A 57,671-nucleotide genomic window follows, 5' to 3' on the forward strand; every position below is an offset into this window, starting at 1 on the left:
GGTTATTCCATCAATAACTATAGGAAGATTGCGCTCTTTTGTAGGGGATATCTGCAATGCACTCGGGCCTGTAATACCGCTCCCACACCTCAATCAACCCTCGTAACAACCGCGAACAATTTCTGCGGTTAATTGATGAGGGTGCAGGCATGACCATTTCTCCGACCGATAAACAGTTTTATCGCCGCCCCGCGCTGGCTCACTTACCTGCCGCGCAGCGGATCGTGTTTGAACAATGGGGGGGCGGGCCATCGGCCAAGCCGGGCCACGACCGCGTACACCAGGCCATCGAGGTGCAAGCGGCGTTGACGCCACAAGCGATTGCGGCGGTGTGGGCGGGACAGCGTATCAGTTATGAACAACTCAACCGTCAAGCCAATCGATTGGCCGTGCGCCTGATTGATCTGGGCGTGAAGCGCGGCGACACCGTGGGGCTGTTTGTCGAGCGTTCGATTCCCATGCTGGTAGGGCTTCTGGCGGTGTTGAAGGTGGGCGCTGCGTATGTGCCTCAAGACGCCAGAATCGTGCCGACGCTGCAATTGGGCATGGTGCTGGAGTCGTTGACCAGTCCGGTGATTATGACCTTGTCGAACCTGGCCGATCGCCTGCCGGCCGATGCGACGCGGCGCAGTGTATGCCTGGACACGTTCCTGGCCGAAGAGCCCTGGGTCGCCGAGGACAACACTCAGGTGTTCGCCGCTGCCGACACCGATGACCTGTGTTTCGTGCTGTTCACCTCTGGCACGACCGGGCGGCCCAACGGTGTGTGTGTCAGCCACCGCAACGTGTGCAACATCTTGCTCACGCAGCCGGGGCAGATGGGCATGGCGCCGGGTCGTAACGTGGGGCAAATCCTCAATATCGGCTTTGATATGGCCGCCTGGGAAATCCTCGGTTGCTTGGCCCATGGGGCGACCTTGCTGATTCGTGATAAAGACATTGCGCAAACCGCTGCGCAATGCCACGTGCTGATCGCCACCCCCTCGATACTGGCGAACCTTGACCCGGCGCAGTGTCCTGACCTGAAGGTGGTTGCGGTGGCAGGTGAGCCCTGTTCTCAAGCGCTGGCCGAGCGTTGGGCCGAACATTGCACGTTCTACAACGGCTGCGGGCCTACCGAAACCACCATCGTCAACACGTTGCACCGGCATGTGCCCGGCACGTTGTTGACCATCGGCAAACCGACTCCGAATAACACCGTGTATGTCCTCGACGAACACGGTCGCGCCTGTGAACTGGGTGAGATCGGTGAAATGTGGGCCGGCGGCGTCGGGGTAACGGCCGGTTACTTGAACAATACCGAGCTGACCCAGGAGCGCTATCGCCCGGACCCTTTTATGGGCGGTGACGCAATGATGTTTCGCACGCGGGACCTGGGGCGCTGGACGGCAGACGGTCAACTGGAACACTTGGGGCGCGTCGATGATCAGGTGAAGGTGCGTGGCTTTCGTGTGGAACTGGACGCTGTGTCTACGGCCCTGGAGGCGGGCGATGGCTGCATGCGGGCGGTCACTTTGAAGCTGGACAGCCGTAACCTGGTGGCTTTCGTCTCGCCCGTCAGTGCCGACGTCGAGTCGTGCCGAGCCCGCTGCCAGGAGCGCCTGGCCTACTACTGCGTGCCGACATCCATCTACGCGGTGGAGGCTTTTCCGCTGACCGCCAGGGGCAAAATCGACAAGGCCTTGCTGCTGCAACAGGCATTCGCGGCCGAGGTGGCTCGCCATGCTTGATGCACTGACCCGTGCCGTTGTGCCACCCAAACCGGCGTTGTGGCGTCGCTGGACTGCACTGCCGGTGTTTTCCTACTACAACCGCCTGGTGGCACTGGTGTTGTTGGTTAATGCCGTGTTTGTACTGTTGGCGGTCGATTTTGCTGCCATTACGGTTGAAAGGCTTTCGGACATGGTGCTGATCAACCTGTCGCTGGCCATCCTGATTCGTCAGCATTACCTGATCAATGCACTGTTCTGGCTGGCAACCCGTGTGCCAGTCACCTGGCCGTTGCGTGTGCGGCGCAGCGCGGCCAAGGTTTACCACTTCGGCGGGCTGCACAGTGGCGCGGCCCTGGCGGCGACCGCGTGGTTTATAGCGATGGTCGGCGTTCAGGTTGCACGCTATCTGCGCCAGCCCGATAGCGTGTCGTCAGCCTGGTTGTGGCTCACGGGTGTGTTGCTCGGGCTGTTGCTGTTGATGGTGAGCATGGCGCAGCCGTGGATTCGCAGCCGATTCCATAATGGCTTCGAGCGGGTCCATCGGTTTGCCGGCTGGAGCGCGCTGCTACTGTTCTGGGCGTTGACTTTACTGGCGTCCAGCGAGTCTTCGACCAGCTTATTACACAGTGGATCATTCTGGATGCTGGTGCTGCTGACGTTGAGCATTGCCCTGCCATGGTTGCGTCTGCGCAAGGTCGCCGTTGAACACACACGGCCTTCCGGGCATGCGGTGATTACGCGCTTCAAGCACACCACGCCGTTCGCCGGTTCATCCACTGCGATCAGCCGCAACCCTCTGCTGGAGTGGCATTCGTTTGCCAATATTCCTGCACCAGAGGCGGCGGGGTTTCGCCTGATCATATCGCGTGCGGGCGATTGGACTGGGCGCTTCATCGAAGACCTGCCCAGCCACGTGTGGGTCAAAGGCATCACCACGGCGGGCGTGGCTAATGTGGAAACACTGTTCAAGTCAGTGGTGTATATCGCCACCGGCAGTGGGATCGGCCCGGTCATGCCGCATTTGCTGGCCGCCCAAGTGCCGATCCAGTTGATCTGGTCTACCCGCAGCCCGCGCAAAACCTATGGCGATGAACTGGTGGACGAAATCCTGCGTGCTCAGCCCGGGGCATTGATCTGGGACACCGATGAGCGTGGTAAACCGGACTTGGTGCAATTGGCCTACGGCGCGGTGCAAACCTTCGGTGCAGAAGCGGTGATCTGTATCGCCAACCAGGCGTTGACCGAGCGCGTGGTGCATGAAATGGAAGCCCGTGGCATACCGGCTTATGGCGCGATCTGGGATTCCTGAAACGGCGGCATTGAGGCACAACATTAATCAGCAGAGGTTTTTATGAATGTATTAATAGAACGTCATGGTCGAGTGGTACTGGTCAGGCTTAATCGCCCCCAGGTCAAGAATGCGTTGAGTTCGGCGCTGATGACGGAGTTGATCAGCCGTCTGGAAGTGCTGGACCAGGACCCGCAGGTCGGCTGTTTCGTCATCACCGGCACGCCTGAATACTTCGCCGCTGGGGCCGACATTAAGGAGATGAGTACCAAGTCCTACCTGGACATGCTCGACGAGGATTACTTCGTCGGCTGGGAAGCCTTTACCCGCCGGCGCACGCCAACGATTGCCGCAGTGGCCGGCTATGCGTTCGGCGGCGGCTGTGAGCTGGCGATGATGTGCGACATGATTTTCGCCGCCGATACGGCGACCTTTGCCCAGCCGGAAATCAAACTGGGCGTTATTCCGGGCATGGGTGCGACCCAGCGCTTGACCGGGCTGGTCGGCAAGGCCAAGACCATGGACATGGTGTTGACCGGACGGCCGATGATGGCTCAAGAGGCGCTCCAGGCCGGGTTAGTGTCGCGTGTGTACCCGGCGGCAGACTTGATGGAGCAGACGCTGGCGGTGGCTGCACAGATTGCCGGGTTCTCGCGCACCGCCACGCGGGCGGCGCGGGAGGCGGTTGAGCAAGCCTTGGAACTTGGGTTGCACGATGGCGTGCGCCTGGAGCGCCGACTGTTTCATGGGCTGTTCGCGACGCCGGATCAACAGGAGGGAATGCAGGCGTTTATAAACAAGCGCCCGGCAGTCTTCAACGCGGTTTAGAAGAACGCTCGGTTTGGCAACGCATCTGCTCTGAAAAAACTACAGTGAAAAGGGAATAGACCTACGTGGGATTCGTCTCATAGTTCATTTTCCCTGTGGCCACGTGCCCTGGAGTTTTTCATGGTAGATCACTCATCGCCGCCACGTACGCCCCTCAGTACCGCCAGTTTGTTAGTCAGGCTGGCGTGTATTGGCAGTGTAGTGGCGGTTGTTGCCGGGGCATTCGCCTACGTCAACGGCACGCTTGACCCACAGCGCCTGCGTCCCAAAACCCTGGTCAATGCCCTGGAAACCAATAACGGTGTACACCCTGGGTTTCGGCGTAACCATGCCAAGGGCGTGTGTGTGGCCGGTTACTTCGAGAGCAGCCCCGAGGCGCGCGCTTACTCCAGTGCCCAGGTGTTCAGCGCGGCGAAAACCCCGGTGATCGGCCGATTCGCCTTGCCCAGCGGCAACCCCTACGCGCCGGACAGCAGTGTGCCGATCCGCAGTTTCGCGGTGCAGTTCAGCCAGGCCAACGGCCAGCAATGGCGTACGGGGATGAACAGCATGCCGGTGTTCCCGGTGGGCACGCCTGAGGCGTTTTACCAGATGCTCAAGGCCGGCGCACCCGAGCCGGCCACCGGCAAGCCGAACCCGGCCAGTATGCCGGCGTTTTTTGCCGCGCACCCCGAGACGGCGCCGTTCCTGGCGTGGGTCAAGACTGCCAAGCCCTCGGCCAGTTACGCGACCGAAACCTACAACGGCATCAATGCCTTTTACCTGGTAAACGCCGATGGCCAGCGCCAGGCGGTGCGTTGGGGCGTAGTGCCACAGAGCCAGGATGCGACGGGTGACACCGCGCCGCCTGGCGCTGACTTTCTCGAAAAGGATTTGGTGCAGCGTCTGGCTTTCGGGCCGCTGCGTTGGCAGCTGAACCTGACCCTGGCCAACCCCGGCGATCCGCTGGACGACGCCAGCAAAGCCTGGACCGGCGAGCACAAGGTGCTCAACGCCGGCACCCTGGTGCTGCAAAGCAGCCAACCGCAGGCTGACGGCGATTGCCGCGATATCAACTTTGACCCGCTGATTCTGCCCAGCGGTATCCAAGCCTCCAATGACCCGCTGCTGGCTGCACGCTCGGCGGCTTATGCCAGTTCCTACGTACGCCGCGCTGGCGAAGTCAGCCCGCTGCACAGTGCCCCTCAGGAGTCGAAACCATGAATGCCCAACCACGGTTTTTCGCGCCTCTGGCCCGCCTGCTGCATTGGCTGATGGCGTTGATGGTCATTGCCATGTTGTTTATCGGCGCGGGCATGGCGGCGTCGGTGTCGGAGCGTCACGAGTGGCTGATTCATCTGCACAAGCCACTGGGTATCGCGATTCTGGCGTTGGTGATCGTGCGGCTGGTGGTGCGCTTTTCCACCCGTCAGCCGCCGTTGCCGGCTGACCTGCCACTGTGGCAAGTGCTGGCCGCCAAAGCGTCCCATGTCGTGTTATATGCGTTGATGCTGGTGCTGCCGCTGCTGGGCTGGGCGATGATTTCGGCGGCCGGTGACCCGGTGATGCTCAGCAGTTCGGTGCAATTGCCGGCGTTGGTAGCGGCCAATGCACCGTTATTTGCGCTGCTGCGCAAGGCCCATGGCTACCTGGCCTACCTGTTGTTCCTGACAGTACTGTTACACCTGGCGGCGGCGCTGTTTCACGGGTTGATTCGTCGCGACGGTGTGCTGCAAAGCATGACCGGCACCAAAGGCTGATGCCGGGGGGCAGGGCGGGTCAGCGCAGGGTGGTGACGATATCGGCCACGGTGCTCAACACGTCCTTGCCCAGTTGCCTGGAGCGCTCACCGGACCAACCGGTTTTCGGGTTGGGGGCGTCGTCGTTGTCCTTGAAGGGCATCTCGAGGGTCAGCGACAGGCAGTCGTATTGCTGGCCAACGGCATTGCAGGCCAGGGTCATGTTGGCTTCGCCCGGCAGGTCGCGGGTGTAGCCGTGGGTGGTCTGGAAATCGCGGGTCAGGGCGCTCAAGTGCCTGCGGAAGTGTTTTTCCAGCGCTTCGATACGCGGGGTGTAACCGGGGTTGCCTTCGCAGCCTGCGGTGAAGACGTAGGGGATTTCTTCATCGCCATGGATATCGAGGAACAGGTCGACGCCGTATTTCTCCATTTGCTGCTGGGCGAACAGCACTTCCGGGCTGAGCGCCTCGCTGGCGTTCTGCCAGGCACGGTTGAGGTCCTGGCCCATGGCGTTGGTGCGCAGGTGCCCGTGAAAGGCGCCATCGGGGTTCATGTTGGGGATCAGGTACAGGTCGGCGACGGCCAGGAGTTTTTTCAGCTCAGCATCACCGTCCTGTTGCAGGCGCTCGATGACGCCTTCCATAAACCATTCAGCCATGTGTTCGCCGGGATGCTGCTGGGCGATGATCCACACCTTGCGCTGGCCTTCGCCACCTTTGCCGCGGCGTAGCAGCTGGATATCACGGCCCTCGACGCTTTTGCCGGTGGCGAGCAGTTGGGTACCGGCGCGGTTCAAGGCCTGTTCGATCAGCCAGTCGTGACGCTCACGGCTATACGGTTCGAAGTAGGCGAACCAGGCTTGCTTCTCGCGGGTTTGCAGGCTGATGTGCAATGTATCGCCATCAAAACGCGTGGGTACGCGGAACCAGTTGACGTGGTCGTAGGACGCCACGGCGTTGTAACCACTCCAGGCATTTTTATATGACGAATGGCTGGCGTTGCTCAGGCGGAAGGTGTGGGTATGGCCCACATGCATGCCTTCGGCCTTGAAGTGGAACCATTGGAAATGTGCGCTGCGAGTATCGGGTTTGATCGCCAGCAACAACTGATAAGCGTCGCTGGCATCCAGGACCTGGATGTTGCCGCTGTCGAAGTCGGTGCTGATCTTGATGGAGGTCAAGGCCACTGTCATGGGCTGGCTGCCTGCGTAGGATTGTTGTGGCAGATATCTTACACAGGAGTGAGGCAAAATCTTGGTGCAAAATTGTTGCACGGGGAAGGGGGCGTCGTCCTTGACGCCGAGGCAGCTTAGATTCTATGAGATTGATTCTCAAGCGCTATTTCGCAAAGATCCGGGCTAGAGCGTTCGATCGGCTTTCTTTTGGCGATGCTCTTTTGCTACCATGCGCGCCATCAAGCAACACACAGTCTTCATTAGCCTGAAGCCACGCCAGAAAAACTGGCAAAAAAAAGACCCGGCCAAAGAGCCGGGTCAAAAACCGTGATTAGCCTGATGAGGAGATATTCCAAGAGTCCGACCTAAGGTCCCTTGGTCTATCGACTGATCTCGCGATCAGCTGAGCCCAATAATAATCATTATCATTTGCAAGTCAAATGTTTTTATCCGTGTGATAGAAATATTTTTCTTACGTGCCTGTCAGGCGTCCGCCTGGGCAGCAGGCACCTGCACTGCCTGTTCCACCATCGCTTTGGCCATATCAATCAAATACACCACCGAAAAGGCCAGGTCCCGCTGGTTGCCCTGCCGGTTGCTTGCCGATTCATAGGCGGCTGCCGCCGCACTGCGTAGCAGGTCCGATGCGTGCACCAGGGCGTCTTCCTGGCTGATGCCGGGCCTGATGTCGAAAAACGCGGCGTCAGGCGTGGGCGCCGACACATCTTCTTTCAGGTAATAGTCGAGTGCCCGTTGCGCGGCGCCACTGCTGCGCAGGGTCAGCAGTTCGTCGGTTTCGGGCGTGCAAGGCAGGTGATTCGGGAGGGTCATCATGAGGGCGATTACTCTGGCTGGACGTTGAAAACCTGCACCTGATAGTAATACGAATCGTATTTATGTCATTTGATGGATTACTACAAACTGTTTATTGTCGTGGCAATTGCGCAACGTATGGTCAGGCTCCATGGACAACTGGATAGCGTTGGTCAAAGCCAACATGAAAGACCGCAAGGTCACGCAGGATGAACTGGCCGAACGCTTGGGCATGTCCCAGGGCGGCGTCGGTCATTGGCTCAATAAGCGCCGCGTGCCCAGTCTTGCGGACATGAACCGGGTGCTGGACGAGCTGGGGCTCGGCTATCTGGAAGTCGCGCTGGAGATTCGCGAAAAGGCCGACCCAACACCCGCGCTGGAAAAACACTACAACCCGTATTTCCGCTACCCGGTCAGCGACTGGAAAGGCGTCTGCGAAATCCGCGAAGAGCGCCCGACCTACGGCGCGGCCCGTTTTGAACTGAGCGATTACCATGCCCAGGGCGAAGCCTTCTGGCTGCCCGTAACGGGCGATGCCATGACCGCGCCCAGCGGCCTGAGCATCGGTGCGGGCATGATGATTCTGGTGGACCCGGCCATCGAGCCCGAACCCGGCAAGCTGGTGGTTGCGCAATGGGCCGACAGCACCCAGGCGACCTTTCGCCAATTGATGGAAGAGAGCGGCCAGCTTTACCTGGTGCCGCTCAATCCGACTTATCCCAAGCAGCTGTTCACCGATGCGTGCCGAATCCTCGGGGTCGTGGTGCAAGCCACGGCGAAGTTCTAGTCCGTGGTCTCAAGTTCCACCAGGGCGCTGCCTTCGGCGACCATTTCGCCTTCCTGGCAAAACACTGCCTTGACCGCCCCGGCGTGAGGCGCGCGGATACTGTGCTCCATCTTCATGGCCTCGAGCACCACCAGCTGAGTGCCAGCCTCCACGTGTTGACCGACTTCTACCAGCACCCGCACGATGCTGCCGTTCATCGGCGCTGTGAGGCCGCCTTGATGAGTCTGGTTGGCCTCGACTGCAGCAATCGGGTCATACAAGCTGACGGCCTGCATCTGGCCGTCCCAGCGCAGATACAGGATGCCTTCGCTGCGTACCGCCAGATAAGCGCGGCGCACGCCATGGTGTTCGATCAGTAGTTGCTCGCCGCGCAATTGCGCAGTGCCCGCTACCAGCTTCACCAGCCGGTCCTGCCCGGCGCAACTCAAGTGCAACGACACGTCGCTCGGCAACCCGGCACGAAAGCCTCGGTTATCCGCCCACGGGCCTTCACCGGCGGGCTGGCTCTGCATAAACGCCGCCCCTGCCGCCTGCCAGAACTCATCGCTCAAAGCACCAGGTGCTGGCAGCAGTTCATCCTGATAGCGCGGAATAAACCCGGTATCGAGTTCAGCCGCCGCAAACGCCGGATGGCCGATGATGCGCCGCAAAAAGCCGAGGTTGGTCTTGACTCCGCCGACCGCAAACTCATCGAGCATGCTCAACAACCGCAGGCGCGCCTGTTCGCGGTCTTCACCCCAGGCAATCAGTTTGCCGAGCATCGGGTCGTAGAAGGGCGAAACGTTGTCGCCTTGTGCTACGCCACTGTCCACACGGCGCCCCGGGCCTGGTGTAGATTCGCGGTACAGTGCCAGGTGCCCGGTGGCTGGCAGGAAATCATTGGCCGGGTCTTCGGCATACAAGCGCACTTCAATCGCATGGCCCACCAACGGCACCTGATCCTGAGTGATCGGCAGCGGTTCACCCTGAGCCACACGAATCTGCCAGGCTACCAAATCAAGGCCGGTAATCGCCTCGGTCACCGGATGCTCCACTTGCAGCCGCGTGTTCATCTCCATGAAGAAGAACTCGCCACGCGCGTCCAGCAAAAACTCCACGGTGCCGGCGCCCACGTAGCCGATTGCCTGGGCCGCACGCACGGCCGCCTCACCCATGGCTTTACGCTGCTCGGCACTCAAGCCCGGTGCGGGTGCTTCTTCCACCACCTTTTGATGGCGACGTTGAATAGAACAGTCGCGCTCATTGAGGTACAGGCAATGGCCGTGTTGGTCGGCAAACACCTGAATCTCCACGTGGCGTGGCTTGAGCAGGTACTTCTCCACCAGCATTTGCCCATTGCCGAAGGACGACAGCGCCTCACGCTGGGCCGAGGCCAGGGCTTCGGCCAACTGGCTGACGTCCTCGACCACCTTCATGCCCTTGCCGCCGCCACCTGCCGTGGCCTTGAGCAGTACCGGGTAACCGATACGTTCGCAGGCATCGCGGAAAGTTTCCAGGTCCTGGTCCGCGCCGTGATAACCCGGCACCAACGGCACCCCGGCAGTTTCCATCAGCGCCTTGGCCGCCGATTTGCTGCCCATGGCATCGATGGCCGAGGCGGGCGGACCCAGGAAAACAAGACCGGCGGCTTCAATCGCACGAGCAAAGCCGGCGTTCTCCGACAGAAAGCCGTAACCCGGATGGATCGCCTGAGCGCCACTGGCTTGGGCGGCGGCGATCAGTTTGTCGATTTGCAGGTAACTGTCGGTGGCCTTGCTGCCACCCAGGTCAACCCGAATGTCGGCCTCGCGGCTATGGCGCGCATCGCGGTCGGTGGCGCTGTGGACCGCCACGGTGGTCAACCCCATCGCCTTGGCGGTGCGCATTACCCGGCAGGCGATTTCGCCACGGTTGGCCACCAGCACAGTGGTCAGTGTGCTCATGAACGTGGCTCCTGCGCTTGCCAGCTGGGCGGGCGTTTTTGCAGGAACGCGCGCAAGCCTTCCTGGCCCTCGGCGCTGACGCGAATCCGCGCGATGGCATTTTCGCAATACCGACGCAGCGCCGGGGTGAGGGCGCCGTTGCCGACTTCGCGCAGCAAATCCTTGCTGGCGCGCATGGCAGCCGGGCTGTTTTGCAACAGGTTGACGATCCACAGTTCCACTTGCGCATCCAGCTCGGTGGCCGGGTAACTTTCCGCCAGCAGGCCAATGTCGCGTGCACGCTGGCCGCCAAAACGCTCGGCCGTCAGCGCATAGCGCCGCGCGGCCCGCTCGCCGATGGCCTGTACCACGAACGGGCTGATCACCGCCGGTGCCAGGCCGATGCGCACTTCCGACAGGCAGAACTGCGCGTCATCGGCGCCAATCGCCATGTCGCAGCAACTGATCAAGCCCAGCGCGCCCCCGTAGGCTGCGCCTTGCACCACTGCCAGGGTCGGGATTTTCAGCTTGGCCAGGTTGTACATCAACTCGGCCAGCTCGCGCGCGTCGTCCAGGTTGGTGTGGTAATCCAGCTCGGCCGATTGCTGCATCCAGGCCAGGTCTGCGCCGGCGCTGAAGTGCTTGCCACGTGCGCGCAACACTAAAAAACGCAGGGACGCATCGGCCTGCACCTGGTCGAGGGCGATGATCAACTCGCGGATCATCTGCGCATTGAACGCGTTGTTCTTGGCTTCACGACTGAGCCACAGCGTGGCAAAACCACGGCTGTCGGTGACCAGTTCGAGGGTGTTGAAATCGCTCATGGGGTACAGCTCCATTTACATGCGGAACACGCCGAAGCGGCTCGGCTCGATGGGGGCATTCAGCGCGGCGGACAACGCCAGCGCCAGCACGTCACGGGTCTGCTGCGGGTCAATCACACCGTCATCCCACAAACGTGCGCTGGAGTAGTAGGGATGGCCCTGGGTTTCGTACTGGTCGAGAATCGGCTGCTTGATCGCGGCTTCTTCTTCGGCACTGAACGCATTGCCCGCGCGCTCGGCCTGTTCACGCTTGACCTGCACCAGCACGCCGGCGGCCTGTTCGGCGCCCATCACACCGATGCGTGCGTTCGGCCACATCCACAAAAAGCGCGGGTCATAGGCGCGGCCGCACATGCCGTAGTTACCGGCACCAAAGCTGCCGCCGATGATCACCGTGAACTTGGGCACCTTGGCGCAGGCCACCGCCGTGACCAGCTTGGCGCCGTGCTTGGCGATGCCGCCGGCTTCGTATTTCTGGCCGACCATAAACCCGGTGATGTTCTGCAAGAACAGCAACGGAATCCCGCGCTGGCAGGCCAGTTCGATAAAGTGCGCGCCTTTTTGCGCGGCTTCTGCGAACAGAATCCCGTTGTTGGCCAGGATCGCAATCGGGTAGCCGTGCAGGTGCGCAAAACCACACACCAGCGTGGTGCCAAACAGCGCCTTGAACTCATCGAATACCGAGCCATCCACCAGCCGCGCGATTACTTCGCGCACATCAAATGGCTGCTTGGCATCGGCCGGGATCACGCCATAAAGTTCTTCGCTGCTGTACAACGGCGCCACCGGCGGGCGTTGCACTAACTCACCCTGCTTGCGCCAGTTGAGGTTGGCCACACTGCGTCGGGCCAGGGCCAGCGCATGTTCATCGCTGTCGGCATAGTGGTCGGCTACGCCGGAGATCTTGCAATGCACATCGGCACCGCCCAGGTCTTCGGCGCTGACCACTTCGCCGGTCGCGGCTTTTACCAGCGGCGGCCCGGCGAGGAAGATCGTGGCTTGCTGGCGCACCATGATCGCTTCGTCGGCCATGGCCGGCACATAGGCGCCACCGGCGGTGCAGGAGCCCATCACCACGGCGATTTGCGGGATGCCCTGGGCGCTCATGTTGGCCTGGTTGAAGAAGATCCGCCCGAAATGCTCGCGGTCAGGGAATACTTCGTCCTGACGCGGCAGGTTGGCGCCACCGGAGTCCACCAGGTAAATGCACGGCAGGCGGTTCTGCTCGGCTATGGTCTGGGCACGCAGGTGTTTTTTTACCGTGAGCGGGTAGTACGAGCCGCCTTTGACCGTGGCGTCGTTGGCGACGATCATGCATTCGACGCCTTCCACACGGCCGATTCCGGCGATCACGCCAGCGGCGGGCACGTCCTCGCCGTACACCTGGTGAGCCGCCAGTTGGCTGAGTTCCAGGAACGGTGAGCCAGGGTCGAGCAAGCGGTTGATACGCTCACGGGGCAGCAGTTTGCCGCGCGAGGTGTGCCGTTCCTGAGCCTTGGCGCCGCCGCCTTGCTGCACATGGGCGAGCAGGCTGTGCAGGGCGTCGACCTGTTGGCGCATCGCCGTGCTGTTGGCGGCGAACTCCGCTGAACGCGGGTTGAGCTGGGTATGCAAGGTGGCCATGGGGGCGCTCCTTCAGCGGGTTTCGTTGAAGAGTTCGCGACCGATCAGCATCCGCCGAATCTCACTGGTGCCAGCACCGATTTCGTACAGCTTGGCATCACGCAACAGGCGCCCGGCGGGGAATTCATTGATGTAGCCATTGCCGCCGAGAATCTGGATCGCGTCCAGGGCCATTTGCGTGGCGCGCTCGGCACTGTAGAGGATCACCCCGGCGGCGTCCTTGCGCGTGGTTTCGCCACGTTCGCAGGCCTGGGCCACCGCGTAGAGATAGGCGCGGCTGGCGTTGAGCTGGGTGTACATGTCGGCGACCTTGCCCTGGATCAGCTGGAATTCGCCGATGCTCTGGCCGAACTGCTTGCGGTCATGGATGTAGGGCACGATCAGGTCCATGCACGCTTGCATGATCCCGGTCGGGCCGCCCGAGAGCACCACGCGCTCGTAGTCCAGGCCGCTCATCAGCACTTTGACGCCGCCATTGAGCACACCAAGGATGTTTTCTTCGGGCACCTCGACGTCATCAAAAAACAGTTCGCAGGTGTTGGAGCCGCGCATGCCCAGCTTGTCGAACTTGTTGCTGCGGCTGAAGCCTTTGTAGTCGCGCTCGACGATAAACGCGGTGATGCCGTGAGGGCCTTTTTCCAGGTCGGTCTTGGCGTAGATCACGTAGGTGTTGGCGTCGGGGCCATTGGTGATCCAGGTCTTGCTGCCGTTGAGCACGTAGTGGTCACCACGTTTGTCGGCGCGCAGCTTCATCGAGACCACGTCGGAGCCAGCATTCGGTTCGCTCATGGCCAGGGCGCCGATGTGCTCGCCGCTGATCAACTTGGGCAGGTACTTGAGTTTTTGTTCGTGATTACCGTTGCGGTTGATCTGGTTGACGCACAGGTTGGAGTGCGCGCCGTAGGACAGCGCCACTGACGCCGAACCACGGCTGATTTCTTCCATGCTCACCACGTGCGCCAGGTAACCCAGACCGGCGCCGCCGTACTCTTCCGGCACGGTGATGCCCAAGAGGCCCATGTCCCCGAACTTGCGCCACAGGTCGGCAGGGAACAGGTTGTCGATGTCGATCTGCGCCGCGCGGGGCGCGATCTCCTTCGCCACGAACGACTGCACCTGGTCGCGCAGCATGTCGATGGTTTCACCGAGGGCGAAGTTCAGGGACGGGTAACTCATGGACAGGCACCTTAATGTGAGCTTTGTTGTTGTGTGGGTGGGGCGCGGGGGAGGGCGCTCACCTTTACGTTAACGTAAGCTTGCGTTACGGCGCTGTCAATCGTAGTTTACGTTTACGTCAACCTACAAAAAAGACAACAGGGGTCGTTATGGATCAACCGCACCCGAGCTACAGCCGTGGCTCCCAGGACAAGACCTTGCTGGCCATGACTATCGGTCAGGCTTTCGATCGTACCGTTGCGCACTACCCCGATGGCGAAGCCTTGGTGGTGCGCCATCAGCAACGCCGTTACACCTGGCGGGAGTTGGCCGAGACGGTGGATTTGCATGCCCGCGCCTTCATGGCTTTGGGCATGCAAACCGGCGATCGCCTGGGCATCTGGGCGCCCAACTGTGCCGAGTGGTGCATCACTCAAATAGCCAGCGCCAAGCTCGGGGTGATCCTGGTGAATATCAACCCGGCCTACCGCAGCAGCGAATTGGACTACGTACTCAAACAGTCCGGCTGCGCATGGCTGGTGTGTGCCGGCTCGTTCAAGAGCTCCGATTACCACGCGATGTTGCAGGAACTGCACCCCGACGTGCGCGGCCTCATCAGCCTGGACCCCAGCCCGCCAGCGGGATTTATGCCCTGGTCGCAATTGGCGGCCCTCGGTGCTGGCATCCCGCCCGAGCAGCTTTATAGTCGCCAAGCCAGCCTGCACTTCGATCAAGCCGTCAACATCCAGTACACCTCCGGCACTACGGGCTTCCCCAAGGGCGCCACCCTCAGTCACCACAACATCCTCAATAACGGTTACATGGTCGGCGAAAGCCTGGGCCTCACCGCGCAGGACCGCCTGGTGATCCCGGTGCCGCTGTACCACTGCTTTGGCATGGTCATGGGCAACCTCGGCTGTATCACCCACGGCACCACCATGATTTACCCCAATGACGGTTTCGACCCGCTGCTGACGCTCACCGCCGTCGCGCAGGAACGCGCCACCGGCCTGTACGGCGTGCCGACCATGTTTATTGCGCTGCTGGATCACCCACGTCGCAGCGAATTCGACCTGGCCACCTTGCGCACCGGCATCATGGCCGGCGCCACGTGCCCCATCGAAGTGATGCGTCGGGTCATCAGCGAGTTGCACATGGGCGAAGTGCAGATTGCCTATGGCATGACCGAAACCAGCCCGGTGTCATTGCAGACCGGCGCCGATGACGACCTGGAGCGGCGCGTCACCACCGTTGGCCGCACCCAGCCCCAGCTCGAAAACAAAATTATCGACGAGGCCGGTAACACCGTGCCCCGTGGCCAGATCGGTGAACTCTGCACCCGTGGCTACAGCGTGATGCTCGGCTACTGGAACAACCCCGAAGGCACCCGCGACGCGATTGATGACGCAGGCTGGATGCATACCGGCGACCTGGCGAGCATGGATGAACACGGCTACGTGTGCATCGCCGGGCGCAACAAGGACATGATCATTCGTGGCGGTGAGAACGTGTACCCGCGCGAGCTGGAGGAGTTTTTCTTCACTCACCCGGCGGTGGCCGATGTGCAGATCATTGGCATTCCGGATGAGCGTTACGGCGAAGAGATCGTTGCCTGGGTCAAATTCCATCCCGGCCATGTGGCCAACGAACTGGAGCTGCAAACCTGGTGCAAGGGCCGCATTGCGCACTTCAAGACGCCCAAGCACTTCAAGTTCGTGGATGAGTTTCCGATGACAGTGACGGGCAAGATCCAGAAGTTTCGCATGCGCGAAATTTCGATCGAGGAGCTGCGAACCCAATCCAACTGACAGCACAGGCTTATGTGGGAGCTGGCAAGCCAGCTTCCACAGAAAGCACAAAGGGGACCCGAAGGTCCCCTTTAATTTGTCGTTGCGTGCTCTTTTTTTATTATTGAGGGGCGGTCTATTGTTGTTTTTGGCAACCGTTACCCTTTACCGCTGTTTTTTTGCGACCCCCATCCGGGATCAAGAGCAAACGTATTTTTTTGAACGCTGATCTGCTTCTTCGTTAACGATCCAACCAGTGGCAGCTACCTGAGGTAGTTTTATTTTTCTCTAACCGGTTGCGGGTGTCGGCACGCCGTACCCTGCGAAGCACATCTTCTTCAAAAAAATCTGTTAGCTGCGTCTCTGCCGTGTTGTTTTTGTTATGTCAGAGTCGTTTCGTCTTATTTTTATTAGGTTTGGCGCTTTTTATTCTTGTTATGCCATAGAGATAGCAGGAGCCGTGCCAACTTTTAAAAGTCATTTAAAATCAATGGTTTAACTTTTTTGTAGGGTTTTGCCTACGGCAAATTCGACAAAATATGTTCCCGTGTTACTCGATGTGTATGCGTGCGGTAACACATTGTCACGGCTAAGCTACTCAACCGGCGTTACGTGCCTTGGCGACTCGCGAACCCGTCGGCCGACCCAGCACGTTACTGATCTGCAGGCCTGCACGAATCAATGCCTCCAGATCGATACCGGTGTCGATACCCAGACCATTGAGCAGGTACACCACATCTTCGGTGGCGACGTTACCGCTGGCGCCCTTGGCGTAAGGGCAGCCGCCCAGGCCCGCAATAGAGCTGTCGAACACCGTGATGCCTTCGAGCAGGCTGGCGTAGATATTCGCGATTGCCTGGCCATAGGTGTCATGGAAATGCCCGGCCAGCTTGCCCCGTGGCACCTGCGCGCCGACCACTTCGAACAACCGTCGTGTGGCGCCTGCGGTACCGGTGCCGATGGTGTCGCCCAGCGACACTTCATAACAGCCCATGGCATACAACTCACGTGCTACTGCGGCGACTTGTTCCGGCGCAATCTGGCCTTCGTAAGGGCAACCCAACACACACGACACATAGCCGCGCACGCTGATGCCGTGTTGCTTGGCGGCCGTCATGATCGGCGCAAAGCGCTCCAGGCTGTCGCTGATGGAGCAGTTGATATTGCGCTGCGAAAACGCCTCGGACGCCGCCGCAAATACCGCGACTTCCTTTACGCCAGCCGCCAGCGCATCTTCAAAGCCGCGCAGGTTTGGCGCCAGCGCGCCGTAGGTGACGCCGGGCGTGCGCTGGATCTGCGCAAACACCTCGGCGGAGCCAGCCATCTGCGGCACCCATTTGGGCGAGACAAAACTGCCGACTTCGATATAACTCAAGCCGGCTGAGCTGAGTGCGTCCACCAGTTGAACCTTGTCGGCCACGCTGATCGGCTGGGCTTCGTTCTGCAAACCGTCGCGCGGGCCGACTTCCACCAGGCGCACATAAGAGGGGAGAGACATGGGCAGCTACCTTGTGTTTATGGACCAACCGGGTTCATGGTCTGCGCCAGCGCCTGGGTGCAGCGCTCTTCGGCGGTGTCCAGTTCCAGCTTCATCTGTTCGATATCAAGCATCTGTTGCTCGAGCTGCTCACGGCGCTCGGCGATTTTCGCGAGCATGCTGTTGAGCTGGATGTGGTTGCCGCTGGTGGGGTCGTAGAGTTCGATCAGCTCACGGCATTCGGCCAGGGAAAAACCGATGCGCTTGCCGCGCAGGATCAACTTGAGGCTGACCTTGTCGCGCGCCGAGTAGATGCGCTCCTGGCCCCGGCGCTCCGGGGCCAGCAGGCCTTGTTCTTCGTAGAAACGAATGGCGCGGGTGGTGATGTCGAGCTCGCGGGCGAGGTCAGAGATGCTGTAGGTCGTGCTCATGGTGGCGCTCAAGAAGGTCTTGGCGCTAAGCTAAAGGCAGGTTGACGTTTACGTCAAGCAAATAGCCTGGATTGACTCACACCCTGTGGCGAGGGAGCTTGCTGTGGCAAGCCTGCTCACCAGAGCTTAGGCTTGCTTGCCATCCAGTTTCTTTTCGTGCGCGGTGACTTGCTGGCACAACTCGATCATCTGCTCACGCATCCAGCGGTTGGCCGGGTCCTGGTCGGTGCTTTCGTGCCAGTACAGGTGGGTTTCCACCGGCGGCACATCGTTGACCGGCAGGTTGAACCAATGCAGCTCATGGCGGCGGGCAAAGCGTTCGGGCACGGTCATCACCATGTCGGTCTGCTGCAACACTTGCGAAGCCATCAGGTAATGCTGGGAACGCAGGGCGATCTTGCGCTGGATGCCCATCTTGCCCAGCGCCAGGTCAACGTGGCCCAGGCCGTTGCGGCGGCTGGAGATATGAATGTGAGTCAGCGACAGGTAGTCATCCAGCGTGAACTTGTCCTTGCCCGCCATCGGATGGCCCTTGCGCATGGCGCATACATAGCGATCTTCCATCAGTTTGACGTGGCGCACTTGCGGGTCGGTGTTGAGCGGTGCGTCCACGGCAAAGTCCAGGCGCCCGGCGGCCAGTTCCTTGGTGGTTTCGCGGCGTTTGGACAAGAAACTCTCGATCACCACGGTCGGCGCCAGGCGGCGCAGGCGCTGGAACAGCAGCGGCAGAATCACCGCCTCGGTGAGGTCGGTCATGCTGATGCGATAAGTCTTGGCCGCCTGTTGCGGGTTGAAAATTCGGCTTTCCTGCACCGACACCCGCAGCAACGACAACGCGTTGCGCACCGGGCCGATGATGTTCTGCGCCATGGGCGTGGGCACCATGCCCTGGGCGGTGCGCACGAACAGCGGGTCGTTGAAGGTTTCGCGCAAGCGTGCCAAGGCGTTGGAAACAGCTGGCTGGGTGATACCAACGATCTGCCCGGCGCGGGTCAGGTTGGCTTCGGTGTAGATCGCGTCGAAGACGATAAACAGGTTGAGGTCGACCTTGCTCAGATTCATTTCGTTGCGCTCTTATTTTCAGGTGGCGATTTATCAGGTGCTCATACGCCGATCATATATCGGTGATGAATGTTAATACACGCCGAGAATAGGCTAGGTAAATTATCAGCGCTGTTCTAGCATCGATTGCATGACCTAAACAACCTCTCAGAGAAGGGAGCTGCTCATGGATTTCGCCTATTCGCCCAAGGTTCAGGAACTGCGTGAACGCGTCACTGCGTTCATGGACGCTTACGTTTACCCGGCCGAGCCGGTGTTCGAACGCCAGGTCAGCGAAGGTGACCGCTGGCAGCCCACCGCGATCATGGAAGAGCTCAAAGCCCGTGCCAAAGCCGAAGGCCTATGGAACCTGTTCCTGCCCGAATCCGAGCTGGGCGCCGGGCTGACCAACCTCGAATATGCGCCATTGGCCGAAATCATGGGCCGCTCGCTGTTAGGCCCGGAGCCGTTCAACTGTTCCGCCCCCGACACTGGCAACATGGAAGTGCTGGTGCGTTACGCCAATGAAGAACAGAAGCAACGCTGGCTCGAACCGCTGCTGCGCGGCGAGATTCGTTCGGCGTTCGCCATGACCGAACCGGACGTGGCCTCATCCGACGCCACCAACATGGCCGCCCGCGCCGAGCGTCAAGGCGATGAGTGGGTGATTAATGGCAAGAAGTGGTGGACCTCCGGCGCCTGCGACCCGCGTTGCAAGATCCTGATCTTCATGGGCCTGAGCAACCCGGACGCGCCGCGCCACCAGCAGCACTCGATGATCTTGGTGCCGGTAGACACGCCAGGGGTAAAAATCGTACGACCACTGCCGGTGTTCGGCTACGACGACGCACCCCACGGCCACGCTGAAGTACTGTTCGACAACGTGCGTGTGCCGTATGAAAACGTACTGCTGGGTGAAGGCCGTGGCTTCGAAATCGCCCAGGGCCGCCTTGGCCCAGGCCGCATACACCACTGCATGCGCTCCGTCGGCATGGCCGAGCGTGCGCTGGAACTGATGTGCAAACGCTCCGTCAGCCGCACCGCGTTCGGCAAGCCATTGGCGCGCCTGGGCGGCAATATCGACAAGATTGCCGACTCGCGGATGGAAATCGACATGGCGCGCCTGCTGACCCTGAAAGCGGCGTACATGATGGACACCGTCGGTAACAAAGTCGCGAAAAGCGAAATCGCGCAGATCAAGGTCGTGGCGCCGAACGTGGCCTTGAAGGTGATTGACCGGGCGATTCAGATCCATGGTGGCGCCGGTGTTTCCAACGACTTCCCGCTGGCCTACATGTACGCCATGCAACGCACCCTGCGCCTGGCCGACGGCCCGGATGAAGTGCACCGTGCGGCGATTGGCAAGTTTGAGATTGGCAAGTATGTGCCTAAAGAGCTGATGCGCAGCGGGCAGTAACACCGAGGCGCCTGCATCGCAGGCAAGCCAGCTCCCACACTGGAATGCATTCCAAAGGTGGGAGCCGGGCTTGCCCGCGATGAGCATAGGTATCTACACAACTTTTGAAGGCAGCCAATTTCTCCTGTGGCGAGCAGGCTTGTCCTGCGTTGGCTGCGAAGCGGCCCAGTAAAGGCACTGCAATTTTCCTGAAAGAACTCAGCGACTGGGTTTGGGGCTGCTTCGCAGCCCAACGCAGGGCAAGCCTGCTCGCCACAACAGCCCACTTACAACACGAAACCCGAGGGGTCAGTACACCCAAACCTCCACCCGCCGATTCTTGATCCGCCCCTCATCCGCCGTGTTCGCCGCCACCGGCATCTGCGCGCCGAAGCCGCGAATATCCCGCAGCACCACGCCGCTCTTGACCAATTCCCGGCGCACCGCCATTGCCCGCAACTTTGACAACAGCGCCGCCCGCTGCGGGTCATTCTTGGCATCGCCAAACCCCACCAGCGTCACCTGCTTGTCGAGCTTGCCGTGGCTTTTTATATACGCCACCACCCGCTGCAAGTCCTGGCGCGCCTTGTTGTCCAGGCTGGCGCTGCCTTCTTCGAAACGAAAATTCACACTCAAGCGCTGGGCGTCACGGACGATGCTTTGATAGTCCTCGGGCATCGACGCCCGAGGTTCCACCGCAATCGCCTGCACCTGCTGGGCGATAAAGCCATTGGCGGCGACGATCGCCTGGCCTTTGCCACTTTGGGTAAAGTCCACCAGGGCTTTGGCCCACGGGTTGCGGTTCGACGGCGGCAGGTAAAAATACAAGCGGCGTGACAGCGGGTAATCCTCGGTGGCGATCAGGCTGGTCACCGGTAACATCGGCTGTGAGTCACCGTCGACAATCGCCAGCGCCTTGGCCTGGCGCACATACGGCAGGCCGATAAAACCAATGCCTTGCGGGTCATGGCTCACCGCATCGGACAACGCCTCGCTGGATTCGAAGCGCTTGGCGGCCACGGCCAGCGGTTTGCCGCGCCGGTTCAGCACCAGCTCTTTAAAGGTGTCATAGGTGCCGGACTGATCATCCCGGGCATACAGATGAATGGCGCCGTCGACGCCGCCCACATCCTCCCAGTGGCTGACTTCACCATTGAAAATCTGCGCCAGCTGCTCGGTGTTCAAGGTATTCAACGGGTTTTGCGGGTTGAGGATAATGGCCAGGCCGTCGATGGCAATCACGTGCTCGGCCTCTGGGCTTTTCAGGTCGCCCAGGGGTTCAAGGTCCACCAGTTCGCTGTCCTTGATCGGGCGCGAAGCAGCCGCAAGGTCAGCGTTGGATTTTTTCAGTGCGCTGAACCCGGTACTTGAACCGTGGGCTGCGACCTCCACCGTGACGGTTTTGCCCTGACGCGTCTTGCCGATCACCCGTTGTTCATTGGCGCCATCGCCGGGCTCGCTGTGCACCGCCTGCAAGCCCTGGTGCTCCAGCATGCCCTTGACCAACGCAGGTCCAAGCGCCGCACCAATGGTATTGGAACCCTGGATACGCAGGGCGGGGCCTTGGTCGGGAACGGGTAGGGCAGCGGCGGCAGCGTAGAGCGGCAGTATCAACAGGAACAGAACGCGCAGCATCATGCCGGCACCTTCTTAAGCCAAAGGGAGTGCCGCCAGATTAAGTCAGTGGGGTTTCAAAAATATGACTGACGCACAGCAAGTCAAAATGTGGGAGCTGGCTTGCCTGCGATAACGGTGTGTCAGCCAACCATTTGATGACTGGCCCACTGCAATCGCAGGCAAGCCAGCTCCCACATTGAAGTACACAAACCTTGAAATCAGCTCAACTCAAGCCAGATCGGCGCATGGTCCGACGGTTTTTCCAGCCCACGCAAGTCGTAATCCACCCCAGCATTCTTGACCCGCGACACCAGGCCGTTGGACGCCAGGATCACGTCAATGCGCAGCCCACGCTTGGGCTCATCTTCAAACCCACGGCTGCGGTAGTCGAACCAGCTGAAGCGGTCGGCCACGTCCGGGTTCAAGTGGCGGAAGCTGTCCACCAGGCCCCAGTTTTTAAGGCGGGCCATCCACTCGCGCTCTTCCGGCAGGAAGCTGCACTTGCCGGTTTTGAGCCAGCGCTTGGCATTGTCGGCGCCGATGCCAATGTCGATATCTTCCGGCGAAATATTGATGTCGCCCATCACTACCAGCGGCTGGTCATTGCTGAACTGGCTTTCCAGCAGTTGCTGCAAATCTTCGTAGAAGCGTTGTTTGGCCGGGAACTTGGTCGGGTGGTCGCGGCTTTCGCCCTGGGGGAAGTAGCCGTTCATCACGGTGATCGACTGGCCATGCTCGTCGGCGAAAGTGCCCCAGATAAAGCGACGCTGGGCGTCTTCTTCGTCGCTGGCAAACCCTTTGTGCAGGCTCAACGCCGGCTTGCGCGACAGCAGGGCCACGCCGTAATGGCCTTTTTGCCCGTGGTAGTACACGTGATAGCCAAGGGCCTGCACTTCGGCCAGCGGGAACTGGTCATCGTGCACCTTGGTTTCCTGCAGGCCGATCACGTCGGGTTGATGCTTTTCAATCAGCGCCGCCAGCTGATGGGGGCGGGCGCGCAGCCCGTTGATATTGAAGGAGACGATTTTCATGGTCGGCAGTCCAGTCTGGCAAAAGGCCGATGCTAGCCGACAAGTCGGACGGGGGCCAGCGTGGCGGTAGGGCGCATGCACTGCTAATGTCTGGGAACGACTGGTGCTGCACAGGTTCGTACCCATAAGAACGCCATCTTTTGAGTGGCGCCCAGGGAGATTGACTGTATGCCTGACACTTCCATTGCCATTGCTGAAATTCGCCTGCTCAACAGCGACTATTCCCGCGAGGCCCGTTCCTTGTTGTATCAGGCCTATCGGCATGAACCGACCTTCGCTTACATCTTCGAGGCTGAGCGGTCGGGGTACGAACAGCGGGTGCGCGCCACCGTGCGTGAGCTGGTCAAGCAGCATTTTTTCCAGAAGCTTCCTGCCATCGGCCTGTTCGTCAACGACCGGCTGATCGGCATCGCTTTGATTGCGCCACCGCAACGGCGCCTGGGCATCACCGAGAGCTGGGCCTGGCAGTTGCGCATGTGGCTGAGCACCGGCGTGCGCGGCACTCGGCGTTATCTGGATTACCATTACGCAGTGTTGGCGTGCCTGCCGAACGAGTCGGTGCATGTGTTGCCGCTGCTGGGTATTCACCCGCAATTTCAGGGCAAACACTACGGCGAGCAACTGTTGCAGGCGGTGCACAACTGGTGCGCCGAGGACCCGCATTCATCGGGTGTGGTGCTCGATACCGGCAACTCGCGTTATCTGGATTTTTACAAGCGCCAGGGCTATGAGGAAATCGGTGAAGTGGCGGTAGGACCTGTCCTGGAGCATGTGTTTTTTCATCCCAATCCCCAGGCGTTACATGCTGCAACGGCTTGAGACAGAATTATTCAGACAATTCCGGGTTCAAAGAGTCTCCCCAGCTGTGTAGCATCCGCGCCTATGAAGCTTCCAGGAAGATTTACCAGCGGCTTGGTTCTGCTGTTCACAAGCTGCGGCGTATTTGCGCAAAGCGAATTGGACGTGCGCATCAAGCCATCAAACGACGCGTTGAAAGCCAACATCGAAGGCTATATCGGCGGGGTTGGCGATCGTGATGAAGAAGCCTTGCTGCGGTTCAGCCGTGGCGCCGAGGATCAGGCCCGCAAGGCGGCCCAGGCTCTGGGCTTCTATCAGCCGCAGATTTCCAGTGACGTGAAGGGCGGCAAGAACCCGCGCCTGACCCTCACCATCGACCCCGGCGAGCCGGTGCATCTGCGCAACGTGACCATTCGGGTCGACGGCCCGGCCGCGAGCCTCAAAGCCTTTCGCGTGCCTGCCAGCGACGACCTCAAATCGGGCGCCGTGCTCAACCACGGCAACTACGAAGACGCCAAGCGGCTGATTCAGAATCAGGCTTCGCGCTACGGTTTTTTCAATGGGCGTTTCAGCAGCCAGAAGCTGCTGGTGGACCCGCAAGCCGGTGTCGCCGATATCGAACTCATCTACGACAGCGGCCCGCGCTACACCTTGGGCAAAGTCGGGTTTACCGGCGATACGCCGTTCGATGAAGACCTGCTGCAACGCATGGTGCCGTTCAAAAGCGGCGCCCCTTACGACTCCGAACTGATCGCCGAACTCAACCAGAACCTGCAATCAAGCGGCTTCTTCGAAGGCGTACGCGTGGACGCCAGCCCAACCGCCTCGACCAACGATGTGATCCCGGTGGCGGTCCAGCTCGATACCCGCAAGCCACGCACCATGGGCCTGGGCCTGGGTTACTCGACCGACGTCGGCCCGCGCGGCAAAGCCAACTGGACCCGCCATTGGGTCAACCCGCAAGGCCACAGCTATGGCTGGGAGGCCGAACTGTCGGCGCCACGCCAGAACGTCGGCCTGTGGTATGACATCCCGCTCGACCCGCCGTTGACCGACAAGTTGCGCTTCGCCGGCGGTTACCAGAACGAAGAAATCGCCAACACCGACACCCTGAGTAAATTGCTCACCCTCGGCCCCGAATGGCACAGCAAGCTGCCCAGCGGCTGGACGCGGGTCATCTCGCTCAAATACCAGCGTGAAGAATATCGCCTGGGCAATGACTCGGGCTTGAGCAACCTGGTGATGCCGGGCATCAACTATTCCTACCTGCGCAGCGATAACCGCATCGACCCGCACAATGGCTATCGCCTGATGTTCGACGCCAAGGTCGCCAAGGAAGGTCTCGGCTCCGACACCAACTTGCTGTACGGCACCGCCACCATCAAGGGCTTGACCACTTTATGGGACAACCACCGTTTCCTCGGCCGTGCGCAGTTCGGCGGCAGTGCCACCAATGGCTACAAGTCGGTGCCGCCGTCGCTGCGCTTCTTTGCCGGTGGTGACCAGAGCGTGCGCGGCTACGAGTACCAGACGCTGTCACCCGAAAACGATCGCGGTGACCGCATCGGCGGGCGCTATATGGTGGCCCTGAGCGCCGAGTACCAATATTCCATCGCCGAAAAATGGCGCATCGCGACCTTTATCGACCAAGGCAACTCCTTCAACACCCTGGAAATGCCCAGCCTGAAAACCGGCGTGGGTGTCGGTGTGCGCTGGGTGTCGCCAGTGGGGCCGATTCGCCTTGACCTGGCCCATGCCCTCGAAGATCCGGGCGGCATTCGTTTGCACTTTTCCATGGGGCCTGAGCTGTGATGCGTGGTTTGAAAATAGCAGGGCTGGCCCTTGTGGCGGTCCTCATGCTGCTGCTGTTGGCGCTGTGGACAGTGCTCGGTACTCAAGCAGGCAGCCGTTGGGCCTTGAGCCAGGTGCCGGGTTTGAGCGTGGAAAATTACCAGGGCCACCTGGGTGGCCAATGGAGCGCCGACCATCTGCTATGGCAGCAGGACGCGAGTCGGGTAGAACTCAATGCTCCGAAGTTTGATTGGTCACCAGGCTGCCTGTTGCGCATGACCCTGTGCATCAACCAATTGGACGTGGAGCAGGTCAACCTGCAATTCCCGCCGAGCAATGAACCGAGCAGTGGCCCGATCACGTTGCCGGATCTGAAGTTGCCGGTTGCCATCCAGTTGGGCGACGTTCGCGTCGGCAGCCTGCTGTTTAATGGCAGTGAAGAACTTAAGGGCCTGCAACTGGCGGCGCACTGGACGGCCGCCGGTCTGCAGATTGATTCGGTGCACCTGCAACGCGATGACCTGGTGCTGGACCTCAACGGCTTGCTGCAACCCACCGGCAACTGGCCGCTGAGCGCCACCGGCAATCTGAGCCTGCCGTATGCTCCGGGCGGCGCGCCGTGGCAGATTGCGCTCAAGGTTGACGGCGACCTGCTCAAGACCCTCAAGCTTGATGCCGACAGCAGCGGCTACCTGCCCGCGAAGCTCAGCGGCGAGCTGCAACCTTTGGTGGAGAACCTGCCCGCGCAGTTGCACATCACGGCGGATGGCTTCAAGCCCAGCGCCGATTTGCCCGACACCTTGCAGCTCAATCAATTGGACCTCACCGCAAAGGGCGACCTGAGCAGCGGCTACCAGTTGCTTGGCCGGGCCGTGCTGCCCGCAGAAAAAGGCCCGGTGGCCTTGCTGTTGCAAGGCAAGGTCGACGCCAAGGGCGCACAGATCGCCGGCCTCGACCTGACTGCCGGCGACCAGCAAAGCCTCAAGCTCAGCGCCAATCTGGACTGGCAGCAAGGGTTCAGCGCCGACGCGAAAATCGACTGGCTGGATTTCCCCTGGCATCGCCTCTATCCATTGATTGATGAGCCGCAGGTCGCCTTGCGTACGTTCAACGGTGAAGTTTCCTATAAAGACGGCAACTACCTCGGCAATCTCAACGCTGACCTTGACGGCCCAGCGGGTAAATTCAATCTGGTCACGCCATTCAGCGGCGACCTCAAGCAAGTCTTCCTGCCCGAACTCAAACTGACTGCCGGTCAAGGCAAGGCCGAAGGGCACCTGAACCTGCAATTTGCCGACGGCATCGCCTGGGACACTGCGCTGGACTTGTCGGCACTCAACCCGGCGTACTGGGTCGCAGAATTGCCGGGCACCTTGGCCGGGCCATTGCGCAGCAAAGGCGAGTTCAAAAACGAGCAGCTTAAACTGAATGCCGACCTCGACCTCAAGGGCCATTTGCGCGGCCAGACCGCCGTGCTGGCGGCCAAGGCCGAAGGCGCGGGCGAGCAGTGGACCCTGGCCAAGCTGGATATCCGCCTGGGCGACAACCGCATCAATGGCAGTGGCAGTCTGCAGCAACGCCTGGCCGGGCAGATTGACATTAAACTGGCGCGCCTGGCCCAACTGTGGCCGCAGTTGCGCGGGCAAATCAACGGCCGCGTGGATGTAGCCGGTACGCTGAAGGCGCCGCAAGGCAAGCTCGACCTCAAAGGCCAGCAACTGGCGTTTGCGGATAATAAACTGCAAAGCCTCACCCTCGATGCGGCCCTCGACAACGCCCAGCGTGCGAAGATCGACCTCAAGGGCAGCGGCATTCAAGCCGGTGAAACCCAGGTCGGCACCCTGACCGCCAGCGCCCAGGGCGACATCAAGAGCCAGAAGGTGCAACTCGATCTGGCCGGGCCGCTGGTCAAACTCGCCCTGGCCCTGGATGGCAACCTCGACAAAGGCAACTGGCGTGGGCGCCTGGCCAGTGGTGATGTGCAGGCCGGCGGCCAGGATTGGAAGCTGCAAGCCCCGGCGAAAATCGAACGCCTGGCCGACGGCAAGCTGACCTTTGCCGCGCATTGCTGGGTGTCTGGCGGTTCCAGCTTGTGCGGTGAAGACCAGCGTCTGATGCCTGAACCCAAGCTGCGCTACCACCTCAAGCAATTCCCGATCGACAGCTTGGCGGCCTTCTTGCCCAAGGATTTCGCCTGGCAGGGCAAGCTCAACGCCGATGTGCAACTCGACCTGCCCAGCAGCGGCCCTAAAGGCGTGGTCGCGGTGGATGCCAGCGGCGGCACCTTGCGCGTGAAGGACAAAAATCAGTGGGTGGATTTCCCCTACGACACCTTGAAGCTGGAAACCACCCTCAACCCCAAGCGCATCGACACGCAGCTGAATTTTCGCGGTGGCAAGCTCGGCGAGTTGCTGTTGCAGGCGCAGATCAACCCGTTGCCCAAGGACAAGCCGATTACCGGCACGTTCAGCCTCACCGGCCTGGACCTCGCTGTGGCGCGCCCGTTTGTGCCGATGGTGGAAACCCTCAATGGCAAGCTCAACGGTAACGGCCGTATCTCGGGTGGTCTGTTGGCGCCGCAGGTCAACGGCAATGTGAACCTGGTGGACGGCGAAATTTCCGGGCCTGAGCTGCCGATGAGCCTCGAGGGCTTGAATGTGCAGGCGCTGATCGCCGGTGAAAGTGTGCAGCTCAACGGTGGCTGGCGCAGCGGCAAAGACGGGCAGGGCAGCCTCAAGGGCCGCGTCGGCTGGGGCCAGGCCCTGGCGGTGGACCTGAGCCTGCAAGGCTCGAAATTGCCGGTCACGGTTGAGCCCTATGCCAAGCTGGAAGTGGCGCCGGACCTTAAGATCAGCCTCAAGGACGACAAGTTGGCGATTGCCGGCAAGGTGCACATCCCGCGCGGCGATATCACCGTGCGCGAACTGCCGCCGTCGACGGTCAAGGTCTCGGATGACACGGTGATCGTCGGCAGCCAGACCGAGGAAGGCAAGCCGCCGATGGCGATGGCCATGGACATCGACGTCGAGGTGGGTGAAGACCAGCTTAACTTTGCCGGCTTTGGCTTGACTGCCAAGGTTCAAGGCCATGTGCATATTGGCGACAACATGGACACCCGTGGTGAGTTGTGGCTCAACGACGGGCGTTACCGTGCCTACGGGCAGCGCCTCAATGTGCGGCGTGCGCGGCTGTTGTTTGCCGGTCCCTTGGATCAGCCGTTCCTGGATATCGAAGCGACACGGGTGGTCGTGGAAGACTCAAGGACTGTGACTGCCGGTATTCGCTTGAGTGGCAGCGCCGAGCAGCCGACGACGCAGATCTTCTCCGAGCCGTCGATGCCTCAGGAAGATGCGTTGTCGTACCTGGTGCTGGGGCGTTCGCGTAACAACACGGGCGAAGATAACAATATGCTTGCTGAGGCCGCTCTGGGCCTGGGTTTGATGGGCAGTGCGGGGGTGACTTCGGATATCGCCAACAAGCTGGGGATTCAGGATTTCGACCTTGACACCCAGGGCTCCGGGAACAAGACCGCAGTGGTGGCCAGTGGCAAGATTACCGAGAAGCTCAGCTTGCGCTATGGGGTGGGGGTGTTTGAGCCGGCCAATACCATTGCCTTGCGTTACTTGCTGAGCAAGAAGGTGTATCTGGAAGTGGCCAGTGGCGTGGCGAGTTCGTTGGACATCTTCTACAAGCGGGATTTCTAAACCCCGTACTCGTTAAAACTGTGGGAGCTGGCTTGCCTGCGATAGCGGTTTGTCGGTGTGTATATCCGTTGCTGCGGTAACGGCGGCTTATGGTTCCGCTCTTACAGCGGGTCACTTTTGGCAAACGCCCGGAATGCCGGCCCAGCCAAAAGTAACCAAAAGGTCTTCGCCCCACCACTCGGCACCTCGCTTAGGCTCGGTGTGCCCTCACTCCGGCTTGAATCCGTGGGCCGCCGCGATGGGCCATCCTTGGCCCAGCGCGGCTAACCCGGCGTCCTGCCGGGTTACCCACGGATTCAAGCCTGCGTTCGGCCATCGTGGTTAACGGGGCGCCTCAGATCAAAAGCAAGATCAAGATCTACAGCACGGCGGCCTGAAAGCCGACCTGAGTGGTTAGATCAAAAGCGAAAGCGGATTTGCATACACTGAAGAGCTGCTTTTCTGTGGGAGCTGGCTTGCCTGCGATGCAGACACCTCGGTACATCAGGCACACCGAGTTGATGCTATCGCAGGCAAGCCAGCTCCCACCTTTGACCGAGTATGGCTCTGCTGTTGCTGTTGCTGTTGCTCCGGCCCTTGCATCCTTTTCGATGACGAAGTTAGCGGTCTTTTGATCTGCGCTCTTGATCTTGATCTGAAATCGCCCCGTCAAACACGATGGCCGGAATTCGACAGGGATTTGGGGGGTAAACCGGCAGGGATGCCGGTTTAGCCGCGCTGGGCCAAGGATGGCCCATCGCGGCGGCCCCCCAAATCACTGTCGGATTGCGGGCATGCCGAGCCACAGCGAGGCACCGAGTGTTGGGGCGAGGACCTTTTGCTTACTTTTCGGTCCTTTGAAAAGTGAGTCGCTGTAAGAGCGAAACCATAGGCCGCCGTTACCGCAGCAATGGATATGTACCCGACCAAACACCCCCCCGGCCAAACCGCTATCGCAGGCAACCCAGCTCCCACAGTTATTTGTGTTTCAAGCCCACCTCTCGCGAAATTACCAAGCAAGCTAATAATTCCATTTGACATTCGCTGCCTAAGCAGTAACATCTTGTCATACATTCACTGCCTAGGCAGTAATAAGGTGACTTTCGATGACCCACTACACCCCTGACAGCTTTCGCAACTGCCACCTCGGCCTGTTGCTGGGCCGGGCGGCGCTGCTCAAGGACCGCATTATCGACACCCATATGGAACCCCACGGCGTCACCGCCGCGCAGTTCAAGGTGTTGATCATCATTGCCCAGTTCGACGTCGATACCCCGGCGGAGCTGTGCCGCCACCTGTCCCTCGACAGCGGCTCCATGACCCGCATGCTCGACCGTCTGGAGCAAAAGGGCCTGCTGGCGCGCAAGCGCTCCGAGCAGGACCGGCGCCAGGTGCAGTTAGTGCTCACCGAAGACGGCCAGCGCCTGGCCGACATGTTGCCGCATATCGGCGCGCAGTCGATGAATGAACTGGCCGGTGCCCTCGAGCCTGGTGAGTTGGAAACCCTGGAAAGAATCCTCAAGAAAATTCTGGTAGCTGCCGGTGACGCCATCGTCCTCCAGCGGGTAGGTAATCAATGAAAACGCGTGCACTCAGCCTGGTGTTGGTGGCGATGAGCATGGCCGGTTGTGCCAACTTCAGCGGCCTCGACACCCAGGGCCAACGTCTCGACGCCAACACGTTGCAAACCGGCAAATCCTTGAGCGGCGTGACCCTGTCCACGGCCGCCTGGCCCACCGCCGACTGGTGGAAAAGCCTCGGCGACCCGCAACTCGACGGCCTGATCCACGAAGCCCTGCAAAACAGCCCTGATATGCAAGTGGCCAGCGCCCGTGCGCACCAGGCCGAAGCCGCCGCTTATGCCGCCGATGCGGCGCGCATGCCAACCCTGGATGCCAGCGCCGGTGTGAGCCGTTCGCGCCTGGCCAAGGACCAGGACCCGCGCGGGCAGGGCGATGCCTATGCCACGGTGCGTAACATCGGCGCCAGCTTCAACTACAACTTCGACCTTTGGGGTGGCCAGCGCGCTGCCTGGGAAGCCGCGTTGGGCCAGGCGCGTGCAGCCGAAGTCGACCAGCAAGCCGCACGCCTGACCCTGGCCGCCAACGTCGCCAAGGCTTACAGCGATTTGGGCCAAGCGCATATCGTGCGTGACCTGGCCAATGACGACCTCAAGCGCACCCGCCAGATGCTCGACCTGAGCAAACGCCGCCTCAGCTCCGGCATCGACAGCGAATACCAGTACCAACAGACCGAAAGCCTGGAAGCCAGCTCCCAGTCGCAGTTGATCGACGCTGAAAAACAACTGCAAAGCGCCAAGATCGCCCTGGCGGTATTGCTCGGCAAAGGCCCGGACCGTGGCGGCGAGCTGACCCGCCCGAATGTGTTGAAACCCAGTGCCGTCGCTGTGCCTTCAGTCTTGCCGGCCGAATTGCTGGGCCGTCGCCCGGACCTGATCGCCGCACGCTGGCGCGTGGAGGCCGCGAGTAAAAACGTGGCCGCGAGCAAAACCCGCTTCTACCCCAACCTCAACCTCAGTGCGAGCGCCGGGGCCGAGTCGTTGCTCGGTGATGCGATGTTTGGCTCGGCCAGCCGGTTCTTCAGCATTGCGCCGACCATCTCGTTGCCGATCTTTGACGGTGGCCGCTTGCGTGCCGACCTCGATGCTCGCGACGCCGATTACGACCTGGCCGTGGCCCAGTACAACAAAACCCTGGTGCAAGCCTTGGGCGATATCGGCAACACCCTGATGCAACTGCGCGAAACCGGGCGGCAGATCCAGGCGCAGCAACACGCTGCGGACATCGCCCAGCAGTCTTACGACACCGGCGTACAGCGTTACAGCTCCGGCATCGGTAACTACCTGGATGTGCTCAGCATCGAGCAGCAATTGCTGCAGGCCCAGCGTCAGCTGGCGACCTTGAATGCGGCGCAGATCGACCTGTCGATTCAATTGATGCAAGCCCTGGGTGGCGGATTCAACGCCGATAACGTGGCCGCGACCACGACCAGCCCTGCCACCCGTACGGAATAATTTGAGGTATTTGTCATGGCCACTGCCGAAAACAGCAACGCAACTGAAAAGCCCGATAACAACCCGCGCAAACGCAAAGTCATGCTGATCGGCCTGGCGCTGATCGTCATTCTTGGCGTGGTCGGCGTGTGGGGCTGGTATGAGTTCTACGGGCGCTTCAATGAAAGCACCGACGACGCCTATGTGAACGGCAACGTGGTGGAAATCACCCCGCTGGTCACCGGCACCGTGGTCAGTATCGGCGCCGACGACGGCGACCTGGTCCACGAAGGCCAGGTTCTGATCAACTTCGACCCGAATGACGCCGCCGTCGGCCTGCAAAGTGCCCAGGCCAACCTGGCCCGCACCGTGCGCCAGGTGCGTGGTTTGTACAGCAATGTCGATGGCATGAAAGCCCAGGTCAACGCACAGAAAGCTGACGTGCAAACCGCCCAGGACAACTTCAACCGCCGTAAGACGCTGGCCCAGGGCGGTGCGATCTCCCAGGAGGAACTGTCCCATGCCCGTGACAACCTGACCGCCGCCAAGAACGCCCTGACCAACCTTGAGCAGCAACTGAAAACCACCAATGCCTTGGTGGATGACACGGTGATTTCGTCCCACCCGGATGTGCAAGCCGCCGCCGCGCAACTGCGTCAGGCCTACCTGACCAACGCGCGCAGCACCTTGATCGCACCGGTCACCGGCTACGTGGCCAAGCGCACCGTGCAACTGGGCCAGCGCGTGCAACCCGGCACCGCGTTGATGGCGGTGATCCCGCTGGACCAGTTGTGGATCGACGCCAACTTCAAGGAAACCCAGCTGCGCGATATGCGCATTGGCCAGCCGGTGGACATCGAAGCGGACATCTATGGCAGTGACGTGAAATTCAGCGGCACCGTCGACAGCCTCGGCGCCGGCACCGGCAGCGCGTTTGCCCTGCTGCCTGCGCAGAATGCCACCGGCAACTGGATCAAGATCGTGCAACGGGTGCCAGTGCGCATCCACATCAACGCCGACGAGTTGGCCAAGAACCCGCTGCGGGTGGGCTTGAGCACTGTGGTCAACGTCGACCTGCACGACCAAAGCGGCCCGGTGCTGGCGCAACAGGCACCGCAAAAGGCCTCGTTCACCACCAACGTGTATGACCGCCAACTGGCCGAAGCCGATGCCATGATCACGCAGTTGATCCATGACAATAGCCTCGCCGCACCCAAGGCTGTGCAACGCTGATGAGCGCTAACGCCCCCGCGTCCTTTACGCCGCCAAGCTTGCTGATGGCCACTATTGGCCTGTCGCTGGCGACCTTTATGCAGGTGCTCGACACCACCATCGCCAACGTGGCGTTGCCGACCATTTCCGGCAACCTGGGCGTGAGTTCGGAGCAGGGCACCTGGGTGATCACCTCGTTTGCGGTGAGCAACGCCATTGCCTTGCCGCTCACCGGCTGGCTGAGCCGCCGGTTTGGCGAGGTGAAGCTGTTTTTGTGGGCGACCATCCTGTTTGTATTGGCGTCGTTCCTCTGTGGTATTTCCACCTCGATGCCCGAGCTGATTGGCTTTCGGGTGCTGCAAGGCCTGGTCGCCGGGCCGTTGTACCCGATGACCCAGACGTTACTGATCGCGGTTTACCCACCGGCCAGGCGCGGCATGGCCCTGGCGTTACTGGCGATGGTTACGGTGGTGGCGCCGATTGCCGGCCCCATCCTCGGCGGCTGGATCACCGACAGCTACAGCTGGCCGTGGATCTTCTTTATCAACGTGCCCATCGGCATCTTTGCGGTGATGGTGGTGCGTTCGCAATTGAAGAAACGCCCGGTTGTCACCAGTTACCAGCCGATGGATTACGTCGGGTTGTTGAGCCTGATCGTTGGTGTCGGCGCTTTGCAGATCATCCTCGACAAGGGCAATGACCTGGACTGGTTCGAATCCAACTTCATCATCATCGGTGCGGCGATTTCGGTGATTGCCCTGGCGGTGTTCATCATCTGGGAGCTGACCGACAAGCACCCGGTGGTCAACCTGCGGTTGTTTGCCTACCGCAACTTCCGTATCGGCACCATCGTGTTGATCCTGGGCTATGCGGGCTTCTTCGGGATCAACCTGATCCTGCCGCAATGGCTGCAAACCCAGATGGGCTACACCGCCACCTGGGCCGGCCTGGCGGTCGCGCCGATCGGTATTTTGCCGGTGCTGATGTCACCCTTTGTGGGCAAGTATGCGCACAAGTTCGATTTGCGCTTGCTGGCGGGCCTGGCGTTCCTGGCGATTGGCTTGAGCTGCTTTATGCGCGCAGGCTTTACCAATCAGGTGGATTTCACCCATATCGCTTTGGTGCAGTTGTTCATGGGGATCGGCGTGGCGTTGTTCTTTATGCCGACCTTGAGCATCCTGATGTCCGACTTGCCGCCGGCGCAAATCGCCGACGGCGCGGGTCTTGCGACCTTCCTGCGGACCCTGGGCGGTAGCTTTGCGGCATCGCTGACCACCTGGATCTGGATTCGCCGCGCCGATCAGCACCACGCGTACATGAGCGAGAACATGACCACCTACGACTCCGCCACCCGCGATGCGTTGCAGGCGCTAGGCGGAGCAGGGCACAAGGCCTATGCGCAGTTGGACCAGATCCTCACCAGCCAGGCGTACATGATGTCCACCGTGGATTACTTCACGTTGCTGGGGTGGATGTTCATGGGCTTGATGTTGCTGGTGTGGCTGGCCAAGCCGCCGTTTGGCGCGAAGGCCGGGCCGGAGGCTTCCGGTCATTGATCGGCAACGTTTGAAATGCAATCAAATGTGGGAGCTGGTTTTGTGTGGGAGCTGGCTTGCCTGCGATAGCATCAGCTCGGTGTACCTGATGTACCGAGGTGCCTGCATCGCAGGCAAGCCAGCTCCCACACAAGCCAGCTCCCACACAAGTCAAACCCCACACAAGCCAGCGTTCTGTGTCTCAGGGTTATGCGCCGGGCAACGCCAACTGTGGGTTGACGAAGTCAAACGCCGCCAGCGCAAACCCTTGCTCATCCACCTGCAAGGCCCAACCCTGCTTGTCCCAATCCCCCAGCACAATACGCTTGGCCGCCTGGTCACCAATCTGCAGTTTATGAATGGCCGGGCGGTGCGTATGGCCGTGGACCAGAGTGCGTACACCGAACTGCTGCATCACCCGTGGCACTTCCTCGGGCGTCACATCGACAATATCGTTGGTTTTCATACGCGTTTGCGCACGGCTCTCGCTGCGCAGCTTGCGCGCCAGCTTGTGGCGGGTGCGCAAGGGCAGGTGCCGCAGGATGAACAAGACAATCGGGTTACGCAGGATGCGCCGCAGCTTCATGTAGCCGATGTCGCGGGTGCAGAGGCTGTCTCCGTGCATCAACAGCACGGGCTCGCCATGTAACTGCACGACACTCGGGTCCTTGAGCAAGGTAGCGCCTGCGGCTTTGCAGAACGCTTTACCGATCAGGAAATCGCGGTTGCCATGCATGATAAAAATCGGGGTGCCGCTGTCGCTCAGCTCGCGTAAAGCCTCGCAGATGGAACGCTGGAAGGCGGTCATCCCATCGTCGCCAATCCAGGCTTCAAAGAAGTCCCCCAGAATGTACAACGCCTGGGCGCCACGGGCGCGGCCGTGGAGCAGATCCAGAAACGCCCGGGTGATATCCGGGCGCTCCTCTTCCAGATGCAAGTCTGAAATCAGCAATATCACCCAACGATCTCGGCTTTCTGGACGATCACGTCTTCTGCTGGAACGTCCTGGTGACCGGCCTTGGAGGTGGTGGACACGCCTTTGATCTTGTCGACCACGTCCTGGCCTTCGGTGACTTTACCGAATACCGCGTAGCCCCAGCCCTGCACGTTCTTGCCGCTGTGGTTGAGGAAGGCGTTGTCGGCGACGTTGATGAAGAACTGCGCGGAGGCCGAATGCGGCTCCATGGTACGGGCCATGGCGACGGTGTACTTGTCGTTGGAAAGGCCGTTGTCCGCTTCGTTCTGGATGCTTGGACGCTTGTCTTTCTTTTCTTTCATGCCTGGCTCGAAACCGCCGCCCTGGATCATGAAGTTGCCGATGACACGGTGGAAAACGGTGTTTTCGTAGTGGCCGGCGTTCACGTACTCGATGAAGTTGGCGACGGTGATCGGCGCTTTCTCGGCGTTCAGCTCGATGACGATGTCACCGTGGTTGGTGGTCAGTTTGACTTGAGTCATGTTCACTACTCTTTTCAGGGAATTCGTGGGTTTGGACGCCAAGGCGCCGCTACCGGTTTGGCTAAATGTGTGCCAAGGCGCGCAGTTTAGCGTGCCCGGCAGGAATTTCGAGGTGGTTTTTTACCGCCGGTGCATTAAATGCAGCAGTTTTCGGTGCTGCTCTGTCAGGTACTTGACAGCATCGGCTATGATATCGCCTTTGTTTTATCTGGCCCCAACCGGCCACGAACCTGTCTGTTCAAGGATCCTATGAGCAAGCCCACTGTCGACCCTACCTCGAATTCCAAGGCCGGACCTGCCGTCCCGGTCAATTTCCTGCGCCCGATCATCCAGGCGGACCTGGATTCGGGCAAGCACACGCAGATCGTCACCCGCTTCCCGCCAGAGCCCAACGGCTACCTGCACATCGGTCACGCCAAGTCGATCTGTGTGAACTTCGGCCTGGCCCAGGAGTTCGGTGGCGTCACGCACCTGCGTTTCGACGACACCAACCCGGCCAAGGAAGACCAGGAATACATCGACGCCATCGAAAGCGACATCAAGTGGCTGGGCTTCGAATGGTCCGGTGAAGTGCGCTATGCGTCCAAGTATTTCGACCAGTTGTTCGACTGGGCCGTCGAGCTGATCAAGGCCGGCAAGGCCTACGTCGACGACCTGACCCCGGAGCAGGCCAAGGAATACCGTGGCACGCTGACCGAGCCGGGCAAGAACAGCCCGTTCCGTGACCGTTCGGTAGAAGAGAACCTCGACTGGTTCAACCGCATGCGCGCCGGTGAGTTCCCGGACGGCGCCCGCGTGCTGCGCGCCAAGATCGACATGGCCTCGCCGAACATGAACCTGCGCGACCCGATCATGTACCGCATCCGCCACGCCCATCACCACCAGACCGGTGACAAGTGGTGCATCTACCCGAACTATGACTTCACCCACGGTCAGTCGGACGCCATCGAAGGCATCACCCACTCCATCTGCACCCTGGAGTTCGAAAGCCATCGCCCGCTGTATGAGTGGTTCCTCGACAGCCTGCCGGTTCCGGCGCACCCGCGTCAGTACGAGTTCAGCCGCCTGAACCTGAACTACACCATCACCAGCAAGCGCAAGCTCAAGCAGTTGGTGGACGAAAAGCACGTGCATGGCTGGGATGACCCGCGCATGTCCACCCTGTCGGGTTTCCGCCGTCGCGGCTACACCCCGGCGTCGATCCGCAGCTTCTGCGACATGGTCGGCACCAACCGCTCCGACGGCGTGGTCGATTACGGCATGCTCGAGTTCAGCATCCGTCAGGACCTGGACGCCAACGCGCCGCGTGCCATGTGCGTATTGCGCCCGTTGAAAGTCGTGATCACCAACTATCCGGAAGACAAGGTCGACCACCTCGAACTGCCGCGTCACCCGCAGAAAGAAGAACTTGGCGTGCGCAAGCTGCCGTTCGCGCGTGAAATCTACATCGACCGTGATGACTTCATGGAAGAGCCGCCGAAAGGCTACAAGCGCCTGGAGCCTAACGGCGAAGTGCGCCTGCGCGGCAGCTACGTGATCCGTGCCGATGAAGCGATCAAGGACGCCGATGGCAACATCGTCGAACTGCGATGCTCCTACGACCCGGAAACCCTGGGCAAGAACCCTGAAGGCCGCAAGGTCAAAGGCGTCGTTCACTGGGTGCCGGCTGCTGCCAGCATCGAGTGCGAAGTGCGCCTGTACGATCGTCTGTTCCGTTCGCCGAACCCTGAGAAGGCTGAAGACAGCGCCAGCTTCCTGGACAACATCAACCCTGACTCCCTGCAAGTTCTCACGGGTTGTCGTGCCGAGCCATCGCTTGGCGACGCACAGCCGGAAGACCGTTTCCAGTTCGAGCGCGAAGGTTACTTCTGCGCGGATATCAAGGACTCCAAACCTGGTCATCCGGTCTTCAACCGTACCGTGACCTTGCGTGATTCGTGGGGCCAGTGATTCTCTAAGGAAGCCGTTGTGCTAACGATCTACAACACACTCAGCAAGACCAAAGAAGTCTTCAAGCCGCTGGACGGCAACAAGGTGCGCATGTACGTGTGCGGCATGACCGTGTACGACTACTGCCACATCGGCCACGGCCGCAGCATGGTTGCCTTCGACCTGGTGACCCGTTGGTTGCGTTTCAGCGGCTATGACTTGACCTATGTGCGCAACATCACCGACATCGAAGACAAGATCATCAACCGGGCGCGCGAGAACGGCGAACCGTTCGATGTGCTGACCGAGCGCATGATCACCGCGATGCACGAGGATGAAGCGCGTCTGAACATCCTCAAACCGGACATGGAGCCGCGCGCCACGGATCACATTCCGGGCATGTTGAGCATGATCCAGACCCTGATCGACAAGGGTTACGCCTACGCCCCAGGCAATGGCGACGTGTACTACCGCGTCGCGAAGTTCATGGGCTACGGCAAGCTGTCGCGCAAGAAAATCGAAGACCTGCGCATCGGCGCACGTATCGAAGTCGACGAAGCCAAGCAGGATCCACTGGACTTCGTGCTGTGGAAAGGCACCAAGCCCGGCGAGCCGAGCTGGGAGTCGCCATGGGGCGCTGGCCGTCCGGGCTGGCACATCGAATGCTCGGTGATGTCCACCTGCTGCCTGGGCGAGACCTTCGATATTCATGGCGGCGGCAGCGACCTTGAGTTCCCGCACCACGAAAACGAAATCGCCCAAAGCGAAGCCGCCACCGGCAAGACCTACGCCAACGCCTGGATGCATTGCGGCATGATCCGCATCAATGGCGAGAAGATGTCCAAGTCCTTGAACAACTTCTTCACCATCCGCGATGTGCTGGAAAAGTACCACCCGGAAGTGGTGCGCTACCTGCTGGTGTCGAGCCACTACCGCAGCGCCATCAACTACTCGGAAGACAACCTCAAGGACGCCAAAGGCGCCCTGGAGCGTTTCTACCATGCGTTGAAAGGCCTGCCTGCCGTGGCGCCGGCCGGCGGCGAAGCCTTCGTGGCACGCTTTACCGAGGTCATGAACGACGACTTCGGCACGCCGGAAGCCTGCGCGGTGCTGTTCGAGATGGTGCGTGAGATCAACCGTCTGCGTGAGAGTGATCTTGATGCAGCCGCTGGTCTTGCTGCGCGCTTGAAAGAGCTGGCCAGCGTGTTGGGTGTACTGCAGATGGAAGCCGATGACTTCCTGCAAGCCGGCGCCGAAGGGCGTGTAGATGCCGCTGAAGTAGACGCGTTGATTCAAGCGCGCCTGGCTGCCCGTGCAGGCAAAGACTGGGCGGAGTCCGACCGTATCCGTGACCAACTGACCGCGATGGGTGTGGTGTTGGAAGACGGGAAGGGCGGCACGACGTGGCGGTTGGCTGATCAGGCTTGATCGGTAAATCCTGAATAAAAAACGCCCCGACTGGTTCGGGGCGTTTTTTATTGTGCAAGCGTGGCTCGTTCCCACGCTCTGCGTGGGAACGCCGCCCTGGACGCTCTGCGTCCTGCTTTTGGCAAACACCTCAAGCCCTGTGCAAGGTGACGCGGAGCGTCAAGGGATGCATTCCCACGCAGAGCGTGGGGACGATCAATGTGGGCTGTAACGCTAATGTTAATTTAATCCTCCGGTGTAATAAGCGAGTATTGCCAAATGTTACCCTGGGTTTTCCGGCGGCTGTCTGCGCCGCTTTTTTAGTGCGAGGCTGTATGCGAAGTTGGTTGAGCCGCTACCGTTACGTCATCCTTTTCTGGCTGTGCTTCGGCGTGTTCCGCACCTCCCTGGCCGACTGGAACCCCATCCCATCCGGGTCGATGCGCCCGACGTTGCTTGAGGGCGATGTGGTGCTGGTCAACCGCGTGGCGTATGACCTCAAGTTGCCGCTTACGGATATATCCCTGGCCAAGCTGGATGACCCTAAGCGCGGCGATGTGGTGACTTTCTCGTCACCCAAGGACGGCATGCGCTTGATCAAACGCATCGTCGGCATTCCCGGCGATACCCTGGAAATGAAAGATGAAGTGCTGTGGGTTAACGGCACGCCGGCTACCTACAGTGATGGCCAGGACATCAGCGAACCGATCGTGCCAGGCCAGACAGTGCCGGGTATCAAGCTGATCGAGCATGCGAGCAACAGTCAGCGCAGCATTCAGTTCATGCCCACGGTTCGGGCATTGCGAACTTTCGGCCCGGTCACTGTGCCGGCCGACAGTTATTTCATGCTGGGTGACAACCGCGACAACAGCGATGACTCGCGCTACATCGGCTTTGTGCCACGCCGCTTGTTGATTGGGCACGCGCATCATGTGCTGGCGTCAGCTCAGATACTCGATCATTGGATGCCGCGCTTGAACCGGTTTGGCGCGCCAATCCTCTAATTACGCATTGGCGCCCAGTGCGCGAATTGCGAACCCCGCGATGTTGGCCAATTGCTCGACGGTAGCGCCGCCCTTGCCGGCGACCTTCATGCCGCTGAGGGTGGCCATCAGGAAATCGCAGGCGCCCGGCAGATCGATGCCCGGCGCAAGCTCGCCCTGTTCCTGCGCGCGCCCCAAGGTTTGTTCGAATGCACTGCGCAAACGCCCGGCGCTGTGGGCGGTGAGCTGATTGATTTGCTCATCCTCCTGGCCGAATTCGCAGATCGCATTGACGCCCATGCACCCGGCCGTGCCTTCGCGAAGGGCGCGGGTGGCGAAGGAGTTCAGGGTGTCGTGCAGGCCTTGCAGCGGTGTCGGGCCTTGGCCCAGACGCTCGATCAGGTCGTCGACGCCCGTGCGCTGATACTCGGCCATGGCCTGCAGGTACAACTGGCGTTTGTCGCCAAAGGTGTTGTACATGCTCTGGCGGCTCAGCCCCATGGCCTGCATCAGTTCTTCGGTTGAGGCGGCGGCAAAACCCTTGTCGCAAAATACGCGGATGGCGTGTTGCAGCACCTGGTCGCGGTCGAAGGCTCGGGGTCTTGCCATGGGGTACCTCTGGAAAGTGAAGGGTCAGGCCAGGTAGCCACCGTCGATGCTCAGGCTGGCGCCGGTCACAAAGGCAGCTTCTTCAGACGCGAGGTAGGCGACCATGCCGGCGATTTCGTCAGCCGTGCCTGTACGGCCCAAGGGCACCAGGCTTTTGATCAGGTCGGCATGCGGCGCGTCTGCCGGGTTCATGTCAGTGCTGGTCGGGCCGGGCTGGACGTTATTGACGGTGATGCCGCGCGGGGCAAAATCAATCGCCAGGCCGCGGATCATACCGGCGATCGCCGCCTTCGTCATGCTATAGACGCTGGAGCCCGGAAAGGCTGAGCGCTGCGCTACGACGCTGCCCACGCTGATGATCCTGTCACCACTGCGCATCACTGCTGACGCGGCTTTCGCGGCGGCGAATGTCGCGCGTACATTCACGGCGAACATGCGGTCGAAGTCTTCCAGGCTGAATTCGTCCACGCTGCCGAGCTGCAAGATCCCGGCATTGTTAACCAGGATATTCAGCGTGCCGAAATGCGCAACGGTAGTGGTCACGGCTCGGGCAATCGCCACCACATCGGCGCTGTCCGCCTGAATGGCCAGGGCTGTGCCGCCTTGGCTTTGAATCTGGCCGACCAGTGCCTGCGCCTTGTCAGCCGACGCGGAATAGGTGAAGGCCACTGCCGCGCCTTCAGCCGCCAGGCGCCGTACGATGGCTTCGCCGATGCCACGGGAGCCGCCGGTTACCAGGGCGACTTTGTCAGTAAAACGTGCGAGATGAGCGGTCATGGGTGTGCCTGTTTTTAGTGGATTAATAAATCCACTAAACCGTATCAGGCCAATTCCAATGCGCCAAGCTATTTATGGATTATTTAATCTTTAACTGGGGCGCGACATTTTTGCCTTACCTTTGGAGGCTCGGCTCGCACACTGAAACTGACGGTGATTTGAATGGATTGTATTTTCTGCAGCATTGTCCGCAAGACGTCCCCGGCCCATATCCTCTGGGAAGACGACCAGCATATGGCGTTCCTGTCGATCTTCCCCAATACGCCTGGTTTCAGCGTGGTGATCCCCAAACAGCATTACGGCAGCTACGCGTTCGCGCAGTCGGATGCGGTGTTGTCCGCGTTGATTGTGGCGACCAAGAAAACCGCACTGCTGATTGATCGGGCGTTTCCCGACGTGGCGCGCACGGGGATGATGCTCGAAGGCTACGGCGTGGACCATCTGCATGCGAAGCTGTTTCCCATGCACGGCACGGGGCAGGACAGCGCGTTCAAGCCCATCAGCTCCAAAGTCGACAAGTTTTTTGCGGCGTATGAGGGTTACATCTCATCCCACGATTTTGTGCGGGCCGATGATGGGGAACTGGCAGCGTTGGCGACGCACATCCGCTCGTTCGCCTGACGCAAAAACCAATGTGGGAGCTGGCTTGCCTGCGATGGGGGCCTATCAGTCACAGCAACATTGACTGATACACCGCTATCGCAGGCAAGCCAGCTCCCACAGATCAATCAGCGGCGGCTGCTGACCTCGGCAGGCACATCATCACCGGCCATGCGCTTGCGAAACAGCGCCGTGCGCGCCAACAGCAGTGTGGTAACAGGCACCGTGATCGCCAACAAAATCGGAATCAACCAACCGTGCAGCACCGGCCCGGACTTGAGCACCGAAAAGTAGATAATCGACGCCAGCGCCACGCACCACGCGCCCAGTGTGGAGGCCAGTGCCGGTGGGTGCATGCGCTGGAAGAAGTCCTTCATGCGCAACAACCCGATCGCGCCAATCAGCGCAAACAGGCTGCTGAGCACCAGCAACACGGCCACGATCACTTCAACCCATAACGGCATCATTCAATCACCTCGCCACGCAGCAGGAATTTCGCCAGGGCGAACGACCCGACAAAGCCAAACAGCGCAATCAGCAGCGCCGCTTCAAAGTAGGTGTCACTGGCATAACGAATGCCGAGCACCAGCATCATCAGCATCGCCAGGATGTACAGGTAGTCCAGCGCCAGAACCCGGTCTTGCGCGGACGGGCCTTTGAACAGGCGCACCAGCGTCAGCACCATCGCCAGCGAGAACAGGAACAGGCTGACCAGGATTGCATTGGAGAGCAGGGGGCTCATTCGAAGATCTCCATCAGGGGCCGCTCGTAGGCGCGTTTGAAGTGCTCGATAAACGGTGCTTCATCGTCCAGGTCGAACACGTGCAGCAGCAGGATGCTGCGGTCCAGGGCCAGTTCCGACCACACTGTGCCAGGCGTCACGCTGGTGATCATCGACAGTACGGCCAGGCCGTTGGGGTCACGCAGGTCGAGCGGGATTTTGATAAAACGTGAACGCGGCGGGCGGGATCCGCACGTCAGTACGCCCCAGGCCACTTGCAGGTTGGACACGATCACGTCGCGACCCACCACGAAGAACAAGCGAATGATGATGCCGGGGCGGCGAATGCGCACCGGCAGCGGGCGCAGCGGCGCCATCAGCAGCGGCGCGAGAAAGCCCAGCACCGCGCCCAGCAACAGGTTGCCGGGGCTGACCGACAGGTTCAACACCAGCCACAGCACCCACAATGCCAGCGATAGCCACGGGGCAGGGAACAGGCGCTTCATGGCTGCACCTCCAGGGCGGCGGCTCTGGATTCAGGGCTCAGCACCGGGCGCGTGGCCATCACCGCCATCACGTAATGCTCCGGGTTATTCAGGCTCTCGGCCGTGGCCTGGGTGTAGCGCATCAGCGGTTCGGCCTTGAAGGTCAGGAGAATGCTCAGGCCGAGCAGGAAGAAGATCGGCACACACTCGTAGCGGCGCAGCAGCGGCGATGGGCGCTCCTCCGGTGTCCAGAAGCGCTGGATGCCAAGGCGGGCGAAGGCGATCAGCGAAGCCAGGCCCGACAAGATCAACAGCGCCACTAAACCCCAGGCTGCCGGGCGGATCGGCTCATCCACCGCGTTACCCAGGCCCATTGGGTTGACCAGCGCGCTCAACAGGCTGAGCTTGCCAATAAACCCGGACAACGGCGGCATGCCAATAATCAGCAGTGCGCAGGCGATAAAGCTCAAGCCCAGGAAGGCCATGGTCCAGGGGATCACCTGGCCGACCACGGCTTTCTGCTCGTCATCCAGGTTGACGCCGGGACGTGGGTGCAACGACTCCATGGCTTTGGGCAGCGCGTCGATTTCTTCATCCAGCGGCAGATCATTGGCCGAGCGCGAACGCTCGATCAGCTCGGCCAGCAGGAACAGCGCGCTCAGCGCCAGGGTCGAGCTGACCAGATAGAACAGCGCCCCGGCGGTCAGGCTTGGCTGGGCAAAGCCCACCGACGACAGCAGGATCCCGGCCGACACCAGGATGCTCAGGCTGGCCATCCGCTCCAGGCGCTGCGCAGCCACCATGGCCAGCGCCGCGCAGACGATGGTCGCCATGCCGCCGTACACCAGCCAGTCGCCGCCAAACAGCGCCGATGCACCGGCTTGCCCGGAGAACAGCAAGGTCCACAGACGCAGCACGGTGTACACGCCGACCTTGGTCATGATCGCAAACATCGCCGCCACCGGTGCGCTGGCCGAGGAGTAGGCGGGTGCCAGCCAGAAGTTCAGTGGCCACATGCCGGCCTTGGCCAGGAATGCAGTGGCGAGGATCGCCGCGCCAGCATGCAACAGGCCGCGATCGGCTTGCGGTACCAGCGGGATTTTCAGCGCCAGGTCAGCAAAGTTCAGCGTGCCGGTGACCCCGTAGATCATCGCCGCGCCAATCAGGAACAGCGACGACGCCAACAGGTTGATCGCAATGTAATGCAGCCCCGACGACACCCGCGCGCGGCCGGAGCCGTGCAGCATCAAGCCATAGGACGCCGCCAGCAGCACCTCGAAGAACACGAACAGGTTGAACAGGTCCGCCGTCAGGAATGCACCGTACAAACCCATCAGCTGGATCTGGAACAGCGCGTGGAAACTGGTGCCGGCGCGATCCCAACGGGCCATGGCGAACAGCAGCGCGCTCACACCGATAATGCCGGTGAGCACCAGCATCATCGCCGACAGTTGGTCCACCACCAGCACAATGCCGAAGGGCACCTGCCAGTTGCCCGGCAGGTACACGCCAATCGAACCGGGGCCGCCTTGTTGCGTCCAGTACAGCAGCAGGATGGCGACACCCAGGCCGATGATGCTGGAGAACAGGTTGATCCTGGCTTTCAACGGGCGGCGTTTTTCGCCGAGCATCAGCATCAGCGCGGCGGTCAGCAACGGCAGCAGGATCGGCGCGACGATCATTTGATTCATCCACGTCATTCCTTTGGCTCCCGACCGTCCACATGGTCAGTGCCGGTCAGCCCACGGGAGGCCAGCAGCACCACCAGAAACAAGGCCGTCATGGCGAAGCTGATCACGATGGCCGTGAGTACCAGGGCCTGGGGCAGCGGATCGGTGTAGTTGAGCAGGTCTTGCGGCACGCCGTCCTTGATGATCGGCTCTTTACCGATAAACAGGCTGCCCATGCTGAAGATGAACAGGTTGACCCCATACGACAGCAGGCACAGGCCCATGACGACCTGGAACGTTCGTGGGCGCAGGATCAACCAGACGCCGGAGGCCGCCAGCACTCCAATGGCAATTGCGATGACTTCTTCCATCAGGCGGCTCCTTCGGTTGCGGCAACGGCCTTGGGCTGGTTGCTCGGTTTATGCGCTCGCACCGACTGGTGACCGAGGGCGGTGAGCATCAACAGCGTGGAGCCGACGACCATGGCGTACACGCCAACGTCGAAGAACAACGCGCTGGCAATGTGGATATCGCCCAGCAGCGGCAGGCTGAAGTGCCAGGTGTGGGTGGTGAGGAACGGGTAACCGACGAACAGCGCGCCGAGCCCGGTCAAGGTGGCCGAAAGCAGGCCGAAGCCCATCCAGCGCATCGGCCTCAGGCTCATCTGCGCTTCGACCCATTGGGTGCCGGCGACCATGTATTGCAGGATAAACGCCACCGACATCACCAACCCTGCGACGAAACCGCCGCCCGGCTGGTTGTGGCCGCGCATGAACAGGTAGAACGACACCACCAGCGCAATCGGCAGCAGCAGGCGCACCAGTACCGCCGGCACCATCATAAAGCCCAGGGCGGTATCGCTGGCCTGGCGCGGGTTGACCAGGTCGGTGGCCACGTCCGGCGCCAATTGGCGCTGTTGTGGCGGCAACTCCATGCTTTCCTTGGACGGGCGGAAGCGGCGCAGCAGGGCGTAGACGGTCAGCGCCACGGCGCCGAGCACGGTGATTTCGCCCAAGGTATCAAAGCCGCGGAAGTCCACCAGCATCACGTTCACCACATTGCTGCCGCCGCCTTCGGGCAGCGCGCGGCTCAGGTAAAACGAGGAGATATCGTTGGGCGTCTGGCGGGTCAGCATTGCGTAGGAGAGCAGCGCCATGCCGCCACCGACCACGGTGGACAACAGGAAGTCGCGCAGGCGACGGATGCGCGCCTTGCGCAACGAGCTCGGCAGTGGCGAGACTTCTTCGATCCGTCGTGGCAACCAACGCAGGCCCAGCAAAATCAGCACGGTGGTGACCACTTCGACCACCAGTTGCGTCAGGGCCAGGTCCGGCGCCGAGAACCACACGAAGGTCACGCAGGTGACCATGCCGCACACACTGACCATGGTCAGGGCTGCCAGCCGGTGGTACTTGGCTTGCCAGGCGGCGCCCAGCGCACAGGCGATGGCCAGCAACCACAGGGTCACGAACACGATGGAGCCGGGGATCTTCGGCCGGTCGCCCCAACTGAGGCCGCTGTTGAGCATCGGGATCAACCCGGCAACCACCGCCGCCAGCACCAGCAGGAACAATTGGGTTTGCAGGCGTTTGGTGCTGATGCGTTTTTCGATACGGCGCACGCCGCGCATCATCACCACCAGGCTGCGCTCGAACATGCGCTTGCCGTTGAAGTAACTGATGATCGGCGGGTATTTGAAACGGCCACGTTTGAGCTGTTTGCGCAGCAGCAGGTACAGCACGATGCCGCCGGACATGGCCACCAGGCTCATGATCATCGGCGCGTTCCAGCCGTGCCAGATGGCCAGGCTGTATTCGGGCAGTACCCCGCCGACCACCGGCAGTGCAGCGGCGGCGAGGATCGAACCGACCACCTGGGCCGGGAAGATGCCCACCAGCAGGCAGGTAAACACCAGCAGCTCCACCGGCGCGCGCATCCAGCGCGGTGGCTCGTGGGGTGTGTGGGGCAGGTCGGTCGCGGGCGGGCCGAAGAACACGTCGACGGTAAAGCGCAGGGCATAGGCCACGCTGAACGTACCGGCGATGGTCGCGATCACCGGCAGGGCGATTTCTACCCACTTTGTCGCCGAGATAAATACCGTTTCGGCGAAGAACATCTCTTTGGACAGGAAACCATTGAGCAACGGCACGCCGGCCATGGACGCACTGGCCACCATCGCCAGGGTCGCAGTAAACGGGATCAGCCGCACCAGGCCACTGAGCTTGCGGATATCCCGCGTGCCGCTTTCGTGGTCGATGATGCCGGCGGCCATGAACAGCGAGGCCTTGAAAGTGGCGTGGTTGAGGATATGGAACACCGCAGCGACGGCGGCCAGCGGGCTGTTGAGGCCCAGCAGCAAGGTGATCAGCCCGAGGTGGCTGATGGTGGAATAGGCCAGCAGGCCCTTGAGATCATTCTGAAACATGGCGCAGTAAGCGCCGAGGAGGAGGGTGAGTGCGCCGGCACCGCCGACGATCCAGAACCATTCTTCGCTGCCGGACAGCGACGGCCACAGGCGGGCCAGCAGGAACACGCCGGCCTTCACCATCGTCGCCGAGTGCAGGTAGGCCGAAACCGGCGTGGGTGCCGCCATGGCGTGGGGCAGCCAGAAGTGGAAAGGGAACTGCGCGCTCTTGCTCAAGGCGCCGATCAGCACCAACGCGAGCATCACCGGGTACAGCGAATGCGCGCGAATCTGATCGCCCGCCGCCAGCACCAGGTCCAGGTCATAGCTGCCGACGATATGCCCCAGCAGCATCACACCCGCCAGCAGGCACAAGCCGCCGGCGCCGGTGACCATCAGCGCCATATAGGCGCCGCGCCTGGCATCGGCGCGGTGGTGCCAATAGCCGATCAGCAGGAACGAGAACAGGCTGGTCAGTTCCCAGAAGAACACGATCTGGATCAGGTTGCCGGAGATCACCAGCCCGAGCATGGCGCCCATAAACGCCAGGAAAAACGCAAAGAAGCGCGGCACCGGGTCATCCGGCGACATGTAATAGCGCGCATACAGCGCCACCAGTGTGCCGATGCCCAGCACCAGCATCGAGAACAACCAGGCAAACCCGTCCATGCGCAGCACGAAGTTGAGCCCGAGGCTGGGCAACCACATGAATTCTTCGCGGATCACGCCACCGTGGGCGATCTGAGGGTAGAGCAAAGCGACTTGAATGGTGCCGACCAGGGCCACAAGGCCGGCCAACAGGGATTCGGTGTTACGTGCATTATGCGGCAGCAAGGCCGCCAGACAGCTGCCGATAAAAGGCAGAAGCAGTAGAACTATCAGGGACATAGGCTTCTAATCTGCGGGAGTTTGGGATGCATCATACGTGCCGCTTTCTCGATCACCAAACGGCAAGATGTGGCAGGATCCTACAAGGTAGGCCGAAACCTCCCGTTTGGCATTGTTTCGGGCCTGATCATTCCCACGCTCTGCGTGGGAATGCCGCCCTGGACGCTCCGCGTCCCAACTGCTTATGCAGCCGTGAGCCTTGCGCAAGGGTGACGCGGAGCGTCACAGGATGCATGCCCACGCAGAGCGTGGGAACGATCGGACCTGACGGGTCAGGGGGCTTCCTGTTCCAGTTCGATTGATTTTTCAGCTTCTCGCTGATTGCGTGTCTTCATCTCACTCACAATCACCGCCGCCACAATCAACGCCGCACCGACCATCGCAATCGGCGGAAAACGCTCCCCGGCAATCCGCCCGATCACGCCGGCCCATACCGGTTCGCCGGCATAGATCAACGTGGCACGGGTTGGCGAAACACTCTGCTGCGCCCAGTTCATCGCCACCTGAATCACCGCACTGGTCAAACCCAGGCCCACTGCACTGAACAACAGTAACCAGGAGAAGCCCGGCAGCGCCTCGCCCATCGGCACCACCATCAGGAACGACAGCAACGAGGCCGTGGCCAGTTGCACCACGGTCACTCGCCGCACATCCACCTGCCCGGCATAGGCGCCAATGAGGATAATTTCGGCGGCCACCGCGATTGCGCAGATCAGTGTGGCAATTTCACCGGGGCTGAAGTTCAGAGAGGCACCCGTCGGGCCTGTAAGCAGCATCAACCCGGTAAACGCCAACATGATGCCAATGCTCGGCATCAGGCCTGGGCGACGCCCCAGCACCAGCCACTGCAACAGCGGTACGCAAGGTACATAAAGCGCTGTAATGAACGCCGACTGGCTGCTTGGAATGGTCTGCAGGCCAATGGTCTGCATGCCGTAGCCGAACATGATCGAGGTGCCGATGAATGCGCCGGCTTTCAACTCGAATAAGGTCAGGCCACGCAACGTGCGCAACGAAAAGAACCCCACCACAATCGCCGCCGCCGCAAACCGCAGGCCCACGAAAAACATCGGCCCGCTGACGGTCATGGCGTGTTGCACGAGCAAAAACGTGCCGCCCCAGATCATGGTGATCACCACCAGGATGCATTCGGCTTTGCTGAAACGGTTGAAACGTGGGGCGGCGTTCGGGGCGGTCATGGCGGCTCGGTCTTGCAAGGGAAAGGCACGGACCGCACAATGCGCCGCACGCTGGGCAGTATACTGCGCACACCCACCCATTGAGCAATATAGTGCACAAAGAAAATCCACAACGGGCCTCGGTCCTGCAACACGTCAGCCAGAACGTCCGCCGGCTGCGCCATGCTGCGGATCTGAGCCAGACCGCACTCTCGGAAAAGTCCGGGGTCAGCCGGCGCATGCTGGTGGCCATCGAGGCGGGCGAGAAGAATGTCAGCCTGTCCACGCTGGACCGCGTCGCCGAAGCCTTGGACGTGGCCTTCAGCGACCTTATCCAGGCCCCGGATGCCGGTGATCACAGCCGCATCAACGAGCTGGCCTGGGCCGGCGATATCCCCGGCAGTAAAGCGGTGCTACTGGCCAAGGCCACGGCGCGGCGTGAAGTCGAGTTGTGGGAGATGCACCTGGAACCGGGTGATCGCTACAGCCCCGACCCCGACCCGGACGGCTGGAGCGTGCAGCTGTTCGTGTTCGAAGGCTGCCTGACCTTGCTGGTGGGCGAGGAACAAAAACACGTGGCGGCCGGTGAGTTCTACATGTTCGCCAGCCGCAACGTGCACGGCTATCGCAATGACGGCGACGTGGCCGTGCGGTTTGTGCGTAACGTGGTGATCTAACTGTTGGCCTGGCAACAGTGGATGCACACTTTGTTGGTTTGAAACGCGTTCAACAACCTCTTAAAGCCAGCAACCGCCTGATTTTGCTGACGATTAAATTCAGGCATGACTCCTGCAATTGCTCCGGTAACCCATCGGAGCCTGGAGTCGGCCCATGTCAGCCCACCCTCAACAACCTGCCCATATCATCCGCTCGGATGCCGAAGCCATTGAAGTCGCGACGCGCTTGGCCGCGCGGTTTGCCGTTGACGCCAGCGTGCGCGACCGCGAGCGGCGCCTGCCGGTGGCCGAGCTTGATGAGTTTTCTGCCAGCGGCCTCTGGGGCATCACTATTCCCAAGGCCTACGGCGGCGCCGAGGTGTCTTATGTAACGGTGGCCGAGGTGATCAAGTTGATCTCCGCCGCCGACCCGTCGCTGGGGCAAATCCCGCAAAACCACCTGGGCGTGGTGGACATCCTGCTGCAAACCGCCAGCGAGGAACAAAAGCGTCACTATTTCGGCAAGGTTCTGGCCGGCTATCGTTTCGGTAATGCCTTTTCTGAAGCCAAGAGCAAAAACGCCGGCACCTTCGACACTCAGATTCGTTTTGACGGCGACACGGCCTCTATCAACGGCGAGAAGTTCTACTGCACCGGCGCGCTGTTTGCCCACCTCGTGCCCACGGTCGGCAACAACGAGAACGGCCAGGCGTTTATTGCCTTTGTCGAACGCGATGCGCCGGGCCTAACCGTGATTGATAGCTGGGACGGCTTCGGCCAGCGCACCACCGCCAGTGGCGGCGTGACCCTCGACGGCGTCAGTGTGCCCCTTAGCGCGATCATTCCTGCGCACCAAGCCTTCGACCAGCCCACCGCCAACGGCCCGATCTCGCAGATTATCCAGGCCGCCGTCGACACCGGCATCGCCCTGGGCGCCCTCGAACAGGCGAAAATCCACGCCCGCCAGGCGCGCCCATGGATCGACAGCCAGCAGGATCACGGCTGGCAAGACCCGTTCACCATCGCGGCCATTGGCGATCTGCAATGGCGCGTGCACGGCACCGAAGCGATCCTTGCCAGGGCCGGCAAGGCTGTCGACCTGGCCCTGGCCGAGCCCAACGAAGACACAGTCGCCAACGCCTCGCTGGTGGTCGCCCAGGCCAAAGTGCTGTCGGCCGAAACCGCCTTGCTCGCCAGCAGCAAACTCTTCGAACTGGCCGGCACCCGCTCGGTCACCGGCAAGCACAACCTCGACCGCTTCTGGCGCAACGCACGCACCCACACCCTGCATGACCCGGCCCGCTGGAAATACCACCTGATCGGCAACTTCGTGCTCAACGGCGTGAAGCCTGCGCGCCACGCCTGGAACTGAGGATATTTATTCATGACCGCCCTGAATCAAGCGCGCCAACTGCTGGAAAGTACCCGACGGTTTGTACACGCCAGCGATGACCCGTACGTGATCAGCCGCTTTGGCGACTTGCAGATCCGCGTCGACGTAGCCGCCGCCTTGTTTGAACGCGCTGAAACCCACCCAAGCCCGGTGGCGTTGACCGAAGCACAAATCGCCGCTGCCGAAGCCTTGATTGCCGCCAGTAATGCCGAATTTGAACTCACCGGCCAACGTACCGCGCTGGCGTCGACCCTCGATGACCCACTGCGGCGCAAATATCAGATCGTCGGCAGCTACCACCTCAACGGAGTGCTTTGATGTCCCGTGAAATCCGCTTGAATGCCTTCGACATGAACTGCGTAGGCCATCAATCTCCCGGCTTGTGGGCGCACCCGCGTGACCGCTCGTGGCAGTACAAGGATCTGGAGTACTGGACGGACCTCGCCAAAATTCTTGAGCGTGGCAAGTTTGACGGCCTGTTTATCGCCGACGTGCTGGGCATCTACGAAGTGTACAACGGCAATGGCGACGCGGCGATTCGCCAGGCCGCACAAGTGCCGGTCAACGACCCGCTGTCGCTGATTGCGCCGATGGCGTTGGTCACCGAACACCTGGGGTTTGGCCTGACCGCTTCTTTGTCATTTGAACATCCGTATCCGTTCGCCCGCAGGCTCTCGACCCTCGACCACCTGACCAAAGGGCGTGTCGGCTGGAACATCGTCACGTCCTACCTGGAAAGCGGCGCCAAGAACCTCGGTCAGAAAGCCCAGACCGAACACGATGCGCGCTACGACTATGCCGAGGAATACCTGGAGGTTTGCTACAAACTCTGGGAAGGCAGTTGGGAAGAGGGCGCCGTGCTGCGTGATCGCGAGCGTCGCATTTTCAGCGACCCGAGCAAAATCCACGAGATCCGCCACGTCGGCAAACACTTCCAGGTGCCCGGCATTCACCTCTGCGAACCGTCGCCGCAACGCACGCCGGTGCTGTACCAGGCCGGGGCCTCCAGCCGTGGCAAGCAGTTCGCCGCCGAACAGGCCGAGTGCGTGTTCGTGGCTGCACCGTCCAAGGTGCTGCTGAAAAAAACCGTCGCCGACATCCGCCGCCGAGCCGCTGAGGCCGGGCGAGATCCGAAGAAAATCCTGATCTTCAACTTGCAAACGGTGATCGTTGGCGAGACCGATGCCAAGGCCAAAGCCAAGTTTGACGAATACAAATCCTACGTCAGCTACGAGGGCGCAATGGCGCTGATCTCCGGCTGGACCGGCATCGACTTCAGCCAGTTCAAGCCCGATGAGCCGCTCAAGCATGTACACACCAACGCGATTCAATCGGCGGTAGAAGCCTTCTCCACGGCGGACCCGAACAAGGTCTGGACGCCCAATGAACTGGCCGATTGGGTTGGCATCGGCGGCTTTGGCCCGTTGTTCGTGGGCGGCCCGGAAACCGTGGCCGACCTGTTGCAGGAGTGGGTCGAAGAGACCGACGTGGATGGTTTTAACCTGGCCTACGCGCTGACCCATGAAACCTTCATCGACGCCGTGGACCTGCTCGTGCCGGAGTTGCAAAAGCGCGGCGTATACAAGACCGAGTACGCCCAGGGCACCCTGCGCGAAAAGCTATTCGGCGACGGTGCGCGGCTGGCCCCAAACCATCCGGGTGCAAGCTACCGCGACCTCAAAGCCACTGCAATCTAACTGAAGCACCTCGGTCAATGTGGGAGCTGTTGATCCACCTGACTAGGCCAGCGGGCTACCGCGACCTCAAAGCCAGCGCAATCTAACTGAAGCACCTCGGTCCATGTGGGAGCTGGCTTGCCTGCGAAAGCGTTAGATCAGTTAGAGATGAGCCAGCTGACACGCCGCCATCGCAGGCAAGCCAGCTCCCACAGTTGATTGGTGTTGATCCACCTGACTAGGCCAGCGGACTACCGCGACCTCAAAGCCACTGCAATCTAACTGAAGCACCTCGGTCCATGTGGGAGCTGGCTTGCCTGCGAAAGCGGTAGATCAGTTAGAAATGAGCCAACTGACAAGCCGCCATCGCAGGCAAGCCAGCTCCCACAGTTGATTGGTGTTGATCCAACTGACTAGGCCAGCGGACCACCGCGACCTCAAAGCCAGCGCAATCTAACTGAAGCACCTCGGTCCATGTGGGAGCTGGCTTGCCTGCGAAAGCGCTGGGTCAGCCAGAAATGAGCCAGCTGACACGCCGCCATCGCAGGCAAGCCAGCTCCCACAGTTGATTGGTGTTGATCCACCTGACTAGGCCAGCGGGCTACCGCGACCTCAAAGCCAGCGCAATCTAACTGAAGCACCTCGGTCCATGTGGGAGCTGGCTTGCCACAGTTGATCGCTGTTGAACCACCTGACCTGGCCAGCGGACCACCGCACGCACACTACTTGAATAGGAGCATTACCCCTATGAGCGTGCACGAACTCAAACGTCCGCAGGCGCTGGAATGGCCTGCCGAACTGCTCGGCAACCTGCCCAAAGCCTTGGAGCATTTGCAGCACTGGGCGCAGCTCACCCCGCTGCACATCGCCCTGCGTCACAAGCGCCAGGGGCAGTGGTATGCCTGGCGCTGGATCGACGTGCTGCGCGACGTCGAGCGCCTGGCCGATGGTTTGCGCCAGCAAGGTTTCAGCGCGCAATCACGCTTGGCCTTAAGCGGCACGTTCGAGCCTGACCTGCTGCTGTTGGCGCTGGCCGCGCAGTCTGCCGGCGGGCAGGTGTTGACCCTGGCCGATGACCTGGAGCCAGAAGCCCTGTACCAACAGCTATGGCGCATTCACCCCAGCCATTCGTATGCCCAGGGGCGGCAGCAGGTGCGGCACTGGCAGTCCGCCAATCCGTTGGATTTCACCCAATTGCTCGGCCCGGCAGACCCGGCGCAACACCTGCAGCGCTGGTGGCAACCGAGCGGTGAAACCGTGTTGTGGAGCGAGGAGGGCACCCACTGGCAAGGCGGCCTGGCGGTAGTCCTGGAGCAATGGTTGAACAGCGGCCACGGCCTGGCTTTTCCGGAAAGCCCGGCCTCGGCCCGACGTGATCGCGGTGAGGTCGCGCCGACCGGCCTGCTGCTGTCCCCCGAGCGTTTACAGCACCTGGCCGACGATATCGAAAGCCGCATGGCGCCCCACGGTACCTGGCGCCGACGCGTGTGTGACTGGGCCATCGCTCACCCGCAAAGTGGCCTGCGGCGCCTGTTGAAAAATCGTGTACGCAGGTTGCTGGGCTTCCAACGGTTGACCTATATCTGGCAGCCAGCCAGCGCGCAAAAAACCAGCCGCGATCCAGCATGGCTGGCTGAATTCAAACGGGACATCGCATGAGCCAGACCATTCTCCAGGTGCGCGAGATCTCGCTGTCGTTCAAAGGCGTCAAGGCCATCAATGCCTTGTCCTTTGAGGTGCAGCGCGGCGAAATCTGTGCGCTGATCGGCCCCAACGGCGCCGGTAAAAGTTCGCTGCTCAATGTGCTTAACGGCGTGTACCGCTTCGATGCCGGTGAGATTGTGTTTGAGCAACAACACTTGCACCGCATCGACCCTTTGGGTGCGGCGCGTCGAGGTATCGGGCGTACTTTTCAGAACAACGCACTGTTCAAGAAAATGAGCGTGCTCGACAACATCCTTACCGGCCTGTCGCGGCATATGCGCACCAGCTTTATCGAGCAAGCCCTGGGCTTGCCCCGCGCCCGCCGTGAGGCCGAAGCCTTTCGCCTGCGCGGCCAAGGCATCCTCGAATTCCTCGAACTGCAAGCGCACCGCGATGTGCTGGTGGGCAACCTCTCTTACGGTTTGCAAAAGCGCGTAGAGCTGGGCCGTGCCTTGATCGCCGGCCCCAGCCTGTTGCTGCTGGACGAGCCCATGGCCGGCATGAACGCCGAGGAAAAACAGGAAATGGCGCGCTTTGTCGCCGACGTCAACCGCGACCTCGGCACCACCGTGGTGTTGATCGAACACGACATCGGCGTGGTGATGGGCCTGTCCGACCATGTGGTGGTGCTCGACTACGGACGCAAAGTCGGCGACGGCACACCTGCGCAGGTGCAGGCCGACCCCGAGGTGATCGCGGCGTACCTGGGAGTTGCACACTGATGACGTTCTTCTTTGAAACCCTGCTCGGCGGCCTGCTCGCCGGCACCATGTACTCGCTGGTCGCCATCGGTTTCGTGCTGATCTACAAGGCCAGCGGCGTGTTCAATTTCGCCCAGGGCTCGATGCTGCTGTTTGCCGCGCTGACCTTTGTCAGCCTGCATGACCAGGGCGTGCCCTTTGCCCTGGCGTTGCTGCTGACGGTAATCGTGATGATCATCGTCGCCTTGCTCATCGAGCGGCTGGTACTGCGCCCGCTGGTGAACCGCTCGCAGATCACCCTGTTCATGGCCACCTTGGGCCTTTCGTTCATCATCGAAGGCCTGGCCCAAGGGCTGATGGGCTCGCAGGTGCGTGCGCTGGACTTGGGCATCGACGACGTGCCGCTGTTTGTCGGGCCGCTGATGCTCAGCCAGTTTGATTTGATCGCCGCGGCGGCTGCCGTGGTGCTGGTAACCCTGCTGGCGTTGCTGTTCAACAAGACTCGCATCGGTGTGTCGTTGCGCGCCGTGGCGGATGACACCACGGCGGCGCTGTCCATCGGTATCAACCTCAACCGTATCTGGCAGATCGTCTGGGCCGTGGCCGGCATTGTCGGGCTGGTGGCCGGGCTGCTGTGGGGCGCGCGCCAGGGCGTGCAGTTTTCCCTTTCGCTGGTGGTGCTCAAGGCCTTGCCGGTGTTGATCATCGGCGGCTTTACCTCGATTGGCGGGGCGATTGTCGGCGGGCTGATTGTCGGCGCGGCGGAGAACCTCGCCGAGGTGTATGTCGGCCCCTTGATCGGTGGCGGTATCACGCCGTGGTTCGCTTATGTATTGGCCTTGGCCTTCCTGTATATCCGTCCCGCCGGCCTGTTCGGCGAGCGCGCCATCGAGCGAGTCTGAAACCATGTCGATACCCGTTGTTCAAGAAACCGCGCCGTTATTACTGATTCAGCGGCGTTTGCCCTGGGGTCTGATCGGCTTATTGGCCGTGGCCTTTATCGGGGTGCCGCTGTGGGGCAATGACTATTGGCTCAATGCGATCCTGATCCCGTTTCTGGTGCTGTCGCTGGCCGGGCTGGGCCTGAATCTGCTCACCGGCTATACCGGGCAAACCTCAGTGGGCGCGGCGGGTTTCATGGCCGTTGGCGCGTTTGCCACCTACGGTTTTCTGCTGCGTCTGCCCGAGCTGGGCCTGCCGGTGGCGCTGCTCGGCGGTGGGGTGATCAGCGCGCTGGTTGGGCTGCTGTTTGGTTTGCCCAGCTCGCGGATCAAAGGCTTCTACTTGATGGTCACCACGCTGGCGGCGCAGTTCTTTTTGGAGTGGCTGTTCGTCAAATTCCCGTGGTTCTACAACTACGGCTCCTCCGGGACCATTTCGGCGCCGAAGCTTTCGCTGTTCGGCCATGACCTCAATACGCCGCTGGGCCGTTACGGGCTGACGTTGGTCACGGTGCTGCTGTTGACCTGGACCGCCATCAACCTGGTGCGCAGCCAGGTAGGGCGTAACTGGATGGCAATCCGCGACATGGATACCGCCGCCGCCGTGGTCGGTATCCCGGTAGTGCGCTACAAGCGCCTGGCCTTCGCGGTCAGCTCGTTCTACTTAGGCATCGCCGGCGCGTTGTGGGCCTTTGCCTACCTGGGCACGGCCAGCGCCAGCAGCTTCGATATCAACCGCTCGTTCCAGATCCTGTTCATCATCATTATCGGCGGCATGGGCAGCATTGCCGGCAACTTTGTCGGTGCGGCATTCATCAGCTTATTGCCGATTTTCCTCAGCCATGCCGGGCAGGCG

At 61.0% G+C, this 57,671-nt stretch carries 49 protein-coding genes (1 of these 49 running past the window's edge); 27 read left to right on the forward strand and 22 right to left on the reverse strand.

Annotated elements, in window-relative coordinates:
* The first annotated feature begins 149 nt into the window (after positions 1-149).
* From HBO41_RS25430 to HBO41_RS25450, 5 genes are all read left to right on the forward strand, one after another.
* Positions 150-1,730 (forward strand): amino acid adenylation domain-containing protein, encoded by a 1,581-nt coding sequence (locus HBO41_RS25430; protein ID WP_169988193.1) that lies wholly within the window; start codon positions 150-152, stop codon positions 1,728-1,730.
* A complete protein-coding gene (locus tag HBO41_RS25435; protein ID WP_017136499.1) occupies positions 1,723-3,021 on the forward strand; it encodes a membrane protein in 1,299 nt (432 codons plus the stop codon). Before HBO41_RS25430 ends, HBO41_RS25435 begins: the two co-directional genes overlap by 8 nt.
* 42 nt (positions 3,022-3,063) lie before the next feature.
* On the forward strand, positions 3,064-3,828 hold the full coding sequence (locus HBO41_RS25440; RefSeq protein WP_017136500.1) for an enoyl-CoA hydratase-related protein: 765 nt from the start codon (positions 3,064-3,066) through the stop codon (positions 3,826-3,828).
* Between the two features lie 120 nt (positions 3,829-3,948).
* On the forward strand, positions 3,949-5,031 hold the full coding sequence (locus tag HBO41_RS25445; RefSeq protein ID WP_169988195.1) for a catalase family peroxidase: 1,083 nt from the start codon (positions 3,949-3,951) through the stop codon (positions 5,029-5,031).
* Positions 5,028-5,567, forward strand: a complete 540-nt coding sequence (locus HBO41_RS25450; RefSeq protein WP_099550040.1) for a cytochrome b — start codon at positions 5,028-5,030, stop codon at positions 5,565-5,567. The genes HBO41_RS25445 and HBO41_RS25450 overlap by 4 nt, the downstream gene beginning before the upstream one ends.
* 19 nt (positions 5,568-5,586) lie before the next feature.
* Here the strand turns inward: HBO41_RS25450 and HBO41_RS25455 are convergent, their stop codons facing one another.
* Both HBO41_RS25455 and HBO41_RS25460 read right to left on the reverse strand, forming a co-directional pair.
* Positions 5,587-6,738, reverse strand: a complete 1,152-nt coding sequence (locus HBO41_RS25455) for a M14-type cytosolic carboxypeptidase (RefSeq protein WP_099550041.1) — start codon at positions 6,736-6,738, stop codon at positions 5,587-5,589.
* A 465-nt stretch (positions 6,739-7,203) separates the two neighbouring features.
* Complete coding sequence (locus HBO41_RS25460; RefSeq protein ID WP_017136505.1) at positions 7,204-7,554, reverse strand: DUF6124 family protein; 351 nt, start codon at positions 7,552-7,554, stop codon at positions 7,204-7,206.
* Between the two features lie 130 nt (positions 7,555-7,684).
* Here HBO41_RS25460 and HBO41_RS25465 point away from each other — a divergent pair, with 130 nt between their 5' ends.
* Positions 7,685-8,320, forward strand: coding sequence for a LexA family transcriptional regulator (locus tag HBO41_RS25465; RefSeq protein WP_017136506.1), 636 nt, complete (start codon positions 7,685-7,687; stop codon positions 8,318-8,320).
* Here HBO41_RS25465 and HBO41_RS25470 read toward each other — a convergent pair.
* Genes HBO41_RS25470 through HBO41_RS25485 form a run of 4 tightly spaced genes read right to left on the reverse strand, consistent with a single transcriptional unit; the run spans position 8,317 to position 13,844 of the window.
* Complete coding sequence (locus tag HBO41_RS25470) at positions 8,317-10,242, reverse strand: acetyl/propionyl/methylcrotonyl-CoA carboxylase subunit alpha (RefSeq protein ID WP_138453119.1); 1,926 nt, start codon at positions 10,240-10,242, stop codon at positions 8,317-8,319. The genes HBO41_RS25465 and HBO41_RS25470 overlap by 4 nt on opposite strands.
* The gene (locus tag HBO41_RS25475) at positions 10,239-11,045 is read right to left on the reverse strand and encodes a gamma-carboxygeranoyl-CoA hydratase (protein WP_169988197.1); all 807 of its coding nucleotides are present in this window, start codon (positions 11,043-11,045) and stop codon (positions 10,239-10,241) included. Before HBO41_RS25475 ends, HBO41_RS25470 begins: the two co-directional genes overlap by 4 nt.
* Positions 11,046-11,060: 15 nt before the next feature.
* The gene (locus HBO41_RS25480; protein ID WP_138453115.1) at positions 11,061-12,668 is read right to left on the reverse strand and encodes a carboxyl transferase domain-containing protein; all 1,608 of its coding nucleotides are present in this window, start codon (positions 12,666-12,668) and stop codon (positions 11,061-11,063) included.
* Between the two features lie 12 nt (positions 12,669-12,680).
* Positions 12,681-13,844, reverse strand: coding sequence for an isovaleryl-CoA dehydrogenase (locus tag HBO41_RS25485; RefSeq protein WP_017136510.1), 1,164 nt, complete (start codon positions 13,842-13,844; stop codon positions 12,681-12,683).
* A gap of 149 nt (positions 13,845-13,993) precedes the next feature.
* Between HBO41_RS25485 and HBO41_RS25490 the strand changes: the two genes are divergently transcribed.
* Positions 13,994-15,631 (forward strand): AMP-binding protein, encoded by a 1,638-nt coding sequence (locus HBO41_RS25490; protein ID WP_169988199.1) that lies wholly within the window; start codon positions 13,994-13,996, stop codon positions 15,629-15,631.
* A 577-nt stretch (positions 15,632-16,208) separates the two neighbouring features.
* On the opposite strand, the gene HBO41_RS25495 is transcribed toward HBO41_RS25490, so the two are convergent.
* The 3 genes from HBO41_RS25495 to HBO41_RS25505 all read right to left on the reverse strand — a co-directional run bounded on the left by HBO41_RS25495 (position 16,209) and on the right by HBO41_RS25505 (position 18,580).
* Positions 16,209-17,108, reverse strand: a complete 900-nt coding sequence (locus tag HBO41_RS25495; RefSeq protein ID WP_169988201.1) for a hydroxymethylglutaryl-CoA lyase — start codon at positions 17,106-17,108, stop codon at positions 16,209-16,211.
* Positions 17,109-17,125: 17 nt separating this feature from the next.
* A complete protein-coding gene (locus HBO41_RS25500; protein ID WP_017136513.1) occupies positions 17,126-17,518 on the reverse strand; it encodes a MerR family DNA-binding transcriptional regulator in 393 nt (130 codons plus the stop codon).
* A gap of 126 nt (positions 17,519-17,644) precedes the next feature.
* Entirely contained in the window at positions 17,645-18,580 is a 936-nt protein-coding gene (locus tag HBO41_RS25505) for a LysR family transcriptional regulator (RefSeq protein WP_017136514.1), read from the reverse strand.
* Positions 18,581-18,746: 166 nt separating this feature from the next.
* Between HBO41_RS25505 and HBO41_RS25510 the strand changes: the two genes are divergently transcribed.
* On the forward strand, positions 18,747-19,976 hold the full coding sequence (locus HBO41_RS25510) for an acyl-CoA dehydrogenase (protein ID WP_058420935.1): 1,230 nt from the start codon (positions 18,747-18,749) through the stop codon (positions 19,974-19,976).
* Positions 19,977-20,264: 288 nt separating this feature from the next.
* On the opposite strand, the gene HBO41_RS25515 is transcribed toward HBO41_RS25510, so the two are convergent.
* On the reverse strand, positions 20,265-21,593 hold the full coding sequence (locus HBO41_RS25515) for a substrate-binding domain-containing protein (RefSeq protein ID WP_099550046.1): 1,329 nt from the start codon (positions 21,591-21,593) through the stop codon (positions 20,265-20,267).
* 197 nt (positions 21,594-21,790) lie between these two features.
* Complete coding sequence (xthA, locus tag HBO41_RS25520; RefSeq protein ID WP_169988202.1) at positions 21,791-22,603, reverse strand: exodeoxyribonuclease III; 813 nt, start codon at positions 22,601-22,603, stop codon at positions 21,791-21,793.
* A gap of 168 nt (positions 22,604-22,771) precedes the next feature.
* On the opposite strand from xthA, the gene HBO41_RS25525 reads away from it, so the two are divergent.
* The 7 genes from HBO41_RS25525 (at position 22,772) to HBO41_RS25555 (ending at position 34,656) form a co-directional block, all read left to right on the forward strand.
* Entirely contained in the window at positions 22,772-23,422 is a 651-nt protein-coding gene (locus HBO41_RS25525) for an N-acetyltransferase (RefSeq protein WP_099550047.1), read from the forward strand.
* 63 nt (positions 23,423-23,485) lie between these two features.
* The gene (locus HBO41_RS25530) at positions 23,486-25,213 is read left to right on the forward strand and encodes an autotransporter assembly complex family protein (protein ID WP_169988203.1); all 1,728 of its coding nucleotides are present in this window, start codon (positions 23,486-23,488) and stop codon (positions 25,211-25,213) included.
* On the forward strand, positions 25,213-28,896 hold the full coding sequence (locus HBO41_RS25535; protein ID WP_169988204.1) for a translocation/assembly module TamB domain-containing protein: 3,684 nt from the start codon (positions 25,213-25,215) through the stop codon (positions 28,894-28,896). The genes HBO41_RS25530 and HBO41_RS25535 overlap by 1 nt, the downstream gene beginning before the upstream one ends.
* Positions 28,897-29,981: 1,085 nt before the next feature.
* Complete coding sequence (locus HBO41_RS25540) at positions 29,982-30,455, forward strand: MarR family winged helix-turn-helix transcriptional regulator (protein ID WP_017134700.1); 474 nt, start codon at positions 29,982-29,984, stop codon at positions 30,453-30,455.
* Entirely contained in the window at positions 30,452-31,909 is a 1,458-nt protein-coding gene (locus HBO41_RS25545) for an efflux transporter outer membrane subunit (protein ID WP_099550546.1), read from the forward strand. The genes HBO41_RS25540 and HBO41_RS25545 overlap by 4 nt, the downstream gene beginning before the upstream one ends.
* 15 nt (positions 31,910-31,924) lie before the next feature.
* Positions 31,925-33,121, forward strand: a complete 1,197-nt coding sequence (locus HBO41_RS25550; RefSeq protein ID WP_017134698.1) for an efflux RND transporter periplasmic adaptor subunit — start codon at positions 31,925-31,927, stop codon at positions 33,119-33,121.
* Positions 33,121-34,656 (forward strand): DHA2 family efflux MFS transporter permease subunit, encoded by a 1,536-nt coding sequence (locus HBO41_RS25555; protein WP_017134697.1) that lies wholly within the window; start codon positions 33,121-33,123, stop codon positions 34,654-34,656. Before HBO41_RS25550 ends, HBO41_RS25555 begins: the two co-directional genes overlap by 1 nt.
* Before the next feature lie 187 nt (positions 34,657-34,843).
* On the opposite strand, the gene lpxH is transcribed toward HBO41_RS25555, so the two are convergent.
* Positions 34,844-35,593 (reverse strand): UDP-2,3-diacylglucosamine diphosphatase, encoded by a 750-nt coding sequence (lpxH, locus tag HBO41_RS25560; RefSeq protein ID WP_017134696.1) that lies wholly within the window; start codon positions 35,591-35,593, stop codon positions 34,844-34,846.
* Positions 35,590-36,093 carry a peptidylprolyl isomerase gene (locus HBO41_RS25565; RefSeq protein ID WP_017134695.1) on the reverse strand — a complete coding sequence of 168 codons (504 nt, stop codon included), beginning with the start codon at positions 36,091-36,093 and terminating at the stop codon, positions 35,590-35,592. The genes lpxH and HBO41_RS25565 overlap by 4 nt, the downstream gene beginning before the upstream one ends.
* A 249-nt stretch (positions 36,094-36,342) precedes the next feature.
* Between HBO41_RS25565 and HBO41_RS25570 the strand changes: the two genes are divergently transcribed.
* The 3 genes from HBO41_RS25570 (at position 36,343) to lepB (ending at position 40,433) form a co-directional block, all read left to right on the forward strand.
* Positions 36,343-38,043, forward strand: a complete 1,701-nt coding sequence (locus tag HBO41_RS25570) for a glutamine--tRNA ligase/YqeY domain fusion protein (protein ID WP_026013499.1) — start codon at positions 36,343-36,345, stop codon at positions 38,041-38,043.
* 18 nt (positions 38,044-38,061) lie between these two features.
* Entirely contained in the window at positions 38,062-39,450 is a 1,389-nt protein-coding gene (cysS, locus tag HBO41_RS25575) for a cysteine--tRNA ligase (protein WP_017134693.1), read from the forward strand.
* Positions 39,451-39,764: 314 nt separating this feature from the next.
* Positions 39,765-40,433 (forward strand): signal peptidase I, encoded by a 669-nt coding sequence (lepB, locus tag HBO41_RS25585; protein WP_169988205.1) that lies wholly within the window; start codon positions 39,765-39,767, stop codon positions 40,431-40,433.
* Here the strand turns inward: lepB and HBO41_RS25590 are convergent, their stop codons facing one another.
* Positions 40,434-41,021 carry a TetR/AcrR family transcriptional regulator gene (locus tag HBO41_RS25590; RefSeq protein WP_169988206.1) on the reverse strand — a complete coding sequence of 196 codons (588 nt, stop codon included), beginning with the start codon at positions 41,019-41,021 and terminating at the stop codon, positions 40,434-40,436.
* Between the two features lie 24 nt (positions 41,022-41,045).
* Entirely contained in the window at positions 41,046-41,798 is a 753-nt protein-coding gene (locus HBO41_RS25595) for a 3-oxoacyl-ACP reductase family protein (RefSeq protein WP_017134690.1), read from the reverse strand.
* Between the two features lie 162 nt (positions 41,799-41,960).
* Here HBO41_RS25595 and HBO41_RS25600 point away from each other — a divergent pair, with 162 nt between their 5' ends.
* Positions 41,961-42,419, forward strand: coding sequence for an HIT family protein (locus HBO41_RS25600; RefSeq protein WP_017134689.1), 459 nt, complete (start codon positions 41,961-41,963; stop codon positions 42,417-42,419).
* Positions 42,420-42,526: 107 nt separating this feature from the next.
* Here the strand turns inward: HBO41_RS25600 and HBO41_RS25605 are convergent, their stop codons facing one another.
* From HBO41_RS25605 to HBO41_RS25635, 7 genes are all read right to left on the reverse strand, one after another.
* Positions 42,527-42,865, reverse strand: a complete 339-nt coding sequence (locus HBO41_RS25605; RefSeq protein WP_017137536.1) for a Na+/H+ antiporter subunit G — start codon at positions 42,863-42,865, stop codon at positions 42,527-42,529.
* A complete protein-coding gene (locus tag HBO41_RS25610; protein ID WP_017137537.1) occupies positions 42,862-43,140 on the reverse strand; it encodes a K+/H+ antiporter subunit F in 279 nt (92 codons plus the stop codon). Before HBO41_RS25610 ends, HBO41_RS25605 begins: the two co-directional genes overlap by 4 nt.
* Entirely contained in the window at positions 43,137-43,625 is a 489-nt protein-coding gene (locus HBO41_RS25615; protein WP_017137538.1) for a Na+/H+ antiporter subunit E, read from the reverse strand. Before HBO41_RS25615 ends, HBO41_RS25610 begins: the two co-directional genes overlap by 4 nt.
* Positions 43,622-45,304 carry a monovalent cation/H+ antiporter subunit D gene (locus tag HBO41_RS25620; protein WP_017137539.1) on the reverse strand — a complete coding sequence of 561 codons (1,683 nt, stop codon included), beginning with the start codon at positions 45,302-45,304 and terminating at the stop codon, positions 43,622-43,624. The genes HBO41_RS25615 and HBO41_RS25620 overlap by 4 nt, the downstream gene beginning before the upstream one ends.
* A complete protein-coding gene (locus HBO41_RS25625) occupies positions 45,301-45,645 on the reverse strand; it encodes a Na+/H+ antiporter subunit C (RefSeq protein WP_003192163.1) in 345 nt (114 codons plus the stop codon). Before HBO41_RS25625 ends, HBO41_RS25620 begins: the two co-directional genes overlap by 4 nt.
* Positions 45,645-48,566 (reverse strand): monovalent cation/H+ antiporter subunit A, encoded by a 2,922-nt coding sequence (locus HBO41_RS25630; RefSeq protein ID WP_017137540.1) that lies wholly within the window; start codon positions 48,564-48,566, stop codon positions 45,645-45,647. The genes HBO41_RS25625 and HBO41_RS25630 overlap by 1 nt, the downstream gene beginning before the upstream one ends.
* A 272-nt stretch (positions 48,567-48,838) precedes the next feature.
* Positions 48,839-49,765 (reverse strand): DMT family transporter, encoded by a 927-nt coding sequence (locus tag HBO41_RS25635; protein WP_017137541.1) that lies wholly within the window; start codon positions 49,763-49,765, stop codon positions 48,839-48,841.
* A 92-nt stretch (positions 49,766-49,857) separates the two neighbouring features.
* Between HBO41_RS25635 and HBO41_RS25640 the strand changes: the two genes are divergently transcribed.
* The 8 genes from HBO41_RS25640 to HBO41_RS25675 form a co-directional block, all read left to right on the forward strand.
* Positions 49,858-50,421, forward strand: coding sequence for a helix-turn-helix domain-containing protein (locus HBO41_RS25640; protein WP_099550538.1), 564 nt, complete (start codon positions 49,858-49,860; stop codon positions 50,419-50,421).
* A gap of 154 nt (positions 50,422-50,575) precedes the next feature.
* Complete coding sequence (locus tag HBO41_RS25645; RefSeq protein ID WP_169988207.1) at positions 50,576-51,772, forward strand: SfnB family sulfur acquisition oxidoreductase; 1,197 nt, start codon at positions 50,576-50,578, stop codon at positions 51,770-51,772.
* 12 nt (positions 51,773-51,784) lie between these two features.
* Positions 51,785-52,111: an acyl-CoA dehydrogenase gene (locus tag HBO41_RS25650; protein WP_099550536.1), complete on the forward strand. Its 327-nt coding sequence runs from the start codon at positions 51,785-51,787 to the stop codon at positions 52,109-52,111.
* Positions 52,111-53,490: an LLM class flavin-dependent oxidoreductase gene (locus HBO41_RS25655; RefSeq protein WP_169988208.1), complete on the forward strand. Its 1,380-nt coding sequence runs from the start codon at positions 52,111-52,113 to the stop codon at positions 53,488-53,490. Before HBO41_RS25650 ends, HBO41_RS25655 begins: the two co-directional genes overlap by 1 nt.
* Before the next feature lie 726 nt (positions 53,491-54,216).
* A complete protein-coding gene (locus HBO41_RS25660; protein ID WP_169988209.1) occupies positions 54,217-55,128 on the forward strand; it encodes an AMP-binding protein in 912 nt (303 codons plus the stop codon).
* The gene (locus HBO41_RS25665; protein ID WP_099550533.1) at positions 55,125-55,895 is read left to right on the forward strand and encodes an ABC transporter ATP-binding protein; all 771 of its coding nucleotides are present in this window, start codon (positions 55,125-55,127) and stop codon (positions 55,893-55,895) included. Before HBO41_RS25660 ends, HBO41_RS25665 begins: the two co-directional genes overlap by 4 nt.
* Positions 55,895-56,776: a branched-chain amino acid ABC transporter permease gene (locus HBO41_RS25670; protein ID WP_099550532.1), complete on the forward strand. Its 882-nt coding sequence runs from the start codon at positions 55,895-55,897 to the stop codon at positions 56,774-56,776. Before HBO41_RS25665 ends, HBO41_RS25670 begins: the two co-directional genes overlap by 1 nt.
* A gap of 4 nt (positions 56,777-56,780) precedes the next feature.
* Positions 56,781-57,671 carry the 5' portion of a branched-chain amino acid ABC transporter permease gene (locus tag HBO41_RS25675; RefSeq protein WP_169988211.1) on the forward strand. It continues 159 nt past the right edge of the window, so only the first 891 of its 1,050 coding nucleotides appear in the window; the start codon lies at positions 56,781-56,783; its stop codon lies beyond the right edge, outside the window.

Source organism: Pseudomonas sp. WS 5146, from assembly GCF_012985495.1.
Lineage (GTDB): Bacteria > Pseudomonadota > Gammaproteobacteria > Pseudomonadales > Pseudomonadaceae > Aquipseudomonas > Aquipseudomonas edaphica.

Coding starts and splice junctions, on each gene's coding strand:
- HBO41_RS25430 (WP_169988193.1), top strand. CDS start 150: ATGACCATTTCTCCGACCGATAAACAGTTTTATCGCCGCCCCGCGCTG.
- HBO41_RS25435 (WP_017136499.1), top strand. CDS start 1,723: ATGCTTGATGCACTGACCCGTGCCGTTGTGCCACCCAAACCGGCGTTG.
- HBO41_RS25440 (WP_017136500.1), top strand. CDS start 3,064: ATGAATGTATTAATAGAACGTCATGGTCGAGTGGTACTGGTCAGGCTT.
- HBO41_RS25445 (WP_169988195.1), top strand. CDS start 3,949: ATGGTAGATCACTCATCGCCGCCACGTACGCCCCTCAGTACCGCCAGT.
- HBO41_RS25450 (WP_099550040.1), top strand. CDS start 5,028: ATGAATGCCCAACCACGGTTTTTCGCGCCTCTGGCCCGCCTGCTGCAT.
- HBO41_RS25455 (WP_099550041.1), bottom strand. CDS start 6,738: ATGACAGTGGCCTTGACCTCCATCAAGATCAGCACCGACTTCGACAGC.
- HBO41_RS25460 (WP_017136505.1), bottom strand. CDS start 7,554: ATGATGACCCTCCCGAATCACCTGCCTTGCACGCCCGAAACCGACGAA.
- HBO41_RS25465 (WP_017136506.1), top strand. CDS start 7,685: ATGGACAACTGGATAGCGTTGGTCAAAGCCAACATGAAAGACCGCAAG.
- HBO41_RS25470 (WP_138453119.1), bottom strand. CDS start 10,242: ATGAGCACACTGACCACTGTGCTGGTGGCCAACCGTGGCGAAATCGCC.
- HBO41_RS25475 (WP_169988197.1), bottom strand. CDS start 11,045: ATGAGCGATTTCAACACCCTCGAACTGGTCACCGACAGCCGTGGTTTT.
- HBO41_RS25480 (WP_138453115.1), bottom strand. CDS start 12,668: ATGGCCACCTTGCATACCCAGCTCAACCCGCGTTCAGCGGAGTTCGCC.
- HBO41_RS25485 (WP_017136510.1), bottom strand. CDS start 13,844: ATGAGTTACCCGTCCCTGAACTTCGCCCTCGGTGAAACCATCGACATG.
- HBO41_RS25490 (WP_169988199.1), top strand. CDS start 13,994: ATGGATCAACCGCACCCGAGCTACAGCCGTGGCTCCCAGGACAAGACC.
- HBO41_RS25495 (WP_169988201.1), bottom strand. CDS start 17,108: ATGTCTCTCCCCTCTTATGTGCGCCTGGTGGAAGTCGGCCCGCGCGAC.
- HBO41_RS25500 (WP_017136513.1), bottom strand. CDS start 17,518: ATGAGCACGACCTACAGCATCTCTGACCTCGCCCGCGAGCTCGACATC.
- HBO41_RS25505 (WP_017136514.1), bottom strand. CDS start 18,580: ATGAATCTGAGCAAGGTCGACCTCAACCTGTTTATCGTCTTCGACGCG.
- HBO41_RS25510 (WP_058420935.1), top strand. CDS start 18,747: ATGGATTTCGCCTATTCGCCCAAGGTTCAGGAACTGCGTGAACGCGTC.
- HBO41_RS25515 (WP_099550046.1), bottom strand. CDS start 21,593: ATGATGCTGCGCGTTCTGTTCCTGTTGATACTGCCGCTCTACGCTGCC.
- xthA (WP_169988202.1), bottom strand. CDS start 22,603: ATGAAAATCGTCTCCTTCAATATCAACGGGCTGCGCGCCCGCCCCCAT.
- HBO41_RS25525 (WP_099550047.1), top strand. CDS start 22,772: ATGCCTGACACTTCCATTGCCATTGCTGAAATTCGCCTGCTCAACAGC.
- HBO41_RS25530 (WP_169988203.1), top strand. CDS start 23,486: ATGAAGCTTCCAGGAAGATTTACCAGCGGCTTGGTTCTGCTGTTCACA.
- HBO41_RS25535 (WP_169988204.1), top strand. CDS start 25,213: ATGCGTGGTTTGAAAATAGCAGGGCTGGCCCTTGTGGCGGTCCTCATG.
- HBO41_RS25540 (WP_017134700.1), top strand. CDS start 29,982: ATGACCCACTACACCCCTGACAGCTTTCGCAACTGCCACCTCGGCCTG.
- HBO41_RS25545 (WP_099550546.1), top strand. CDS start 30,452: ATGAAAACGCGTGCACTCAGCCTGGTGTTGGTGGCGATGAGCATGGCC.
- HBO41_RS25550 (WP_017134698.1), top strand. CDS start 31,925: ATGGCCACTGCCGAAAACAGCAACGCAACTGAAAAGCCCGATAACAAC.
- HBO41_RS25555 (WP_017134697.1), top strand. CDS start 33,121: ATGAGCGCTAACGCCCCCGCGTCCTTTACGCCGCCAAGCTTGCTGATG.
- HBO41_RS25565 (WP_017134695.1), bottom strand. CDS start 36,093: ATGACTCAAGTCAAACTGACCACCAACCACGGTGACATCGTCATCGAG.
- HBO41_RS25570 (WP_026013499.1), top strand. CDS start 36,343: ATGAGCAAGCCCACTGTCGACCCTACCTCGAATTCCAAGGCCGGACCT.
- lepB (WP_169988205.1), top strand. CDS start 39,765: ATGCGAAGTTGGTTGAGCCGCTACCGTTACGTCATCCTTTTCTGGCTG.
- HBO41_RS25590 (WP_169988206.1), bottom strand. CDS start 41,021: ATGGCAAGACCCCGAGCCTTCGACCGCGACCAGGTGCTGCAACACGCC.
- HBO41_RS25595 (WP_017134690.1), bottom strand. CDS start 41,798: ATGACCGCTCATCTCGCACGTTTTACTGACAAAGTCGCCCTGGTAACC.
- HBO41_RS25600 (WP_017134689.1), top strand. CDS start 41,961: ATGGATTGTATTTTCTGCAGCATTGTCCGCAAGACGTCCCCGGCCCAT.
- HBO41_RS25605 (WP_017137536.1), bottom strand. CDS start 42,865: ATGATGCCGTTATGGGTTGAAGTGATCGTGGCCGTGTTGCTGGTGCTC.
- HBO41_RS25610 (WP_017137537.1), bottom strand. CDS start 43,140: ATGAGCCCCCTGCTCTCCAATGCAATCCTGGTCAGCCTGTTCCTGTTC.
- HBO41_RS25615 (WP_017137538.1), bottom strand. CDS start 43,625: ATGAAGCGCCTGTTCCCTGCCCCGTGGCTATCGCTGGCATTGTGGGTG.
- HBO41_RS25620 (WP_017137539.1), bottom strand. CDS start 45,304: ATGACGTGGATGAATCAAATGATCGTCGCGCCGATCCTGCTGCCGTTG.
- HBO41_RS25625 (WP_003192163.1), bottom strand. CDS start 45,645: ATGGAAGAAGTCATCGCAATTGCCATTGGAGTGCTGGCGGCCTCCGGC.
- HBO41_RS25630 (WP_017137540.1), bottom strand. CDS start 48,566: ATGTCCCTGATAGTTCTACTGCTTCTGCCTTTTATCGGCAGCTGTCTG.
- HBO41_RS25635 (WP_017137541.1), bottom strand. CDS start 49,765: ATGACCGCCCCGAACGCCGCCCCACGTTTCAACCGTTTCAGCAAAGCC.
- HBO41_RS25645 (WP_169988207.1), top strand. CDS start 50,576: ATGTCAGCCCACCCTCAACAACCTGCCCATATCATCCGCTCGGATGCC.
- HBO41_RS25650 (WP_099550536.1), top strand. CDS start 51,785: ATGACCGCCCTGAATCAAGCGCGCCAACTGCTGGAAAGTACCCGACGG.
- HBO41_RS25655 (WP_169988208.1), top strand. CDS start 52,111: ATGTCCCGTGAAATCCGCTTGAATGCCTTCGACATGAACTGCGTAGGC.
- HBO41_RS25660 (WP_169988209.1), top strand. CDS start 54,217: ATGAGCGTGCACGAACTCAAACGTCCGCAGGCGCTGGAATGGCCTGCC.
- HBO41_RS25665 (WP_099550533.1), top strand. CDS start 55,125: ATGAGCCAGACCATTCTCCAGGTGCGCGAGATCTCGCTGTCGTTCAAA.
- HBO41_RS25670 (WP_099550532.1), top strand. CDS start 55,895: ATGACGTTCTTCTTTGAAACCCTGCTCGGCGGCCTGCTCGCCGGCACC.